Origin of the sequence: Methanocaldococcus jannaschii DSM 2661 (genome assembly GCF_000091665.1) — an archaeon.
Lineage (GTDB): Archaea > AGJL01 > Methanococci > Methanococcales > Methanocaldococcaceae > Methanocaldococcus > Methanocaldococcus jannaschii.
The window spans coordinates 1,076,609-1,134,279 of record NC_000909.1 but is presented as its reverse complement, the minus strand read 5'-3'; the positions used below and the strand labels follow the sequence as shown (position 1 = coordinate 1,134,279).

62 protein-coding genes and 1 pseudogene (1 of these 63 cut by a window edge) are annotated in these 57,671 nt (G+C 31.9%); 24 read left to right on the top strand and 39 right to left on the bottom strand.

Going from position 1 to position 57,671, the window contains the following annotated elements; genetic code table 11:
* Positions 1-13 precede the first annotated feature (13 nt).
* The 4 genes from vhuA to MJ_RS06350 all read right to left on the bottom strand — a co-directional run bounded on the left by vhuA (position 14) and on the right by MJ_RS06350 (position 4,895).
* The gene (vhuA, locus tag MJ_RS06365) at positions 14-1,270 is read right to left on the bottom strand and encodes a F420-non-reducing hydrogenase Vhu subunit A (protein WP_010870705.1); all 1,257 of its coding nucleotides are present in this window, start codon (positions 1,268-1,270) and stop codon (positions 14-16) included.
* Positions 1,271-1,303: 33 nt separating this feature from the next.
* Positions 1,304-2,170, bottom strand: coding sequence for a F420-non-reducing hydrogenase subunit VhuG (gene vhuG / locus MJ_RS06360; RefSeq protein ID WP_010870704.1), 867 nt, complete (start codon positions 2,168-2,170; stop codon positions 1,304-1,306).
* 114 nt (positions 2,171-2,284) lie between these two features.
* Positions 2,285-2,689, bottom strand: coding sequence for a F420-non-reducing hydrogenase iron-sulfur subunit VhuD (vhuD, locus tag MJ_RS06355; RefSeq protein WP_244409384.1), 405 nt, complete (start codon positions 2,687-2,689; stop codon positions 2,285-2,287).
* Between the two features lie 232 nt (positions 2,690-2,921).
* Complete coding sequence (locus MJ_RS06350) at positions 2,922-4,895, bottom strand: CoB--CoM heterodisulfide reductase iron-sulfur subunit A family protein (RefSeq protein WP_162484757.1); 1,974 nt, start codon at positions 4,893-4,895, stop codon at positions 2,922-2,924.
* Positions 4,896-5,374: 479 nt separating this feature from the next.
* Between MJ_RS06350 and MJ_RS06345 the strand changes: the two genes are divergently transcribed.
* A complete protein-coding gene (locus tag MJ_RS06345) occupies positions 5,375-6,226 on the top strand; it encodes a DUF4013 domain-containing protein (RefSeq protein ID WP_010870702.1) in 852 nt (283 codons plus the stop codon).
* A gap of 27 nt (positions 6,227-6,253) precedes the next feature.
* Here the strand turns inward: MJ_RS06345 and MJ_RS06340 are convergent, their stop codons facing one another.
* Positions 6,254-7,159 (bottom strand): ADP-ribosylglycohydrolase family protein, encoded by a 906-nt coding sequence (locus MJ_RS06340; RefSeq protein WP_010870701.1) that lies wholly within the window; start codon positions 7,157-7,159, stop codon positions 6,254-6,256.
* A 79-nt stretch (positions 7,160-7,238) separates the two neighbouring features.
* Between MJ_RS06340 and MJ_RS06335 the strand changes: the two genes are divergently transcribed.
* The gene (locus tag MJ_RS06335; protein ID WP_064496750.1) at positions 7,239-8,048 is read left to right on the top strand and encodes a sugar phosphate isomerase/epimerase family protein; all 810 of its coding nucleotides are present in this window, start codon (positions 7,239-7,241) and stop codon (positions 8,046-8,048) included.
* Here the strand turns inward: MJ_RS06335 and wtpA are convergent, their stop codons facing one another.
* Entirely contained in the window at positions 8,049-9,089 is a 1,041-nt protein-coding gene (gene wtpA, locus MJ_RS06330; RefSeq protein ID WP_010870699.1) for a tungstate ABC transporter substrate-binding protein WtpA, read from the bottom strand.
* 161 nt (positions 9,090-9,250) lie between these two features.
* On the opposite strand from wtpA, the gene MJ_RS06325 reads away from it, so the two are divergent.
* Positions 9,251-11,119: an aldehyde ferredoxin oxidoreductase family protein gene (locus MJ_RS06325; protein ID WP_010870698.1), complete on the top strand. Its 1,869-nt coding sequence runs from the start codon at positions 9,251-9,253 to the stop codon at positions 11,117-11,119.
* On the opposite strand, the gene ribC is transcribed toward MJ_RS06325, so the two are convergent.
* The 6 genes and pseudogenes from ribC to MJ_RS06295 form a co-directional block, all read right to left on the bottom strand.
* Positions 11,120-11,590, bottom strand: a complete 471-nt coding sequence (gene ribC, locus MJ_RS06320; RefSeq protein ID WP_010870697.1) for a riboflavin synthase — start codon at positions 11,588-11,590, stop codon at positions 11,120-11,122. It abuts the gene before it with no gap.
* Between the two features lie 19 nt (positions 11,591-11,609).
* Entirely contained in the window at positions 11,610-12,083 is a 474-nt protein-coding gene (locus MJ_RS06315; protein ID WP_064496749.1) for a DUF2124 family protein, read from the bottom strand.
* A 12-nt stretch (positions 12,084-12,095) separates the two neighbouring features.
* Positions 12,096-13,196: an NAD(P)/FAD-dependent oxidoreductase gene (locus MJ_RS06310; protein WP_010870695.1), complete on the bottom strand. Its 1,101-nt coding sequence runs from the start codon at positions 13,194-13,196 to the stop codon at positions 12,096-12,098.
* Between the two features lie 406 nt (positions 13,197-13,602).
* Positions 13,603-14,738: pseudogene (locus MJ_RS06305) on the bottom strand (ABC transporter substrate-binding protein).
* 256 nt (positions 14,739-14,994) lie between these two features.
* Positions 14,995-15,444: an FAD synthase gene (ribL, locus tag MJ_RS06300; RefSeq protein WP_010870692.1), complete on the bottom strand. Its 450-nt coding sequence runs from the start codon at positions 15,442-15,444 to the stop codon at positions 14,995-14,997.
* 368 nt (positions 15,445-15,812) lie between these two features.
* Positions 15,813-16,817, bottom strand: a complete 1,005-nt coding sequence (locus MJ_RS06295; protein WP_010870691.1) for an AI-2E family transporter — start codon at positions 16,815-16,817, stop codon at positions 15,813-15,815.
* A gap of 17 nt (positions 16,818-16,834) precedes the next feature.
* Between MJ_RS06295 and MJ_RS06290 the strand changes: the two genes are divergently transcribed.
* The 4 genes from MJ_RS06290 to pyrG all read left to right on the top strand — a co-directional run bounded on the left by MJ_RS06290 (position 16,835) and on the right by pyrG (position 22,204).
* Positions 16,835-17,881: a glycosyltransferase family 4 protein gene (locus MJ_RS06290; protein ID WP_064496748.1), complete on the top strand. Its 1,047-nt coding sequence runs from the start codon at positions 16,835-16,837 to the stop codon at positions 17,879-17,881.
* A 121-nt stretch (positions 17,882-18,002) separates the two neighbouring features.
* Positions 18,003-19,295, top strand: a complete 1,293-nt coding sequence (locus tag MJ_RS06285; protein ID WP_010870689.1) for a proteasome-activating nucleotidase — start codon at positions 18,003-18,005, stop codon at positions 19,293-19,295.
* 77 nt (positions 19,296-19,372) lie between these two features.
* Positions 19,373-20,497, top strand: a complete 1,125-nt coding sequence (aroC, locus tag MJ_RS06280) for a chorismate synthase (protein WP_064496747.1) — start codon at positions 19,373-19,375, stop codon at positions 20,495-20,497.
* 93 nt (positions 20,498-20,590) lie between these two features.
* On the top strand, positions 20,591-22,204 hold the full coding sequence (pyrG, locus tag MJ_RS06275; protein ID WP_064496746.1) for a glutamine hydrolyzing CTP synthase: 1,614 nt from the start codon (positions 20,591-20,593) through the stop codon (positions 22,202-22,204).
* 9 nt (positions 22,205-22,213) lie between these two features.
* Here pyrG and MJ_RS06270 read toward each other — a convergent pair whose 3' ends face one another.
* The 9 genes from MJ_RS06270 to MJ_RS06230 form a co-directional block, all read right to left on the bottom strand.
* Positions 22,214-22,498, bottom strand: coding sequence for a YafQ family addiction module toxin (locus tag MJ_RS06270; protein ID WP_010870686.1), 285 nt, complete (start codon positions 22,496-22,498; stop codon positions 22,214-22,216).
* Entirely contained in the window at positions 22,499-22,744 is a 246-nt protein-coding gene (locus tag MJ_RS06265; RefSeq protein ID WP_064496745.1) for a DUF2683 family protein, read from the bottom strand. It lies immediately after the preceding gene.
* Positions 22,745-22,891: 147 nt separating this feature from the next.
* Entirely contained in the window at positions 22,892-23,713 is an 822-nt protein-coding gene (fwdC, locus tag MJ_RS06260; protein ID WP_010870684.1) for a tungsten-dependent formylmethanofuran dehydrogenase subunit FwdC, read from the bottom strand.
* 25 nt (positions 23,714-23,738) lie between these two features.
* On the bottom strand, positions 23,739-23,999 hold the full coding sequence (locus MJ_RS06255; RefSeq protein WP_064496744.1) for a YbjQ family protein: 261 nt from the start codon (positions 23,997-23,999) through the stop codon (positions 23,739-23,741).
* 41 nt (positions 24,000-24,040) lie between these two features.
* Positions 24,041-25,744 carry a tungsten-dependent formylmethanofuran dehydrogenase subunit FwdA gene (fwdA, locus tag MJ_RS06250; protein WP_010870682.1) on the bottom strand — a complete coding sequence of 568 codons (1,704 nt, stop codon included), beginning with the start codon at positions 25,742-25,744 and terminating at the stop codon, positions 24,041-24,043.
* Between the two features lie 26 nt (positions 25,745-25,770).
* Positions 25,771-26,172, bottom strand: coding sequence for a tungsten-dependent formylmethanofuran dehydrogenase subunit FwdD (fwdD, locus tag MJ_RS06245; RefSeq protein WP_010870681.1), 402 nt, complete (start codon positions 26,170-26,172; stop codon positions 25,771-25,773).
* Positions 26,173-26,189: 17 nt separating this feature from the next.
* Positions 26,190-26,438, bottom strand: a complete 249-nt coding sequence (locus tag MJ_RS06240; protein WP_010870680.1) for an ATP-binding protein — start codon at positions 26,436-26,438, stop codon at positions 26,190-26,192.
* A 47-nt stretch (positions 26,439-26,485) separates the two neighbouring features.
* Positions 26,486-27,553 carry a tungsten-dependent formylmethanofuran dehydrogenase subunit FwdF gene (fwdF, locus tag MJ_RS06235; protein ID WP_010870679.1) on the bottom strand — a complete coding sequence of 356 codons (1,068 nt, stop codon included), beginning with the start codon at positions 27,551-27,553 and terminating at the stop codon, positions 26,486-26,488.
* A gap of 2 nt (positions 27,554-27,555) precedes the next feature.
* Positions 27,556-27,996, bottom strand: a complete 441-nt coding sequence (locus MJ_RS06230) for a 4Fe-4S binding protein (protein WP_010870678.1) — start codon at positions 27,994-27,996, stop codon at positions 27,556-27,558.
* Between the two features lie 247 nt (positions 27,997-28,243).
* On the opposite strand from MJ_RS06230, the gene MJ_RS06225 reads away from it, so the two are divergent.
* Positions 28,244-29,191 carry a transcriptional regulator gene (locus tag MJ_RS06225; protein ID WP_064496743.1) on the top strand — a complete coding sequence of 316 codons (948 nt, stop codon included), beginning with the start codon at positions 28,244-28,246 and terminating at the stop codon, positions 29,189-29,191.
* 126 nt (positions 29,192-29,317) lie between these two features.
* Here MJ_RS06225 and MJ_RS09505 read toward each other — a convergent pair whose 3' ends face one another.
* Both MJ_RS09505 and MJ_RS06220 read right to left on the bottom strand, forming a co-directional pair.
* Complete coding sequence (locus tag MJ_RS09505) at positions 29,318-29,470, bottom strand: antitoxin (protein ID WP_449405446.1); 153 nt, start codon at positions 29,468-29,470, stop codon at positions 29,318-29,320.
* A 62-nt stretch (positions 29,471-29,532) separates the two neighbouring features.
* Positions 29,533-30,186 carry a metal-dependent hydrolase gene (locus MJ_RS06220; protein ID WP_010870676.1) on the bottom strand — a complete coding sequence of 218 codons (654 nt, stop codon included), beginning with the start codon at positions 30,184-30,186 and terminating at the stop codon, positions 29,533-29,535.
* 154 nt (positions 30,187-30,340) lie between these two features.
* Here MJ_RS06220 and MJ_RS06215 point away from each other — a divergent pair, with 154 nt between their 5' ends.
* Together MJ_RS06215 and MJ_RS06210 are read left to right on the top strand one after the other, a co-directional pair.
* Positions 30,341-30,985, top strand: coding sequence for a metallophosphoesterase (locus tag MJ_RS06215; RefSeq protein WP_064496742.1), 645 nt, complete (start codon positions 30,341-30,343; stop codon positions 30,983-30,985).
* A gap of 110 nt (positions 30,986-31,095) precedes the next feature.
* Complete coding sequence (locus MJ_RS06210) at positions 31,096-31,317, top strand: hypothetical protein (protein ID WP_064496741.1); 222 nt, start codon at positions 31,096-31,098, stop codon at positions 31,315-31,317.
* A gap of 1 nt (position 31,318) precedes the next feature.
* Here MJ_RS06210 and MJ_RS09870 read toward each other — a convergent pair whose 3' ends face one another.
* The 5 genes from MJ_RS09870 to MJ_RS06190 all read right to left on the bottom strand — a co-directional run bounded on the left by MJ_RS09870 (position 31,319) and on the right by MJ_RS06190 (position 36,558).
* A complete protein-coding gene (locus MJ_RS09870; protein ID WP_280109645.1) occupies positions 31,319-31,441 on the bottom strand; it encodes a hypothetical protein in 123 nt (40 codons plus the stop codon).
* A gap of 209 nt (positions 31,442-31,650) precedes the next feature.
* Positions 31,651-32,154, bottom strand: coding sequence for a hypothetical protein (locus MJ_RS06205; protein ID WP_010870674.1), 504 nt, complete (start codon positions 32,152-32,154; stop codon positions 31,651-31,653).
* A 154-nt stretch (positions 32,155-32,308) separates the two neighbouring features.
* Positions 32,309-33,613 carry an Asp-tRNA(Asn)/Glu-tRNA(Gln) amidotransferase subunit GatA gene (gene gatA / locus MJ_RS06200; RefSeq protein WP_010870673.1) on the bottom strand — a complete coding sequence of 435 codons (1,305 nt, stop codon included), beginning with the start codon at positions 33,611-33,613 and terminating at the stop codon, positions 32,309-32,311.
* Positions 33,614-33,669: 56 nt separating this feature from the next.
* Entirely contained in the window at positions 33,670-35,607 is a 1,938-nt protein-coding gene (gene rpa / locus MJ_RS06195) for a single-strand DNA-binding protein Rpa (RefSeq protein ID WP_010870672.1), read from the bottom strand.
* 36 nt (positions 35,608-35,643) lie between these two features.
* Positions 35,644-36,558 carry a TIGR00269 family protein gene (locus MJ_RS06190; protein ID WP_064496740.1) on the bottom strand — a complete coding sequence of 305 codons (915 nt, stop codon included), beginning with the start codon at positions 36,556-36,558 and terminating at the stop codon, positions 35,644-35,646.
* A gap of 123 nt (positions 36,559-36,681) precedes the next feature.
* Between MJ_RS06190 and MJ_RS06185 the strand changes: the two genes are divergently transcribed.
* The 6 genes from MJ_RS06185 to MJ_RS06160 all read left to right on the top strand — a co-directional run bounded on the left by MJ_RS06185 (position 36,682) and on the right by MJ_RS06160 (position 44,040).
* A complete protein-coding gene (locus tag MJ_RS06185) occupies positions 36,682-37,041 on the top strand; it encodes a hypothetical protein (protein WP_064496739.1) in 360 nt (119 codons plus the stop codon).
* Positions 37,042-37,160: 119 nt separating this feature from the next.
* On the top strand, positions 37,161-39,872 hold the full coding sequence (locus MJ_RS06180; RefSeq protein WP_010870669.1) for a CDC48 family AAA ATPase: 2,712 nt from the start codon (positions 37,161-37,163) through the stop codon (positions 39,870-39,872).
* A gap of 161 nt (positions 39,873-40,033) precedes the next feature.
* The gene (locus MJ_RS06175) at positions 40,034-40,255 is read left to right on the top strand and encodes a hypothetical protein (RefSeq protein WP_010870668.1); all 222 of its coding nucleotides are present in this window, start codon (positions 40,034-40,036) and stop codon (positions 40,253-40,255) included.
* Positions 40,255-40,587: an AzlD domain-containing protein gene (locus MJ_RS06170; RefSeq protein ID WP_010870667.1), complete on the top strand. Its 333-nt coding sequence runs from the start codon at positions 40,255-40,257 to the stop codon at positions 40,585-40,587. The genes MJ_RS06175 and MJ_RS06170 overlap by 1 nt, the downstream gene beginning before the upstream one ends.
* A gap of 11 nt (positions 40,588-40,598) precedes the next feature.
* Positions 40,599-42,410 carry a YgiQ family radical SAM protein gene (locus MJ_RS06165; protein ID WP_010870666.1) on the top strand — a complete coding sequence of 604 codons (1,812 nt, stop codon included), beginning with the start codon at positions 40,599-40,601 and terminating at the stop codon, positions 42,408-42,410.
* Positions 42,411-42,684: 274 nt separating this feature from the next.
* Positions 42,685-44,040, top strand: coding sequence for an HD domain-containing protein (locus MJ_RS06160; protein ID WP_010870665.1), 1,356 nt, complete (start codon positions 42,685-42,687; stop codon positions 44,038-44,040).
* A 152-nt stretch (positions 44,041-44,192) separates the two neighbouring features.
* Here MJ_RS06160 and MJ_RS06155 read toward each other — a convergent pair whose 3' ends face one another.
* The 4 genes from MJ_RS06155 to MJ_RS06140 form a co-directional block, all read right to left on the bottom strand.
* Complete coding sequence (locus MJ_RS06155) at positions 44,193-44,342, bottom strand: hypothetical protein (RefSeq protein ID WP_162484756.1); 150 nt, start codon at positions 44,340-44,342, stop codon at positions 44,193-44,195.
* A 35-nt stretch (positions 44,343-44,377) separates the two neighbouring features.
* On the bottom strand, positions 44,378-44,590 hold the full coding sequence (locus MJ_RS06150) for a hypothetical protein (RefSeq protein WP_244409381.1): 213 nt from the start codon (positions 44,588-44,590) through the stop codon (positions 44,378-44,380).
* A gap of 8 nt (positions 44,591-44,598) precedes the next feature.
* Complete coding sequence (locus MJ_RS06145; protein ID WP_064496738.1) at positions 44,599-44,931, bottom strand: hypothetical protein; 333 nt, start codon at positions 44,929-44,931, stop codon at positions 44,599-44,601.
* Between the two features lie 118 nt (positions 44,932-45,049).
* Complete coding sequence (locus tag MJ_RS06140; protein WP_064496737.1) at positions 45,050-45,595, bottom strand: endonuclease dU; 546 nt, start codon at positions 45,593-45,595, stop codon at positions 45,050-45,052.
* A gap of 68 nt (positions 45,596-45,663) precedes the next feature.
* On the opposite strand from MJ_RS06140, the gene nudF reads away from it, so the two are divergent.
* Complete coding sequence (gene nudF / locus MJ_RS06135) at positions 45,664-46,173, top strand: ADP-ribose pyrophosphatase (RefSeq protein WP_010870660.1); 510 nt, start codon at positions 45,664-45,666, stop codon at positions 46,171-46,173.
* Complete coding sequence (locus tag MJ_RS06130) at positions 46,166-46,492, top strand: transcription factor S (protein ID WP_010870659.1); 327 nt, start codon at positions 46,166-46,168, stop codon at positions 46,490-46,492. Before nudF ends, MJ_RS06130 begins: the two co-directional genes overlap by 8 nt.
* 1 nt (position 46,493) lies before the next feature.
* Here MJ_RS06130 and MJ_RS06125 read toward each other — a convergent pair whose 3' ends face one another.
* Positions 46,494-47,852, bottom strand: a complete 1,359-nt coding sequence (locus MJ_RS06125; RefSeq protein ID WP_244409379.1) for a pentapeptide repeat-containing protein — start codon at positions 47,850-47,852, stop codon at positions 46,494-46,496.
* Positions 47,853-47,948: 96 nt separating this feature from the next.
* On the opposite strand from MJ_RS06125, the gene MJ_RS06120 reads away from it, so the two are divergent.
* Together MJ_RS06120 and MJ_RS06115 are read left to right on the top strand one after the other, a co-directional pair.
* Positions 47,949-48,980, top strand: a complete 1,032-nt coding sequence (locus MJ_RS06120; RefSeq protein ID WP_010870657.1) for a type II glyceraldehyde-3-phosphate dehydrogenase — start codon at positions 47,949-47,951, stop codon at positions 48,978-48,980.
* 190 nt (positions 48,981-49,170) lie between these two features.
* Positions 49,171-49,368, top strand: coding sequence for a hypothetical protein (locus MJ_RS06115; protein WP_010870656.1), 198 nt, complete (start codon positions 49,171-49,173; stop codon positions 49,366-49,368).
* Between the two features lie 38 nt (positions 49,369-49,406).
* Here the strand turns inward: MJ_RS06115 and MJ_RS06110 are convergent, their stop codons facing one another.
* Entirely contained in the window at positions 49,407-49,646 is a 240-nt protein-coding gene (locus MJ_RS06110) for a pro-sigmaK processing inhibitor BofA family protein (RefSeq protein WP_064496736.1), read from the bottom strand.
* Positions 49,647-49,710: 64 nt separating this feature from the next.
* On the opposite strand from MJ_RS06110, the gene MJ_RS06105 reads away from it, so the two are divergent.
* Positions 49,711-50,679 (top strand): cobalt-precorrin 5A hydrolase, encoded by a 969-nt coding sequence (locus MJ_RS06105; protein ID WP_064496735.1) that lies wholly within the window; start codon positions 49,711-49,713, stop codon positions 50,677-50,679.
* Here the strand turns inward: MJ_RS06105 and MJ_RS06100 are convergent.
* From MJ_RS06100 to MJ_RS06090, 3 genes are read right to left on the bottom strand one after another with little or no spacing between them, the layout of a single operon-like run.
* The gene (locus tag MJ_RS06100) at positions 50,676-51,761 is read right to left on the bottom strand and encodes a large-conductance mechanosensitive channel MscMJLR (RefSeq protein ID WP_010870654.1); all 1,086 of its coding nucleotides are present in this window, start codon (positions 51,759-51,761) and stop codon (positions 50,676-50,678) included. The two genes, MJ_RS06105 and MJ_RS06100, sit on opposite strands and share 4 nt — an antisense overlap.
* A gap of 42 nt (positions 51,762-51,803) precedes the next feature.
* Positions 51,804-52,853 (bottom strand): TRC40/GET3/ArsA family transport-energizing ATPase, encoded by a 1,050-nt coding sequence (locus MJ_RS06095; protein WP_010870653.1) that lies wholly within the window; start codon positions 52,851-52,853, stop codon positions 51,804-51,806.
* A 20-nt stretch (positions 52,854-52,873) separates the two neighbouring features.
* Positions 52,874-53,518 carry a DUF116 domain-containing protein gene (locus MJ_RS06090; RefSeq protein WP_010870652.1) on the bottom strand — a complete coding sequence of 215 codons (645 nt, stop codon included), beginning with the start codon at positions 53,516-53,518 and terminating at the stop codon, positions 52,874-52,876.
* A 44-nt stretch (positions 53,519-53,562) separates the two neighbouring features.
* On the opposite strand from MJ_RS06090, the gene comB reads away from it, so the two are divergent.
* Together comB and rnp3 are read left to right on the top strand one after the other, a co-directional pair.
* Entirely contained in the window at positions 53,563-54,237 is a 675-nt protein-coding gene (gene comB / locus MJ_RS06085) for a 2-phosphosulfolactate phosphatase (protein WP_064496734.1), read from the top strand.
* Between the two features lie 14 nt (positions 54,238-54,251).
* Positions 54,252-54,950, top strand: a complete 699-nt coding sequence (rnp3, locus tag MJ_RS06080; RefSeq protein WP_010870650.1) for a ribonuclease P protein component 3 — start codon at positions 54,252-54,254, stop codon at positions 54,948-54,950.
* Positions 54,951-55,064: 114 nt separating this feature from the next.
* Here rnp3 and MJ_RS06075 read toward each other — a convergent pair whose 3' ends face one another.
* Positions 55,065-55,589 (bottom strand): LEA type 2 family protein, encoded by a 525-nt coding sequence (locus tag MJ_RS06075; RefSeq protein WP_010870649.1) that lies wholly within the window; start codon positions 55,587-55,589, stop codon positions 55,065-55,067.
* A gap of 86 nt (positions 55,590-55,675) precedes the next feature.
* On the opposite strand from MJ_RS06075, the gene MJ_RS06070 reads away from it, so the two are divergent.
* On the top strand, positions 55,676-56,251 hold the full coding sequence (locus MJ_RS06070; protein ID WP_010870648.1) for a diacylglycerol/polyprenol kinase family protein: 576 nt from the start codon (positions 55,676-55,678) through the stop codon (positions 56,249-56,251).
* 153 nt (positions 56,252-56,404) lie between these two features.
* On the opposite strand, the gene MJ_RS06065 is transcribed toward MJ_RS06070, so the two are convergent.
* On the bottom strand, positions 56,405-57,671 hold the 3' portion of the coding sequence (locus MJ_RS06065) for a tRNA uridine(34) 5-carboxymethylaminomethyl modification radical SAM/GNAT enzyme Elp3 (protein ID WP_064496733.1). It continues 347 nt past the right edge of the window; only the last 1,267 of its 1,614 coding nucleotides appear in the window; the start codon falls outside the window, past its right edge — the gene reads right to left on this strand; the stop codon is at positions 56,405-56,407.

Here is a 57,671-nt window from a genome sequence, read left to right as displayed (position 1 = left end):
TACAAAAATTTATTTATTTGAAGATTACTTGAGCTGCCTGTTGGATAGCCTTTTCCATTGTTGGAACGTTGTGTGTTGTAGCGACAATCATGTTTGCCTTAACAACGATTCCATTCTCATCTGTTTCATAGTTGTGAATTAAAACTCCTCTTGGAGCATAAACTACTCCAACACCATTTCCAGCCTTTGGTTCAACATCTGCCTTAATGTCATCTGATGTAATATCATTATCTTCCAATAATATTTTTGCCTTTTCACATGCTTCAACTAACTCAATCAACCTTGCATGATTATATGCCAATGACTGATTTGCTGGAAATCCAAAGATCTCTAAAAATTCTTTTCTGTATTCTTCTGCAAGCGGGGTCTCCATTTCATCACAAACGTTTAGCATCGCTAATGGCCCAACCCTATAAACTCCTTCAGGATAACCGACTTTTTTGTAGTAAGGGTGTTTTACATAGTTGTATGGAACTACATATTCCCCAATATAGTTCAAGTATTCTTCCGGTTTAAACTCAACTTTTTCTTTTCCATCTGGAGATAAGAATCTTAAGGTATCGTCATAGAAGTTATGTTTTCCATCTTTAACCAAACCTAAATAATAGGTGTCAATAACTCCTAATGTCTTTATCTGTTCCATATATTGCTCATTTAATTGTTTTATAAGCTCAACACCATTTTTAGCGTATTCTATCATCTGGTCAGCATCTTTTAATAACTCATCTCTTTCTTCTTCAGTTAATCTCTTTGCTTGCCCACCAGGAATTCCAGTAACTGGATGAATAGCTTTTCCTCCAACTGCTTCAACAATCTTTTGCCCAAACTTTCTTAAGGCGATAGCTTGCTTAGCAACGTCTGGAGCTTTATCTATAACTCCCACAATGTTTCTTATTGCTGGGTCTGCATCTGGACCAAGAACAAAGTCAGGAGCTGCTAAGAAGTAAAAGTGCAATGCATGGCTATGAATCATATTTCCTATGTGCATTAACTCTCTCAATTTCTTAGCTGGTTCTGGAATCTCTACACCCCAAGCGGCATCAATTGCCTTAACACTTGCTAAGTGGTGGGCTGTTTGGCAGATACCACAGATTCTTGGGACAATTCTTGGAACTTCTTCAGCAGGTCTTCCAACAACGAACTGCTCAAATCCTCTCAATGCAGTTATATGCAACTTAACATCCTTAGGTTTTCCATTTTCATCTAAGGTTATTGTAACTTTACCATGCCCTTCTAATCTTGATAGGGGCTCAATTACTATCTTCCCCATAAATTCACCCTTATTTTATTATTTATGCTTAATTTATTTTGCCTTTCTGTTGATTAAAGCATCTGGTAGTGTGAATCTGTTCAATAAAGCTACCTTATCTGGAATCTCCAAAGCTGCCTCTCCAGCGTTAGCCAATACATTAGCTGCGTTAGCTCCTAAGTCTAATGATTTATCTGTTTTACCGAAACAACCTCTACATGGAACTCCTGCACTTGGACATTTTGCTCCACAACCTGCTCTTGTAGCAAATCCTAAGCAAGTGTATCCTTGCTCAAATAAGCATCTTTCTGGGTCTGGTCTTCCTTCATGGGTTCTTTTAAATGTTTCTGGAAATACATTCTCTTTTTTTCTTGGACATTCATCACATACGATCTTTGTTGGTAATTTTGGTTCTTCTCCATTTAGTAGTGCTATAATTGCATCTGCGATCATTTTTGGTGTTGGAGGACATCCTGGTATTGTATAATCTACTTTTATGAAGTCCTTTATTGGTTTAACATACTCTTCAAGTGGTGGAATTTCTTCTGAAGGTATTTCTCCTTTATTTTCTGTTGAGTCGGTTGAGTAGACATAATTTAGTAATTCTTCTTTTTTGTATAGATTTCCTAAACCTGGAATCCCTCCATAAGCGGCACAAGTTCCCCATGCAATGACAATCTTTGATTTCTCTCTTATTTCATGAATTAAGTGCTCATCGTGCTCATTCCTAATTCCTCCCTCAACTAAAAATACATCTATACCCTCAGGAATCTCCTTAGGGTCTGCAATTATAGGGGCATAAACAATCTCTAAATTTGGTAAAACTTCCAATAACTTGTCATGTAAGTCTAATAGGGATATGTGGCATCCAGAACATCCACACAGTTGTATCATCCCTACCTTAACTGCCAAGGTAATCACCCTAAAAAGTTTAAATTAGTTTTGCAATGCCGGAGAACCCCTTACTTATGGGGCGGTTGTTCTCTCGGTCCCTTGACGGGTTCCCGAGAGAACTCATCCCTTTAATCTCCGGCTTTACTGAGCTTTGAGAGGGTTAGGTCCGAGTTTTTCAACTCTTGCAGTCATTTCATTAACGGCGGAGACGAATTTATCTGCCTCAGCGGCAGACATGAAAAACATGTCAATTCTGTCTCCGCCAATTCCTAATTCATCTAATAATTGTTTAGCGAACCTAACCCTCTCCTCAGCCTTTAAGTTACCTGTTTCGTAGGCACACTCTCCTTTCTTTCACCCTACAACCATAACCGCATCGGCTCCCTTTTGGAAAGCCCTTAAAGCGTAGGTAATATCGAATTTACCGGTACAAGGGAGCCTTACGATTCTTACGGTTGCAGGGTATTGCATTCTACTTGTCCCTGCCAAGTCAGCAGCCCCATATCCTCACTGATAGCAACAAAATGCAATTATTACTGGATCCATACTAATCCCCCTATATATTATTAATTTTATAAACTCGATAACAACATGAGAATTAAATTTATAATTTAATTTGGATGAGGGCACTTACCCTCTCCATCAGCACCACTTTGGCATTGCCTTCGAGTGGTGCCTCATCTGGTTTTGTCTGCCCCCAATGTTGAGCTCATAACCTACGCCGTTATATTTTTGAGATTTTTATTAGAATGTAGAGCTTGTGCTTTTTAATTATTTTTTAACTTTCTAATTTTTGGTGAGCTTCTAATACTCCATCAATGAATGAAATTATTTGCTCATCTCTATAGTATCTCAACTGCATTGCTCCACTTGGACATGCTCCAGCACATGAACCGCATCCCTTACATGCAACGTCATTGACTTGAGCTACTAAGTGTCCATCTTTTTCAACATAGGTTATAGCATTGTATGGACACATCTTAGCACAAACTTGGCATCCTCCACAGACATCTTCATCAACAACTGCCCTTATCATCTCTATTCTAAACTGTCCTTGTGCCATTGGTATTGAAACAGCACTTGCGGCCCCTTTAGCCTGAGCTACGGTATCTGGAATGTCTTTTGGTCCCTGAGCAACTCCTGCAATTGCTATACCATCGACCTTTGTATTAACTGGAGCTAACTTTGGATGCAACTCCTTGAAGAATCCATCTGGACTGAGCTCTAAACCAAGCATCTTAGCCAATTTTGGATTGTCTGGTCTTGGTGACAATCCTGCTGACAATACAACTAAATCTGCTTCAATTTCTACAATCTCTCCCAATAATGTATCTTCTACTCTAACAATCAAGTTCTTTGTCTCTGGATCTTCCATTATGCAAGCTGGCCTTCCTCTAATGAACTTAACTCCAAACTGCTCCTGAGCTCTTCTGTAATACTCTTCGTAACCTTTACCAAAAGACCTGATATCCATGTAGCAGATATAAACTTCAGTGCTTGGGTCGTGCTGTTTAATTAATTGAGCATTCTTCAAAGCAAACATACAACAGATTCTTGAACAGTAGTGCTTTCCAACCTTTGCATCTCTTGAACCAACACACTGTATGAATACAACTCTGTGTGGGTGCTTTCCATCACTTGGTCTTATTTCATGCCCTCCTGTTGGTCCTGCTGGGTTAATCATTCTTTCTAATTCTAATGTTGTTATGACGTTGTCATAGACTCCATAACCATACTCTTCTTTCAATGTAGCATCAAATTCATCATAACCAACTGCACAGATGATTGTTCCAACCTTTAACTTAATCTCTTCAGGTTTTTGGTCGTATCTTATAGCTCCTGGACCACAAGCTTTTTCACATAAGCCACATCTTATACAGTGGTCCATATCGATTGTATAGACAAGAGGAACTGCCTGTGCGAATGGGACATAGATGGCTTTTCTTGTTCCTAAACCTAAGTCAAATTCGTTTGGCACTTCAATTGGACATACAGCAGCACAGGCTCCACATCCGGTACAGATGTTTTCATCAACGTATCTTGGTTTTTTCTCTATTGTGACTTCAAAGTTTCCAATAAATCCTTCGACATTTTTAACTTCAGCATAGGTGATGAGTTCAACATTGGGGTGGTTTGCAACGCTAACCATCTTTGGGGCCAAAATTCACAGCGCACAGTCATCAGTTGGGAATGTCTTAGCAAGCTGAGCCATCCTACCTCCAATTGATGGCTCCTTCTCAACTAAATAAACTTTATAACCTTGGTCTCCTAAGTCAAGAGCTGCCTGAATTCCAGCGATACCTCCTCCAATGATTAAGCAAGATTTATCAACTTCTACAATTTTTTGTGGAACGTCTTCTAATCTCTTAGCTCTTTCAACAGCCCCTGCAACTAACTCCATTGCTTTTTTAGTTGCTTTTTCTCTATCATTCATATGAACAAATGAACAGTGCTCCCTAATATTGACAAACTCCAAGTAATATGGAGATAAACCTGCTTCTTTTATACAATTTCTAAAAGTAGGCTCGTGAATTTTTGGTGTGCATGCCGCGACAACGACTCTATCAAGATTATATTCCTTTATTGCTTCTTTAATCAAGTTTTGTCCTGGGTCAGCACACATAAAAGGATAGGTCTTTGCTACAACAACTCCGTCTAATTTTTCAGCAAAATCTCTTACTGCTTCACAATCAACAACACCGTTGATGTTCGCTCCACAGTAACAGACAAATACCCCAACTCTTGGGGACATAGATTCACCTCCAAGAATAGAAATCACAATCAATTAATTAGGAGGATAACTATAAAAATATATATTCTTAAACTGGCTAATGGAAGTTATTAAACAATCTAATAGTCATATTTAATTTAAGAACGCTTTAATTTAATTAAAATTTTTTGTATCGAAAAGTTTATATAGGTAAAGTTTGTAATAACAAGTTGGCGCGGGTGGGATAGTGGTGAGCCCCCCACCTCACCGCTGATAACCCGCGCCATAAGGAGCCGGCTCCAGTAGATTAACAAAATTTACAGTTAAACACCCCTCCCCCACACAGATTTTTTATTTACTATTTTTATTGATAAATTTAAATATATGGATTAAATATAATTATATGTCCATAAGGTTTAAATAAATCAAAATAACAACAAACTAATAATTGGAATAAAATTCTAAAAATTTCTATAATAAAATTTAGAAATTAAAATACTGCTAAAAACTGAGGGGTTAAAATGAAAAAACTTGAGTATTATTTAAAAGATGCATTTTATTATGTGCTTTCAGATGTTAAAAAAGGAATAGTCGGAGGATTGTTATCATCAACCTCTGGAGCTATTGGAGCAATATTTGGAATTATCTTGTCTATTCTATTAATACACAATATTAATCCTAATGATGTTGTTGGATTGGACAATAATATTTTATTAACCTCTCTAATTGTTGCAAGTTTTGGGTTTTTAATTGCGTTAATTATAGGTTTCATACTTGATGGTTACTATGTTAGAGTAATGAAAACTACTGTTGAAAATTATGATGTCCTCCCTGATTGGGATGATATTGCTGAGTTACTTAAAAGAGGTTTTTTATACTGGATTGGGAATATTATACTCTCAATAATCTTTATGATTGTTCCAATTTTGTTTATTATATTTGGAGTATTTTTAATATTTTTGCCTTTAGTGGGAATTGTTTTTATAGGAATTGGATTTTTACTTTTGTTTGTATCGACAATTGCACTTTTGATATATGAAGGATTAGCAGAGGTGAATTACTCTGTAAAAGGATTTTCTGGATTTTTTGAGTTTAAAGAAATATTTAGAATGATAAATTTAAATTATATAATATTGCTTATAATTGTTGGAGTTATAGTCATAGTGATAAATTTTGTTGTGCAACTTCCATTTATTTTATTAAAAATCTTTGCTATATCTCCAGCAAGATATTCTACTTTCTCCTCTTCAGAGACGATTGTTGATGTGATATCAGCAGTAATTTCTGCCTTTGTTGGATTCTACACAGCAGTATTCGCAAAAAGGGCTATTGCGTTATATTATAAAGATAGAGTTGAAGAATTGAAAAAATAAAAACTAAAAAATAAAATAAATGGAGATTTATTCAGTAGCTAAGTGATACAATCTCTCAGCAAGTTCAAAAATAACTTCTTTATTTTTTAAACCATCAATCCACTCTTTTGGAATATTTTTAAAGCCGTAGTATGCTCCAGCCATAGCCCCATACATAGATGCTAAGCTATCAGTATCTCCTCCAGCATTTATACATTTTAACATGCCTTCTTTAAAATTATCAGTTAGTAAGTAGGTTGCTATTGCTGAAGGGACAACTTCATCAGTTTTTACGCCAGTTCCAAAATAATCATAGATATAATCTAAGTTATTAAAGTTTTTAATTTCTAATAGTTTTTTAGCAAATTCCTCATCTATGTCTTTTATGTAGTTGTAGCATTCATCTAACAAGCTAAAATCTTTTCTGTCTTTTAATGCACTACTAACAAAGAATGCTATAGCTAAAGCTCCGGCAATTGCTGTTTTGTTGTTATGAGTTATTTTTGATGCCTTTATAACTTCCTCTTTTAGTTTTTTTAGATTATTATGAAATACAATTCCTAATGGGTAGATTCTCATTGCCGCTCCACAGCTACTGCTATCTACTCCAGAGTAGTCATTATTTTCTAATTTATCAATAGCCATTAATGAGGTTAAACCAATATCTGGTGGATTCTTGTTTTTCCATGCTATTAAGCAATTGGCAAATTTTTTTATATCAATTCCTTCTTTGGTTAGAGATTTTATTAAACAGATAGCTTGCTCTGTATCATCTGTCCATTCTCCTTTGTTTAGCTTCCCAGCTAAGTAGTTTTTTGGTTCAACATAGGAATCTACAAATCCATACAGCTTTTTTATCTCTTCCTTTGTTAGATTTTCAGTTGGCATTCCTAAAGCATCTCCAATAACTGCCCCAAAGACAGAACCTAAAATTTTATCTCTCATTTTTACCATAAACTCATCACCAACTAAAATCAATAAATACTTTTTAAAAGATAATAAAATATTTAAAAAATTATGTAATGGTGGCATGATGAAGATAGGTGTCTCAACGTTATTTTTTTGGGAGTATCCAATGGTTGAGATTTTTGACATATTTAGGGATATTGGAATTAAATGTATGGAATTTTTTCCAGAGAATCCAGATTTTTGGGATAATAGGTTTGATTTAGATTATATCGCTGATTTAAGAAAAGAATTTTTAAAGTTTGATGTTGCTTTACATAATCCCCATATTGAGCTAAACCCATCATCCCTAAACCCTTACGTTAGAGAGGCCGTTATAAAAGAAACTTTATGGAGCATTGAACTGGCTAAATTTTATAGATGTAAATTAATAACCATACACCCAGGAAAAAGACCAACAAACAGGTCTCCAACAGATGAAGAATATGAAGCATTTTTTAAATATTTGGATAGAACATTAGAAGTGGCTATTAACAAAAATATAACAATATGTGTTGAAAATATGCCAGAAAGAATTAACAGAATTGGTTGGAGTCCAGAGGAGATGGAATGGATTCTAAAAAGATATGATGAATTGTTGTATATGACTTTGGATTTTGCACATGCTAAAGAGTATATGGAAGAGTTTTTGGAGAGCGTTATTGATTATATTAAACACACTCACATATCTGGAGTTGTTAATAGAAAAGACCACTTTCCATTAAGAAAATCAGAAATTGACTTCTCTCCTTACATAAAAGCTCTTTTAGATTATGGGTATAACGGAATGTTTAACTTAGAGCTTGATGATAGAAGATTAGAAAAAAATCCGGTAACAAAAGAGGAAAAAATAGAAGAGGTAATAAAGGATATTGAATTTTTAGAGAGTATTATTTAATTATTTCTCTATTTTAACCAAATCCTTTAACTCTTCTGGAACATTTCCATAAGCAACTGCTGGAATTATTGCTGGCTGTCCATTGTTCTCTAAAACTTCTGGATGCCCTAACACAAATTTAACAAACTCTATGGCTTCTTTTTTATGTGGTGCATTTGTTGGAACTGTCATACCATAAACAATTGGTTTTGCATTTATTGTTTTATTCTTTGCAATTATTTTTAAAGCCACTTTTTTGTAAGTGTCTGCATATTCGTAATATCCTAAATTAATTTCCTTTGGAAGTTCTATATATTTTAAGTGGTGTTGGTTTGCAACACTCTTGTAGATAAAGAGGTAATCAAACGCTCCAGCTTCTAATGGAGCTAATAAATCTGTCTCCTTACTTCTAACAAACAATTTGTTAGTATCTACATCTAACTCTTTAGGGACTAATATCAAGTATGTTCCGTTATTTTCTTCAACTTTTATGTTTGAATGCTTTAAAACTAAGTTGTCATAGATTGTTGGGTCTTTATAATAGAGTTCTGCTAACTGCAGGACCATTTGGGTTCTGTAACCACACGGGTCATCGTTAGGGTTTGAGAATCCAATTTTAACATCTGGTCTCTGTAAAATCTTATACCAATTGGTTGAGTTTATTTCGTCTTTATATTTACTTTTATCTGTATAAGCCAAAACAATCTCATTTCTTGCAAACATAACATACCAATCTGCATACTTAGGCATCATCATTTGAGGGATTAAAGAATAATCAGCTGAAGCTAAGATATCTGCCTTTTTTCCTAAGTCAATTATCTTTCTTACACATGCAACACTTCCAGCTGGTTCTCTTTCAACATCAACATTTGGATGTTCTTTTTCAAACATCTTTTCATACTCTTCAAAAGGCACAGATAAACTTCCAGCGTGGAATATCTTTAAAACAATCTTTTCCTGGGCTTCAGAGTTTTGCTGTCCGACATTTTCCTGTTCCATACAACCACATAGGACTGTTCCAACTATTAGCAATATTGAGATGACTATTAATCTTTTTATCATCTATATTCACCTTTTTTAATAGATTTTCAAAAAGTAAAGATAATTGATTTCATATTTAAATATTATATTCATCAATAGTGATTAACAAAATCTATAAAATATCAAAAATCCAAAAATAAAAATTAACATAATAAAATCAAAAAAATAATGGTTGGGGGATTATGAAAAATGCTTTAATAAATGCAACGACAAAAAAATTTGAAATCATTGAGAAAACTGTTTTACCAATAACTTGGGGATTGTATTGGCATAATAAATTTGAAACATGGAAGTACGATGCCTATGATGAAAAAAACGTTTTTTGCTTTGGTAGTGGAGTTTTACCAGTTATAGGAGGACATAGGTTGATATTTTCTTTTAGGTCTCCTCTCTGGGATGGTTTTTATTTTTCATCGATGGGAGGGGCAGGATATCAATTCAAAAGCACTGGATTAAACAATGTGGCAATTATTGGAAGATGTGAAAATCCATCCATATTGGTAATTGAAAACGATGGACAATTGAGAATAGATTTTATTGAGGTTAAAGAGGAACTTAAAACCGTTTATGAAGTTAGCAAATATATTCTTGAATTATACAAAGACAAAAATTTGAGGAGTGTTGTTGTTGGTGAAGCGGCAAAGAGAACAAATATGGGAGGTTTATTTTCTCAAACAGTTAGAAATGGTAAATTTGTTGAGGGTTCAGAGGATTGGGCAGCGAGGGGGGGAGGAGGTTCTGTTCTCTATAGAGCCCATAACATAATGGGAATAGTGTTTTTTGGAGATGAAAAGGAAGATAAAGAGGAAAAAGAGAAAGCTAAAAAGATTATTGAAAGCTATTACAAAAAACCAATGAGTAAGGTTGTTTTAGAGCATACAAAAAAGTATAGGTATGATGAAGAAACAAAAACTGGAGGAACGTTTGGAAACAATTGGCTTTTGTATAAAGAGAAAGTGCCAATATTTAATTGGAGAATGCCATATATAGATAAAGAGGATAGAAAAAAGATTTTAGAAAAAATACTTAAATTTTATCTTGAAATATTTAATAAAGAAACTATTGAGCCAAAAAGATGGGCTAATTGTGGAGAACCATGTCCTGTTTTATGTAAAAAGTATAGAAATAAAAACAAAGTGGATTATGAGCCGTATGCATCAAATGGAACTTTATTGGGAATATTTGATTTATATGAAGCGGATAGGGTTGTTAAAACAGCTGATGCATTGGGGTTTGATGCAATAGAGATTGGAAATCTAACTGCTTGGGTTTTTGAGCTTTTAGATGTTGGTTTGTTGAAGGAGGAGGAGCTAAATATAAAAAAGCCAATATTTGACTATAAAAAAATAACTAATGACGATGATGAAGAGATTAGAGAAATATCAAAACATAATGCCGAACAAGCTATAAAGTTTATGCATAACTTAGCAGAGAACTCAAATGATTTATATAAAATTTTATCATTGGGAAAGAGAAAGGCAGCTAAGATATTAAATGAGAGATTTAAAAGTAGAGTTAATAAGATTGGCAAAAAATTTAATGACTTTGCAGTTTATGTTCCATTTGGGGATTGGGGAGAGATAGCCCCAAATCTCTATTGGACTCCTGGATTTTTTATGCCATTTGTTATTCAGGGAAGATATTTAACTTACTACAAACCAGAATTTAATGAGCCAGAAAAATTAGCTGAGTTGGTTGTAGAAAGTATAAAATTAGAATTACCAATAGAAAACCTTGGTATTTGTAGATTCCACAGAAAGTGGTTAAAACCAGTATTAAAAGAACTGGTTAAAGAACTTTTAGGTATAGAAGATATTGTAGAGGATTCAATAAATCTTTATAGAGAGATTTGCGAATATAACAAAAAAATTGGATATCCTGCAAAAATTGAGAGTGAGAGGGTTAAAGATTTGATTATTGCAATGGCTAAGGAGTTTGGTAATGAGGAATGGACTAAAAAATTTGAAAATAAAGAAAATGTAGATGAGTATGTAAAAAGAGTTTTAAATAAATACTCTGAGTTATTGGGTATTGATTGGAGAATTAGTTAATTACTCCCTTGCAGGTCCAGCATCTTCAAACCCCTGCCTTAAACCTTTACCAGCCATTCTTGTTAAATATTCTGGTTTAAATAATAAATAATAGACATTTTCAGCATGTTCTTCAGCTCTTCTTTTGGCTAACCAATCTAACTCTTTATCATCCTTTGCCTCATCCTCATGAACAAATACTTCAATTATATGCTTATTTGTCATTAATTGAGCCAACATTAAGCCAAGAGATGCCTCATGAGCGCAGACTTTGTCTTTCTCTGCCTTTCCAGGCATTCCTAAGGCCATAACTATATCACAGCCCTCCTCTTCTAACAGCTTTTTACATGCTACAGGTAAATCTTTTATTCCTGGAACAGTTTTTCTAATAATTTTAATATTTGGAGAAAGTTCTTTTAACTTTTTTATAGCTATGGAAGCCATATCCACCCTTGCAAATGTTGTATCTACAATTCCCACCTTTTTTGTCAAATTTTCACCTTATTAATCTTTAATCTTTACAATATATGCTTACTTTAATAAAACCGTCCATTAGATAGTCAAAGTCAATTTCTTTATCCCACCCTGCTTTTTGGAAAATACTCATAAAGCAAACTCCAATAACTTTTTTAGGGGATAGTTTATTTATTAGTTCCTTAATTTTATCTACTTCTACTCCATACTTTGGCATTGCCAAACCACCAAATAAAACAATTGCATCTACTTTATTTAAGTTTTCAAAATCTTCCATCTGCATGCCTATATCTTTAATAACAAGTTTTTTAACTTTGTTTAAATCTCCATCTGGGATAAAGTAACATTCTTTATCTCGTATTGCATAACCAAATAATTCAGCAAAGGGTTGGCAGACACCAACAGAACCGACAAATGCAACCTTCTCTATATTACTATCTCTTACTAAAGTTCTAAACTCTCTTAGCATTGGAGAAAGCCCATTTTCTTCTTTTAATAGTTTTAATGTCATGATATCACCCAATTAGTAGAGAGATTTAAGGATAATTTTCATAGATTCATGAGCTGGAATGTTATAGTAATCTCTTAGTAGTTTTGTAATCCTTAACACATTAAAATTTCTCACAGCTTTCTTTTCTTTATCTAATTCAGCAAATTTTTTTGGGATATAGTCTTTGTATTTTAATACTGCTTCATTCAGGTCATATTTTTTTATAAATCTTGATAAGATATACGCAGAAATAATTGCATATATATTCCCATGTCCTAAAGGTGTTGTTAAACCTATACTTTCTCCAACGCCTGCAACACACCTCTTCTCGTATATTCCTCCAATAAAACTCTCAGAAATTAAATTTCCATTTATTTTTGATGTACATCCACAGACTCTAACGTAATCACTACCAAACATTTTTTTAGTGTATTTTGTGAGGTATGTCCATAACTCATGGTCGTTTTTATAGTATGCACATCCAACATGATATAGTCCATCGTCTATAGGAGTTATCCAAGTATAACCAATCATAGGTTTTCCTTTATGTATCTTTATTTCATCAATAAAGAATTTATCAAATTTTTCTGGAGATTCTTCATTTTCATAGGCTATTAAAAATTGACAGGTTTTAATATCATTTTTATATTTATCATACACATTGCCTAATTGAAGTACTTTAGCACATCCAGAAGCATCAACGACCAAATCATAAAATTTAGTTTCAGCTTCAGTATTAAATTCTCTCACTATAACTCCAGTATCAATAACTTTTGTTGTATACCTCCTTATGACTGGATTAAATTCTCTATTTGTAACTACTGTTCTTGGAACCAAGTCTTCAATTAGTTTGGATTTATTTATGACATAAATTTTTTTATTAGGATAGTAGTTATCTCCACCAATATTTACTTCCTTTATCTCTCTAATTATATAATCTTTAATGTTTATATTTACCGTTTTTAAAACTTTTTTTACTGTTAAAATCTCATTTTTATTGGAAAATATAAAATTCATACTTTTGCAGCCTCTAACTAATACATGGTCATAAATATTTATGTAAAAACCGTCTTCCGAAAGTAATCTGTACAATATAGATCCTGACAATCCCGCTCCAATAATACATACTTGCATAAATCACACCCTTAAACCAATACAACAGATTTAAAATTAAGATTTCATATATTTTACTATAATAAAAATAAATCATTTCAAAAATTGACATATGAATTAAATATCAAAATAACAAATAGTTATATTTATAAATTTCTATGAAAATATTTATAAGTCAGAAGTTATAAGATATTATAATATTATTAAGTTCTTTTATCTATATATGCGCATCCTAGATAAGGGTGAGAAAATAGAGGGTTTCAAAATGTTTTTTATATTAAAAATTTTTTAAGAATTTTCATAAATAGTTTAGGACTTCCACAGTTTATATATTTGACTGTTTAAAAAGAATAACTCTAAAATCCATTATATCAGCAATAAATTCATTCTTAAAGTCCTATAGTAAAAAAGATTAAAAAATAGAGGATTAGTTATTTATTATCTCATTGTAAGTTTGCAGGTCAAAGATTATGTCCTTGACTTCTTCTGATGATGCATCTTTTAGCTTTCCATTTATTAATCCTTGGAGCTTCATTGCTTCAACGAATTTTATGACTTTAGGTATTACTGGTTCTAATCTATAATCAAACTTTATATGCTCAATTGAATCTTTCTCAACATTTTCGTTTGTTCCAAGCCATCTAACAGATGCTTTAACAGCTAAATCTCTGTTTTTGTTAATTTCATCTGTCGCATCCTTTAAGAGTTTTGCAAATGTTATAACTGCTTCTCTTTTGTTTTTTAAGGCATTTTCAGACGCTGCTAAACAACAGCATGGATGGTTTGCCCAAGTTCCTCCTGTAGCGCTTGGTAAATCTTCACTGTGGGCAATAACTTTTCCAATACCCTTATTTTTTATAATTTCAGGCATTGGCTCCCATGCAATAACTGCATCCAACTGCTTTTGAGCTAACATTTGAGGCATTGTCCCCTGTCCCTTACAATTTACTAACAAAACCATAGCACTCTTGTTATTAGGGTCTTCAGTATAGGTTATCCCTTCTGCTTTTAAAGCATCTTCTATCATAACGTATTGAATTGATGTTGGTAGTGGATGTCCTATTTTAACCTGCTTTCCTTCTTTATGTTGTTCTTTTATCCAATTAACAAACTCTTTCCAGTTATTTACTGGAATATCCTTTCTAACAACAACTGCAGAACTTCGGTATGCAAATTCATTATGACCTTAGCCTTTGTTCCCTTATCTATGTAGAATATTACTGGTGGGTATCCTAATAAAGCAACATCAACCTGTCCCTGAGTCATTAGGTTCATTATACTTGCTCCACCTTCAGTAACTTTAACAACTTTCACATTAGCTATTTTTTTATTTCCTTTATACAACTCATATTCCTCTTTATCTTTAACTGCTTTCAAGCATATTCCATATTTATCTTTAAATAAATCTGGATTGTCACAGGCTACAAATAGGGAAGCATGATGGTCTGTTGGCAAATATGCAACTGTCAAAGTTGGAACTTCTGAAGTTTCATTTTGAACACATCCAGCAAATAGTACCAAAGATGAGATTAGCAAAGCCACCAACATATAAATCTTTTTCATAATACCACCTCAAAATTAGTCAATCATCAAAACTTCACTAATTAAATTGGAACAAATAAAACCCCAAAGGGGTTTTAAATACCCTTTGTTGAACAATTTTTATTTTGATGATTGACTATATGAACATAAGTATGAACATAAGAAAATTTTGACTATGCAATATATAAAATTTTTTATTTTTTTATAGATAATTTATCTTATAAGAAAATAATAATAGGATAAGAAAATAAATTATAAAAATTTTAATAAAAAAGCATTAGATTTTAATCTCTTTATTGCAGAATCTCCTAATTATCTCTTTTACAATATCAAAAGAGCTGTGAAATGGACATTTTTTATAACCTCTAAATCTAACAATCTCTGGATATAAATTATATTTAGCAAGTTCTTTTTTTAGTGTTTCCTCATCAAAAGTTGTCTGGTCAGGACCAAGAACAATAATATCTGGTTTTAACTCTAATATTGGCTCTAATTTATTTTTCAAACTTCCCAATATTGCTTTATCAACAGGCTTTAATGCTTCAACCATCTCCCTCCTTTGTTCTTCCGGAATTATAGGTTTTCTACCTTTTAATTTCTTTACAGTTTCATCCCTCGCAACAATAACTATTAGCTCATCTCCTAAACTTTTAGCAAATTTTAATATCTCATAATGTCCAGGGTGAAGAATATCAAACGTTCCAGCGGTAACTACCCTCTTTTTCATAACTATTCACACCATTTCTTTTTAATAGGACATTAATTGCCCTTGAAAAGGGCAACTTATAACCAATTATCAAAGTTTTAAATTAATATGGCACTTATAGAAGCCTTTTGGGCTTCTAAATATTCCTTAATAGATGATTTAACTTTGATAATTAGCTAATGGACATGGGGTATCCACACCATAGAGGGGCTTCGCCCCTCTATTGGGATACTCCCCAAATCTTACTAATTTACACCTCCGAGCGTAAGCGAGGAGATGTTAGGTTTTGGTGAAGCTTTTACTAAAAGGTTCATCCCAATAGGGGTTTCCCCCTATGGATGTCGAATGTTCCGGCAGTTACTACTCTTACTTTTTTCATAATTATCCTCTTAGATTTTTTTATCCCTATATTTTGCCAAATAAAAGGCGTTTAAAGCCCCAACGACTAATGGACCAATAGCAAATCCACTGAGTCCTAATGAAAGGGGCGCCATTAAAAACGCAATAACTACAAGGACTGGGTGAATATCTACTTCTTTTTTAACTAAATAAGGTCTTATAACAAAATCTGGAGCTATGGAAAGGAAGAGTTCCCCATAAATAAACATAAAAACTGCCTTAGTATAGTCATGTATTAAAAAGAAATATATAGCTATTGAGATATACACCATCCATCCTCCCAATATTGGTAATAAAGCAAATATTCCGGTTATTATCGCAAATAACTCTGCATAAGGAACCCCAAGTATAAGATATCCGATGTAGGATAGGATAGTTATAATTATAGAAAGTGAAACACAGCTTATAAATAAATTTTTGTAGGAGTCATGAAGATAACTTAAATAAATTCTCATCTTTTCTTTATATTCATCAGGCACAAATGAAATTATCAGGTTTTTGGCTTTATCCCCATCTCTTAGAAAGTAGAATGTTAAGAACAAAACCATAATTACTTTAACTATTAAATATCCAACATCAATAATCTTTCCAGAAAACTGACTAACCAAATATTTTATAAATTCGTCAATATACTTTGCAATTATTTGTTCATTATTAATAATTCTTTCTAACATAAAAGAATTATATATGGAGAGGATTTCATTAATATATGGCTCTATAGATTTAGTATTGAAAGATAGTATGATTTCCATGAACGTTAGTAGGGCGTAAATTGTAATTGTCATAATTGGAAGGATATATATGCTAATTGCCAAACCTGCTGATATGGTTTTATTAAATTTTTTTCTTAATATGTTATAGACTGGCAAAGCCATATATGCAAAGGCACATGAATAAGCTAAGACATCAATAAACGGCCAAATTATATATAACAACATTATTAACAATCCAACAATAACTCCTTTCCTAACGTATTTGAATTCCTCAAATCTCATAGTATCACGTGATAATTATGAAAGTTTTAATGCCAAGTATATACTATCCTTATATTGGGGGAATCACCTTACATGTAGAAAATTTGGTAAAGCGTTTAAAAGATATTGAGTTTCATATATTAACCTATGATAGTTATGAAGAAAACGAATATAAAAATGTAATTATTCATAACGTCCCTCACCTAAAAAAATTTAGGGGAATTAGTTATCTTATAAATGCCTATAAAATAGGAAAAAATATCATTGAGAGTGAAGGTATTGATTTAATTCATTCCCATTATGCGTTTCCACAGGGTTGTGTTGGGGCTTTATTAAAAAATAAACTATCTATTCCACATATATTAACTCTTCACGGAAGTGATGCTTTAATATTAAAAAACTCCATAAAGGGGAGATATTTTTTTAAATATGCCACAACTAATTCCGATAAAATCATCTGTGTAAGTAAATATATAAAAAATCAATTAGATGAGAATTTAAAAAATAGGGCTATTGTTATATACAACGGAGTAAATAAAGAAATTCTATACAATGAGGGAGATTATAACTTTGGATTGTTTGTTGGAGCTTTTGTTCCACAAAAAGGAGTCGATATTTTAATAGATGCAATAAAAGATATAGATTTTAATTTTAAACTCATAGGGGATGGGAAGTTATACAAAAAAATAGAGAACTTTGTTGTTAAAAATAATTTAAGCCATATTGAACTCTTAGGAAGAAAAAGTTTTGATGAAGTAGCTTCATTTATGAGGAAGTGTAGTTTTTTAGTAGTTCCTTCAAGAAGTGAAGGTTTTGGAATGGTGGCTGTTGAAGGAATGGCTTGCTCTAAGCCTGTAATAGCCACAAGGGTTGGGGGGTTGGGGGAGATTGTTATTGATGGATATAACGGACTATTGGCTGAGAAAAATAACCCAAATGATTTAAAAGAAAAAATTCTGGAGTTAATAAATAATGAAGAACTAAGAAAAACTTTGGGGGAAAATGGAAAAGAATTTTCAAAAAAATTTTCTTGGGAAAAATGTGTAATGGGTGTTAGAAAAGTGTATGAAGAGCTAAGCGATTAGACATAAAATTTAAATATAAGAATTTTTATTATAATTCCATATGGTATATAAATGATAATCCATAATAAAATAAAATGATTATAATATTCCCTTCACTTAACTTAAATTTACCGGTGATATTATGGTTTTTGAAGAATTTATTTCAACTGAATTGAAGAAAGAAAAGAAAGCATTTACTGAAGAATTTAAAGAAGAAAAGGAAATAAACGATAATTCTAACTTAAAAAATGATTTACTTAAAGAGGAACTCCAAGAAAAGGCAAGAATTGCAGAATTAGAAAGTAGAATCCTAAAATTAGAATTAGAGAAAAAAGAGCTTGAAAGAGAGAATTTACAGTTAATGAAAGAAAATGAGATTTTAAGAAGAGAATTAGATAGAATGAGAGTCCCTCCATTGATAGTTGGAACTGTAGTTGATAAAGTAGGAGAGAGAAAAGTAGTTGTCAAAAGCTCAACAGGCCCAAGTTTCTTAGTTAATGTCTCTCACTTTGTAAATCCAGATGATTTAGCCCCTGGAAAGAGAGTCTGTTTAAATCAGCAAACATTAACAGTTGTTGATGTATTGCCAGAAAATAAAGACTACAGAGCTAAAGCAATGGAAGTTGATGAAAGACCAAATGTTAGATATGAAGATATTGGTGGATTAGAGAAACAAATGCAAGAAATTAGAGAAGTTGTTGAACTCCCATTGAAACATCCAGAATTGTTTGAAAAGGTTGGAATTGAACCACCAAAAGGTATTCTGCTTTACGGACCACCAGGAACTGGAAAGACATTATTAGCTAAAGCTGTTGCTACAGAAACAAATGCTACCTTTATAAGAGTTGTTGGTTCTGAATTGGTTAAGAAGTTTATTGGAGAGGGGGCTTCGTTAGTTAAAGATATATTCAAATTGGCTAAAGAAAAAGCTCCTTCAATCATATTCATAGATGAGATTGATGCTATTGCAGCAAAGAGAACAGACGCTTTAACTGGTGGAGATAGGGAAGTTCAGAGAACATTAATGCAGTTGTTGGCAGAGATGGATGGATTCGATGCAAGGGGAGATGTTAAGATAATTGGGGCCACAAACAGACCTGACATTTTAGACCCTGCAATATTAAGACCTGGAAGATTTGATAGAATCATAGAAGTCCCAGCTCCTGATGAGAAGGGTAGATTGGAGATATTGAAGATTCATACAAGAAAGATGAATTTAGCGGAAGATGTCAATTTAGAAGAAATAGCTAAGATGACTGAAGGATGTGTAGGGGCTGAGTTAAAGGCAATCTGCACAGAGGCAGGGATGAATGCAATTAGGGAGTTAAGGGACTATGTAACAATGGATGACTTTAGAAAGGCAGTTGAGAAGATTATGGAGAAAAAGAAAGTTAAAGTTAAGGAACCAGCACACTTGGATGTTCTCTACAGATAAACCTTTTTTATTTTTTGACTATTTTAATTTTTATTTTAAATGTAAAACTAAGCAATTAAAAATTTTTGGTGACATTAATGAACACCTATGGGGATATGTTTAGAGTTACAGTTTTTGGAGAAAGTCATGGAAAGGCTGTTGGAGCAGTTGTTGATGGATGTCCAGCTAATCTGCCTTTATCTGAAGAGGATATCCAAAAAGAGCTTGACAGGAGAAGACCAGGGCAGAGCATCTTCTCAACACCAAGAAAAGAAGAGGATAAAGTTGAAATCTTATCAGGAATTTTTGAGGGGAAAACTACTGGAGCTCCTATTTGCTCAATAGTCTATAACAAAAACATGAGACCTAAAGATTACTCAAAAATTAAAGATACACCAAGACCTGGACATGCAGATTTAACCTATAGATTGAAGTATAAAAACTATGATTATAGGGGAGGAGGAAGGGCAAGTGGTAGAGTAACGATAGGGCATGTTATTGGAGGAGCTATTGCTAAAAAGCTTCTATCTTACACATACAACATAAAAATTATTGGTTATACCATAAAGATTGGAAAGATTGAAGGAGATTTCAGCTACTATAAAAATCCAGAGGTTTTTGAAAATGAAAAATCCTTAGAGAGATTAATAGAGATTATTGAAAGTAATCCATTGAGATGTCCATCAATGAATGAGAAAGAGATGGAGGAGTATGTTTTAAAGGCAATGGAAAATAAAGATAGTGTTGGAGGAGTTGTTGAAATTGTTGCATTAAATGTTCCTGTTGGAGTTGGAAATCCAATATTCAATAAGTTAAATGGAGAATTGGCAAGAGCTTTAATGAGTATAAATGCTGTTAAAGGAGTTGAGATAGGGGCTGGTTTTAAAGCGGCTGAGATGTATGGAAGTGAGATGAACGATGAGATGTATTTTGATGACGACAAAAATATAAGATTCAAAACAAACAACTGCGGTGGCATATTGGGAGGAATTAGCTGTGGAACTCCAATAGTTTTAAGAATTGCAGTAAAGCCAACACCTTCAATAGGTAAAAAGCAAAAAACCATAAATTTAAAAACCTTAGAAAATGTTGAAATTGAAATTGAAGGAAGACACGACCCAGTTATAGTTCCAAGGATTGTTCCAGTGGCTGAAGCAATGGTTGCTATAACCTTAGCTGATTTGATGATTAAGGGAGGATTTATTCATCCGTGTAGCTTATAAAATTTTTATATTTTTTATTTTATTATCTATATTATTATTATTTTGTTTTTATTTATCTTAATTTGGTTTATTTAAAAGAAATGGGTGAAAATAATGAAGTTTATATTTATCACTGGAGGAGTTATATCATCATTAGGTAAAGGAATTACAGCAGCTTCGTTAGGGAGATTATTGAAAGCAAGAGGATTCAAAGTTAATATGATTAAGATAGACCCTTATCTGCAGATAGATGCAGGAACAATGTCTCCTTATGAGCATGGAGAGGTTTTTGTTACAGAGGATGGTGGAGAGTCAGATTTAGATTTGGGGCATTATGAGAGGTTTATTGATGAGAATTTAACCAAAAACAACAACATAACAACAGGAAAGATATATTGGAGTGTCTTAACAAAGGAGAGGAAGGGAGAGTATTTAGGAAAGACAGTTCAAGTTATCCCTCACATAACAAATGAGATAAAGGATTGGATTAAAAACCTTGGAGAGGGGTATGATATAACTATCGTTGAAATTGGAGGAACTGTTGGAGATATTGAAAGCTTACCTTTCTTAGAAGCTATAAGGCAGTTTAAAAAGGATGTGGGTAAAGAAAACGTTTTATACATCCATGTTTCTCTTTTACCTTATATAAGAGCTGCCGGAGAGTTGAAGACAAAACCTACTCAACATAGTGTTAAAGAGCTAAGAAGCATCGGAATTCAACCAGATATATTAATTTGTAGAACGGAAATGCCAATAAGTGATAAAATTAGGGAGAAATTAGCCCTATTCTGTGATGTTGATAAAGAGGCGGTTATTGAGGCAAGAGATGCAAGAACAATATATGAAGTCCCTCTTAATTTAGAAAAAGAAGGTTTAGGGAAATTAGTTACCAAAAAGTTAAATCTTCCAGATAGAGAACCAGATTTAGACGAATGGAGAAAGTTTGTTGATAGGGTTATAAACCCATTAAATGAAGTAACTATTGGTATAGTTGGGAAGTATGTTGAGCTAAAAGATGCTTATTTAAGTATTACAGAGGCATTAATCCATGCTGGAGCTAAAAATGACACTAAAGTTAATATAAACTGGATACATTCTGAAAGATTAGAAAGTGAAGAATTTGAAGAATTATTAGATAGGTATAGAGAAGATAATCAATTAGATGGTATCTTAGTTCCAGGAGGATTTGGAGATAGAGGAGTTGAAGGTAAAATAAACGCTATAAAATATGCAAGAGAAAACGACATTCCTTTCTTAGGTATATGCATGGGAATGCAGTGTGCAGTTATAGAGTTTGCAAGGAACGTTTGTGGCTTAGAGGGAGCGAATTCAACAGAGTTTGATGAAAACACTAAGTATCCAGTTGTTGATTTACTGCCAGAGCAGAAGGAGATTGATGCAAAAGGAGGAACTATGAGATTAGGAGCTTATCCAGCGATATTGATGGAGGGAACTTTAGCTTATAAGTTGTATGGAAGAAAGGAAGTTTATGAGAGACATAGACATAGGTATGAGGTTAATCCGGAATATCATGAGATATTAGAAAATCATGGCTTAACAATTTCTGGAAAATCTCCAGATGGAAGATTGGCAGAGTTTATAGAAATCAGCAAAAATAGATACTTCATAGCAACACAGGCACATCCAGAGTTTAAATCAAGACCTAACAAACCACATCCATTGTTTGATGGGTTAGTAAGGGCTTCTTTGGGAGAGAAGATTAAATAAACTTAAGAGTTAATCTTTAAATAGCTTTTTCTTTTTATAAATGTTGTCATGATGGTCAAAATCAACGAAAATAACTGTTTTATTATTCTCATCAACGGTGAAAACAAGAACAAAGCTTTTATCGATATGAACTCTTTTAAAATCATTTAAAGGATGTCTTAGGTTTTTATAATGGTGTGGATTTTGAGTAATCTCTTCCATTTTCTTTAATATTGCTTTTAATTTCTTTTTGTCTCTCTTTGAAAGTTTTTGAAGTATTTTATCCAATGAAGGCATTATTTCGATTTCATACATTTATTCACCTAAATATCTCTTTTTTAGATTTTCAATAGAGCCAATGTATATAGGTTTTTCATTTTTCATAATGTTTCTAATTTTTTCAATATATTCTGGTTTTAGTTCGTCCTCTAACAGAAATTCTGCATATTCTTCTATTATTTTGTTTATAGCCTGGCTTTTATCTCTTAAATTGTATTTTGCTTTGACTATATTTATTATTCTGTTATTTTCATCAGTAATATCAACTATTGCTTTAACCATTAAAATCACCTTATTAATGTGGCATTAATGTGATATTAATATTATACAAATATTTGTATAAATAGTTTTATGCTTCGATAATAAAAAAGAATTTCTATTGAGATTTTATGAAACTTTGTAGAAAAATAAGAAATATGTTTTTCAAAATTAAATTAAATCTGGATTGCTATCAACTGAAATATATAACTGCCCTTTTGGTTTATTATAGACATAATCTCCACTAAACTTATAGAAGGTTCCTGCTATTGGTGTTCCAGCGTCTTTTTTACTTAATTTTATAACTGGATTCTCCACAATACCCTCAAACTTGAATGAAGGTAAAATCTCTTCAACCTTTCCATAGACAACTATAGCTCCTGCCTTCATCTCTCCTCCAACTCTCACATCAACATCTCCATCAATAATAATTATTCCTCCATTTTGATGAATTCCAGCCATTATTCCAACATTTCCTTTTATATGTATGAGACCTTTACTCATAAACTCTCCAATCTCATTTCCAGCGTTTCCTTCAACAATAATTGTTCCTCCACTCATACCTCTCCAGTCTCCCCTATACGCAGAACCAACGTAATCTCCTGCATTTCCTTTGATTAAAAGCTCTCCTCCTTTCATATTCTGTCCAGCCCAGCTCTCAGCATTTCCATTAACAACTATCTTTCCTCCCTTCATCTCTGCCCCAACATACATTCCAGCATCTCCTTCAACAACAATCTCTCCCTTTGTCATCTTTGAACCAATGTATTTTAATTTTGGACTTGAGTTTTTAATTACAATTCTTGGTTCTCCTTCAATATCATTTAATTCAACATCAAAGATGTCAGCAACTTTAATTCTTTTTCTTCCTTGGACTAACTCAATGTTTTTTATTTCCTCTAAGCTCATGTTCTCAATAACTTCTGGCAATACTTTATCCATCTCTACTGGAACAATAATTTCCTTTTGTAATGTTAGAATTAACTCCTTCATACCATCACCGGCTTATTATTTTTTATCAGTCAATTTTCTCAACTATAACAGCCGTTCCATATGCATAGTAGGTTAATTCTGGAACTGCATAGTTTTCATCAGATATGATTTCAGTTGTTAATTCATTAGAGATTCTTATTCCAATAACTGCATTAGCTCCCATATCTTCAGCTACATCTATTAAATCTTCTAAGGCATCGTCTGGGTCATCACCATAGCCGATTACAACACCCAAATATTTTACAATTTTAAAACCTTCTAAGTTGTCAGTTGTGGAAGTTATCATCAAAATCACTTAAAAATTAAATTTTAGAAAGAAAAGGATATTTAGTTTATATCAGTTGCATCTATCTTTATAACTCTCCAGCTGTTTGCATATTCATCTGAAACTGGGTAGTTCTCTAAGTTAACTGAGTAGTATCTTCTAAACTTCTCCCCAACATCTTTAAGGACTTCATTCATTAAGTCCTCTCCCACCTGCACATCTACATAGATTGTGTCTCCAAAGACTTCTTTAACAACGTTTCCATCCTTAACAACTACTTCTCCTCCCTTCAATACATACTTAGCATATCTAAATGCCTTTTCAATCTTCTTACCATCTTTCTCTTCTGGGTCTATTGCATATATTGCTATGTCAGCCTCAGCTCCAACTCCTAAGTGTCCTTTTGTCTCACTCAATCCTAAAACCTTAGCTTGGTTAGCTCTTGTTATTTTTGCTATTTCATATAAGTCGTATTCTTTATCAGCATCCGCTACATGGCTTCTTTGCTGTGCCCACTTATGAACTTTGTTGTATAACCATTCATCCCTATACTTCTTACTCATTAACCATGCAATAACTCTTGGATATCTTGTGAAAGGCCCTGCGTTTGGATGGTCGGTTGTTAATAATACCTTATCTGTGTTTGTATTTAGGAAGAGTTCTAAACCAATTGCCCATTGGACAGCATAAACTGGACCTTTTGGGCTGTAAATGAAAGGAACTACTCCAGAACCTGTCTCAAGCTCAACATCACAGTTTGCCCACTTCAATCCATTAGTCATGTGTAAATCATACTCCATTGGTCCATCTGCAGTCATTGTTGTTGTTTCATCTAAGGTAACTTGTCCAACATCAATAACAACGTGTTTTGATTTATTTACATATTCAGCTATCTCTATTGCCTTACTTTCAAAGTCCTTCCATGAAGTCCCTCCATAGGAGTGAAATTGGCAATGTGTGTTGTAGTATGATGTTTCCCTCTCTCCAACTCTTGGTTTTGCCTCAACGCCTTCAACACACTTCATTGTCTCTAATGTTGTCTCCCAGTTTCCTGGATGTCCTAAGTTGTTTGGATGGACGTGGATTGAGTGAGGCAAACCAAGTAACTCATTAACCTCTGCTAAACCTCTAACAATCTCTCTTGGTGTTATATCAAAGTATGGAACTGGGTCATCTAAGCTATGAACGTTTTTACCCCAACCCCAAGCTTCTGTTCCTCCTGGATTAACTATCTTTATAGCAAATCCTTTAACAGCCTTTAACAGCCATGCAACAAAAGCAGCACATGCCTTAATGTCTCCTTCTTTTAAATACTCTAAGACCATCCAGTTGTTTCCAAACAATGGCATTGCTGCCTTGTCTATTTGTGGAGTCTCCATAAATTCCTCATGTGTGTGTCTTGCAATCAATGGGGGCATTGCTGCCTCAATGACAGTTGTATAACCCATTTCTGAATATTGATAACCTGTTTTATAGGTTGATGGAACTGAAAATCCTGTTCCAGTTCTTAATCCTTTTTTAGCATAGATTTCTCTTTTACTATCTTCTGGTCTGAATATTCTTCCGACGTTAACCTTTGCCCCTGCAACGTGGCTGTGTGAATCGATTCCACCAGGCATTACTACGCATCCAGATGCATCAATAACTTTTGCATTATCAGAGACGCTCTCAACTATCTTTCCATCTTTAACACATATATCCATTTTTTCTCCATTAATCCCATTTAATGGGTCATAAACAATTCCATTTTTTATGATATATTCCATCTTATCACCATTTATTAATATTTGGTTTATTCAACAGCTTCAATGTATTTTTTTCTCATTAAAGACCTCATATCTAAAAATTCTTCGTCTGTCTTCTCAACTTCAACGTAAAAGCCAGGATATCCTTTAAATGTCGGCATTCCAGTGCTGTGTGTGTCTGGTTTAACAACACAGTTTGCCCAAGGTCCCATTGGGATGTAAATCATTCCTTCTGGCATTCTTTCAGTTGCTTTTTTTACATAAACTACAACTTCTCCATATTCTGACTTAACTTTAACTTTATCTCCTTCTTTAACTCCTAATTTCTCCATATCTTCTTCGTTGATATAAACTACTCCAGCAGCTTTAACATACAAATCAAGGTTTTTTCCAGCCTCCATTGCCTCCCCTTGCCAAATAGTTCTGCCTGTGTTTAAGAAAAACTTCATTATCTCACCAATTTAGCTTATTTTCTTTTAAAAACTAACTCTATAGCATTAACTGGGCATGCTTCTATGCAAGCTCCACATCCACCACATAAATCTTGATTGACTACAGTAACAACTCCATTCTCAACTCTAATAACTACATCATCACTGTAAGGTCCTTTTCCTCCCCAAGTTTCTGGATGTTTAGCATTAACTGGGCATGAGACAACACAGTTTCCACATCCGTGGCATCTTTCTGGATAAACTACCAACTCATAAGCTTTCATTTCCTCACCTTTTAATGATTTTTAATATTCTTTAAGGTATTTTCAATTTAACCCATTAACTTTTTAAACGCTTCTTTCCATGCAATTGCCTTTGGTTCTCTTTCAAAGTTAATTTCTGTTCTCTTAACTTTTATAGCATTAACTGGACATGCTTTAGCACAAGCTCCACACAACACACAGAGGTTTTGATTTACAATGATTCTTGGAACTTTTTCTGCCTTGTCTTTTGGTTTTGGGAATTCTAATGCACTACATGGACATATGGAAATACAGGCTCCACAAGCGTTACATGCATTTACATCGATTATTAACTCTCCTTTGAATGGCTTCTCAACTTCAATAGCTTCAGCTGGACAGATAAAGGCACACCATCCACAGGTTACACATGCATCTTTATCAATAACTGTTTTTCCTGTAATATCCTCATACAACTTAGCTTGTGGAATTCTCTTCATCATTGGACACTTGTAACAGATAACCTCAATAGCATCATGCGGACAGACGAATTCACAAACCTTACAGAAGACACACTTATCCTTATCAACTTCAATATCAGTTATTGGTTTTGGGTTTGATGGAGTTGGGTAGTTGTATTTTAAATTAATAGCATCAGCTGGACAGTATTCAGCACAGATTCCACATAGAACACATTTCTCTTTGTTTATGTTTATCTCTCCGATAACAAACTTCTCCCTCTCTGCCAATTCTCTTTCAACAACTATAGCCCCTTGAGGACAAACCATTTCACACTGCTCACATAAAACACACTTGTCTTGATAAACTTTAATATCTCTCTTAATTTTTGGATATCTCTCATCTTCTTTTATTGATTTACCATTGATTTTCAAATCCAATGCATCAAATGGACATGCTGAAGCACACATTCCACATAAAACACAGACATCTTTATCAATATCCAATTTTGGAGCTATTATGTCTCCTTTAGCAATAGCTCCTAAAGGACCCATAGCAATGGCATTAACTGGGCAGATATCTGCACAGATACCACATCCAACACATAGTTCATCGTTCCAACAGAGTTCTCTTTTTTCTACTTCACCATCTCTATATATGGTAAATCCATTTTCATAGACCTCTTTTATTTGCTCAATCATGGTTATTCCTCCTTAATGAATTTTAATGAGTTTGTTGGACATCTAAATATGCAAGATGCACATAGATGGCAGGTATCTTCGTCTATACCAACAGTGAAGTTATCAAGTGTGAGTGCTGCACACCCTAAACAGGAACCGCAAGCTATGCAGGAATTTTCATCCCAGAAAAGTTTTATACCATATAATTCTTTAATTAAGTTCTTTGCAAGCTCTTTATTATCAGTTAAAGAATGAATAAACTTTGCTCCATATTGTGGTGGCATTTCTTCAATAATTTTTGCAACATTTAAGATTTTTTCCTTTGGATACCTCCCAGAGAGATAATGAGAAACGATTGACCTATCGCTCTTAATAATTTTTGCTATTTCCTTCTGCAAAAGCCCTTTTCTTCTTAATTTCATTGCCACTATTGCCTTTATTCCGGAGAGAATATGCTCTGGCATCGTCTCACATGGACATTATGTTAGTTGATGATTTTCATTTATAAATACTATGTATGAAGTTTAAGTAGAAACTTTTTTATATAGGTGTGTGTCTTGCTCACATATTTATAAATAGTTCAACATATATGAATAAAAGTTCTATTTTTGGTAGAAAAGCTTTATATTGGTAAAGCTAATAATATAAAAATACAACCATAAAAAATAAATATTATAATGATTTAGATTAGAAGAATTTACGGTGATGATTATGAGAGAGATTCTAATATCCGAATGTATAGAATTATTAAGATCACATAAATTCATCGTCTCAAAACCACTGGGAAGAAGTTGCTTTGATATGGTAGCAAGTAAAGAGGATATTAGATTAATTTTAAAAATTTTAAAGAATATAGACAGTTTAAGTAGAGATCAATCAAAAGAATTAAAGAAGATTAGCAAAATACTGCATGGGACTCCTTTAATAATAGGCATTAGAACAAGAAACGCCCCTATGGAGCATGGAGTTGTTTATGACAGATATAATATAAAAGCAGTGACTTTTGAAACGTTCAGAGATTATTTAGAAGGAAGCCCACCAATGGTTTATGCAAATAGAGGAGGATTTTTTGTAAAGATAGATGGGAAGGTGTTGAAAGAAGTTAGAGAGGCTATGGGTATCTCAGTAGGAAAGTTGGCAGAAGTTGCTGGTGTTTCAAGAAAGGCAATCTATAAATATGAAACTCAGATGGCAAATCCTTCAGTAGATGTGGCTTTAAAAATTGAGGAGTTCTTAGATGTGCCGTTAGTTAAAGGTATTGATTTATTTGAGCCTGTTGATGATGAGGATGTTGAAAATAAATTAGAAAATTTAGAAGATTTTAAGAAAGAGGCGATAAATTTTCTAAACGAATTAGGATTTAAATCATTTGTTGTTGAAAAGGCTCCATTTGATGCAGTAGCTGAGAAGGATATGGATAACAATCTAAATATTCTATTAACAAATATTGAAGAAAAAGATAATGAAGAAGTAAAGAGAAAGGCGTTATTCGTGAGAGAATTGTCAAGGTTATTAGATGGATATTCACTATTAATATTGGAAGAAAAAGAGAAAGAGTATAAAAACTTGCCAGTTGTTAGTATTGAAGAGTTAAAAAAGATGGATGATGCCCTTGAGTTGATTGAGCATATAAAATCCATGTTAAGAGATATAAGATAAATTTAAAAAATTGATGATTTAAAAAGTAAATTACGGAAATTTTTTGTACATTTGTTTTCTATGTAAAACTCTATAAAACACGATTTTTTCATTTTCATATTTAAAACCAATTCTATAATCTTCAATTTATATGCTGTCTCTAAATAAACCCCTCATCTCTTCCATTGCCTTTAAAAGCCCATAATCTAATAACAACTCTTCAATCTTTTTAAATGTCTTATAACCCAAAATAACTCCTTTAATATTTCCCTTTTCATCGGTAATGTAGGATTGGACAATAATTCATAATAACCACTAATATTACGTTTTAATAGTAAAAAAGTTAAAAAAGATAACGGGATTTATAATTCCAATGGTTCTCCAATCTTTGGAACTATGACCTCAACTCCTAAAGCCTCTGCTTTTTTCACAAACTCATTTACATCCACTTCAATTAACGGGAATGTATTATAATGCATTGGAATAACAATCTCTGGATATATTAGCTCAATAGCCACTAATGCCTCATCAATTCCCATTGTGTATCTTCCACCAATTGGCAATAAAGCTATTTGTGGAGCGTAAATCTCTCCAATTAACTCCATATCTCCAAATAAGCCAGTATCTCCTGCATGATATACTCTATCATTTATAATAAATCCAGCAGCAACTCCCCCACTTATTGTTGGAGAGATATCTGATGAGTGCTCAGCTTTAACCATTGTTAATTTTGCTCCATTTATCTCTATAGTCCCCCCAATGTTCATTCCTTCTGCACAAACTCCTCTTTCTGATAAATAGACACTAATCTCATGGTTCGTTACTACTGGAACATTGTAGGTTTTAGCTAACTCTTCAGCATTTCCTAAGTGGTCTGCATGGCCATGAGTTACTGCTATTACCTCAACTCCTTCCATTATTTCATCATAAGGCAAATCACATAAAGGATTTGGAACAAATGGGTCTATTAACACATTATCTACTTTAAAGCATGCATGACCATACCATGTTATCATCCTCTCACCTCCACATAATAATTTTAATGTTAAGCTATTTAATTTTTATTATGTGGGGAAATTTTCTCAATCTGATAAAAGTGGTTTATGGATGTTTAAAAATTAAACTAAAAATTTCAAAAGCTTAAAAAAATAAAATAAAATGGTGAAATATATGAAAATAGTGGGAATTACTGATTTACATGGAAAATTACCTCCAGCAGTTAGAGAATTTAAAGATTTTGCTGATGTTTTAGTTGTTTGTGGGGATATAACACACTTTGGTAAAGGAATTGAGGTTATAGAGAAATTGGCTGAGTTATCAGATTATATGGAAGTTCTATGCGTTCCAGGAAATTGTGATACTAAAGAAGTTATTGATGAGTTGAATAGCTTTAAATTAAATATAGATAGAAAAGTGAAAAAAATAGAGAATATAAATTTTGTTGGAATAGGAGGGAGTAATAAGACCCCTTTTAACACTCCAAATGAATACACCGAAGAAGAAATATACAATAAGCTCATAAATGTGGTTAAAAACTTAAAAAATATATTTTTAGTTAGCCATGCCCCTCCATATAACACAATGGCTGATATTGTTGATTTAGACAAAGATATCCACGTTGGAAGTAAAAGCATTAGAAAGATAATTGAAGATTTTAATGAAAATATAAGATTCTGTGCCTGTGGGCATATACATGAAAGTAGGTGTATAGATAAAATTGGAAATACAATAGTTGTGAATCCATCTCCAAAGAGTTATTTTGTCTATGACACTAAAAAGAATATGGTTGTTTTAGATGATTTTAATGGATTTTAAAATTTTTGAGGTAAATACATTTCCATTTTTTAATTGCAAAACTTTTTATACTTATTAAAGAATTTAAAATAAAAAACACAAGGTCACTACTTTAAAAAGTTGTGATAGTTATGGATGAGAGGAAACAATTATTGTTTAATGCAATATTTGACATATATAAAATCTTTCTTGGTGCTGGATTGATATTGTTAGTTGCAGTTATTGTTAAAGTTGCCTTCTCCGAAGGTAGTTTTAATACTGGTTTAACACTATGTTTAATTGACATCATAGCAATGTTTTATCTAAGTTGGCTATTTGGGAGTATCTTGTATGACATTTACAAAGAATTATAAGTTAATCCTTTTGATGGATTAGCTTTCTTCCAAATTTCCAATACCATATAGCCAATAATGTTGAGAATACAACCATAAAGCCAATTACTAATAACACTAATATAGCAAAGGCGTCAAATTTCATGACCATCAACTCCTTATTTTTAATCTAATTAGACCCAAAATATTAACTCTTTTTGTAAGAATATAAAATTATCATATAATGATTTTTTTATAAAACTTATCATAAAAAGGTTTTCCTTTAGACTTATAAGGTTATAGAGTTATTTTGTTTATGATACAAAAAAGAATATGGTTGTTTTAGAAGATTTCGCTGGATTTTAAAATAAAAAATTAAGTTTTTGATTTTCTATATATGATATAGGTAAAGAAAGCAGTTATGGCTAAATAAACGCTTAATGGAATTGGGGCTTTTGTTGATGATGAGGATGTTGTAGTTGTATTTGAGGTTGTATTTGAAGGTGGTGGGAAATCGTAATGAATGACGTCAACAATACATGCGATATCTCCACTTTGTTGATAAGAACCCCAATTTAATTCCCCAGAAACATTAAAAATAAAGTGATTATTACTCTGATGTACTTTATACACCATACCTGGATAATTTGGATTGTAATGTATATCTATAGTAAATCCGTTTATAACTTGATAGTCACTAAAAGCTTCATCTTTTGGGAATATTTTTTGATAAAGTATCTCCCCACTACTAATATTCTTTACAGTTATTTCTATGGCATTATAGTCCTCTGCAAAAACATTTTGACACAAAAACATGGCTGACAAAATTAATACTAAGTATATTAACAGTTTATTAATACTACGTATATTATCTCTCATATTTTCACCAGTAGATATACAATATCATGAAAATAAAATTTATTTAATTAATTGCTCATTTAAAAATGTTTTCATTTGAATTTAGAACTTAATTTAATATATTAAAATAATAAAAATTCATCAAAAAATTAAAAATAGTATTAATATGGAAATATTACTCCATTGCCTTCTCAAATGCAATCATTGCACTTAGAACTTTTTCATCTTCAAATGGCTTTCCTTGGATTTGCAAACCAACAGGAATTCCATTTATATCCCCACATGGAACAACTCCAGCACACAAACCGCAGATATTAGCTGGGACTGTTAAAACATCATAACTATACATCTCCATTGGTGTTAATTTTTCACCTAATTTGTGTGGTAACTTAGGAACTGTTGCTCCCACTATAATATCAACATCCTTCATAATCTTAATCATCTCATTTCTCATTAAATTCCTTGCCTTTAAAGCGTTTTTGTAGTATTTACCACTATACTCTTTCTGACTAATCATTGAACCAATCATAATTCTTCTTAAAACTTCCTCTCCACAAACTTCCTCTATTTTATATCCATATCTTCTTCCATCGTATCTTCTTGTGGATGAGAAGAACTCAACGTAGTTGATTAAATAGTAAGTTGGCAATGCTAAATCAACATATTTATAGCTTAATTCAACAATCTCACAACCTAAATCTTTAAAGACTTCAATGGCTTTTTCTACCTTATCCCTTATCTTCTCATCGGCAACATCCATAAACTCCTTAACAACTCCAACCTTAAAGCCTTTAATATCTTTCTTTTCAAAAGGTTTTGTCTCTACCGTTGTTGTGTCCCTTAAATCTTTACCTTTAATGATATTTGTTAATAATAATGCATCTTCAGCTGTTTTTGTTAAAGGTCCTATTTGGTCAAAACTCATTGCCAAATCACAGAGGCCATATCTGCTAACAACTCCATAACTTGGCTTAAATCCAACAACTCCGCAATGTGAAGCAGGGTTCCTAATACTTCCCCCTGTGTCACTACCTAAAGCCATATCACATAAATCTGCAGATACTGCAGCAGCACTTCCTGAAGAACTTCCTCCAGGAATTCTATCTTTAGCCCTTGGGTTTTTTGTTGGTCCAAAATAAGAGGTTTCTCCACTACTACCACATGCAAACTCATCCATATTTGCTATTCCTATTATCAATCCACCATTTTCTTTAATCTTCTCTATAACAGTGGCATCGTAAGGGGCTATGTAGTTTTCTAAAGTCTTTGATGCACATGAGATTGTATAGCCCTCAACGTTTATGTTTGCTTTAACTACAATAATCTTTCCATATAATGGCTTTTTCTTAGCTTTTTCATCTTTTTCTAATTTTTTTGCCTCTTCTAAAACTTTTTCTGGTTTTACCTCAATTAGAGCATTAATATCCTTGTTGATTTTTTCTATTCTGTCCAAATACTCTTCAACTCTCTCAACAATCATCTCATCACCGTAAATTTTTTTGGTTATAATATTGACTTATATTTATTTATTTTTTGTTATTCCATTTCCTCCAATATTCTTATTTCTTTCTCAACATCTACATCATTAACTCTTCTAACAACCATAATTAATTCATCATTCTCTACTCTAACATTTCCATACAAAACAAACTCTTCCCCTAATATTTCATCTTCCACCATTTCTATAGTTAGGTTCTTTAACTCCTCCCTATTCATTTTTAACATCTTCTCAACTCTTCTATCATAAGCCCTACATAATAAAGTTCCAGTCCCATCATCTACAACAAAATTCAATCTTAAAATCTCTTCTGGCTCAACATCTCCACAAATAGGGCAGTTATAAATTCCATCAATCTCTACAACCCTCTTTCTACAATTTGGGCATAAATAAAGAAAGAGAGTGTCACTCAATATCTTAACTACAGCCCCTCTAACTTCAACAGTTTCTCCGTCTTCAATATCTGCTATAAACTTTCTATTGGTTTTTATTTCAACCCCTTCTGGATTTATAATTATTCTTCCATATTTTCCAATAACCAAATCTATATAATCTCCCCTCTCCTTAGCATAGGCATGTAAAATTTCTACAATATCTCCTTCTTTAATCTCTATTTCAGCCAAATCATCCCATAAACTCAACCTTATTCTTCCAGTTCCATCTTCTAACAATAAATTTCTTACTTTTCTAACCTTATCTTCAAATTCAATTTCATTAACTCCATAATCCTCAACAACTTGAGCTATTAAATTTATATCGTTCCAGTCAACATCTCTATTATAAATATCTTCAATTTTGCAATATTTTAGCTCATACTCTGGAGCTTCAATGTTTTCATCTTTAATAACTTCTGTTTCTAATGTGGCAACTAAATCAGTTCTTTTATTTCCTTCTCTATCATAAAACGTCTTAACTCTACAGTTTGTTATTCTAACTAAGTCCCCTTCTTTTATATTTTCCAATAAAGCAGTTTTTCCTCTCCAAAATGAAACTCTAACTCTACCAGTGCCGTTATCTAATATAATATCTTGAACCTTTGCTATCTCTCCATCCAAATCTACGCTTTTTTTATTACTTATGGCTATAACTCTACCTTTAACACTCACCAGTTCTCCATCTTCATATTTTGTTAAATCCTCAATATTTACTTCTTCACTCTCTATTTTTTCTCCTTTTTTTAATATCTCTACATAATTTGCGGTGCATTCTAAACCCCCATAATAACCTTCCCTTATATAGCCCCTAACTCTAACGTAATCTCCTCTACCAACATCGATATCTGTTAGATTATCCCATAAGGTAACTCTTATACTTCCTGTCTCATCTCTAACAATAAATGATTTTAATTTTCCAATACTACCATCAGCTCTTTTAAATTCTTTGATTGGAAGAGCTGAGATAACTTCTCCTTCAAATGTTGCTGTCATTCCAGGACTTAGCTCACCAATATTGTAGGTATCTTTAATCTCTGGAAGTTCTCCTTCATAGTTTTCTAATTTTTTAATCTTAGTTTCAGATGTTGAACTCAACTCTAAATTATTTCTCCATTTTCTTGCTCTTGCTCTTTCAATTTTAATAACATCTCCAACTTTTACATCTAATTCAGCCAAATCGTCCCATAAAGTCATTCTTATAGTTCCTGACTTATCCGCTATTGTAATTCTTTTGTATTTCCCTAAACTCCCATCTCTCCTTTTGAATGTTTTTATTTCAGAGATATCAGTTATAACTCCAGTTATCTCAACGCCTATCTGTCCCTCTTCAATATCACTAATTAAAAATTCTTCATCATTTTTTTCTTCTCCATAAACTCCATGTTCTTTTGCAATCATCATTAATGCAGCATCTTTCAATATTATTCCTCCGTTTTCTTCAATTTTTTTATCAATCATCCTATCTAATTCCTCCTCACTAATATTCAATGCTTCAGCAACCTTTTTTTTGAGTTGTTTAAATCTTTCATAATCTCCTATCATAAATCATCACCATAAAAAATTATTTTGAATAGAATTCTATTTAATTTCCTTCAATTTTATGAGCCATGAACATACCTTGCAAATATTTCCACTACATGGAAAACCACATATCTCACATCTCCTGATTTCTTCTTTAACATTTAAATATTTTAAAAGTTTCTCATAACCTCTCAATATACTAAACTTAACTCCCGGCTTTTCTTCTTCCAAAATCTCAATTACTTTTTTCATTCTATGTCTATAAGATAGAGACGAGTATGGACATGGCTCTCTCTGATACTTTATATTATTTATTTCAGCATATAACTTAACTTCCTCTTCAGGAATTAACTTTAGTGGTTTGATTCTCTTAACAAACCCTCCTCCTTCAAATTCTTTACCAAACTGAATAATATTTTTTATATTTCCCTCAACATAGTTCATTAAAATTGTCTGGCAGAAATCATCCAAATTATGCCCTATAGCCAAATAATCACAGCCTTCTTTTAAAGCATGTTTATTTAATAAATATCTTCTAACTACTCCACAAAAGGAACATGGTTTCCCTATATTTAATTTGCTTAAATAATCATTTTTTACAATTTCATCTAAGGTATAACCAATCTCATCCTCAAATTTTATAATCTTTAAATCTAAATTATATTCTTTACAAAATTCTTTAACGTATTTTTCTGCTATGTTCCTAAAACCTTTTATTCCTTCATCCACAAAAAAACAAATTAACTTAGCGTTTGGAATATGTTTAAAAAGCTCCTTTAAAATATATGCCATAACTAAGCTATCTTTTCCTCCACTAATTCCAATGCCTATTTTTACATTGTTTCTTATAATATCTTTCCCTAAAACCTTTTTAGCTCTCCTTTCAATATCTTTTTTAAAACATTCTTTACATAGATGCCTATTTGAGTACTTTTGATAATAAAATGCTTCGTTTCCACAGCTACATAGCATAATTTCCCTCAAATTAAATATATGATTATATAAATGGCAAATTAAAAAATAATATATAATATAACATAACATAAATTTTTTAATGTATAAGTTATGTGGGGAATCCAACATTTTGGTGATTTTATGGAAAAATGGGAGTTAAAAAAATTAGCAGTATGTTTTAATTGTAAAAAGGAGGCAGACCAGATAATTGAGATTTACACAAATCAGGCATTTGTTAAATGTAGCAACTGTGGAGCTACAAGATATTACATATTAAGAAGGGTGGGGATTGAAGATGAAAGTATAATTGAAGATGAAAAAAATAAGAAGCATAAGTATGAACCATGGTTCTTAGAGAAAACTGCTGTGTGCTTTAACTGTAAAAAAGAGGCTACACAAGATATTGCAATAACTGAGACGAAAATGATTGTTAGATGTAGAAATTGCGGATTTACAAGGGTTTATCAGTTCCATATATTAGATATTCCAGAAAATAAATGATTGTGTATAATTATTTCACAAATATGAACAAAACCGAAAGGTTTATATAGAACTTCAACGGTATATTATCTCCAGTGAGAAAATTATTATAAAAAGATAAAATAAACGGAGGGATTTTTATGGTTAAAGAATTAAAAGTTGCTGAAGCATATCAAGGAGATGTAGGGAGGGGTATTGCAAGAATAGACCCCTACACAATGGAAGAACTTGGTTTAAAACCAGGAGATGTTATTGAAATTGAAGGTCCAAAAGGAAAAGCTTATGCCATAGTTTATAGAGGTTTCTTAGAAGATGCTGGAAAAGGAATTATAAGAATTGACGGTTATTTAAGGCAGAATGCTGGAGTAGCTATTGGAGATAGAGTAAAAGTTAAGAGAGTAGAGATTAAAGAAGCTAAAAAGGTTGTTTTAGCACCAACTCAACCAATTAGATTCGGCCCAGGATTTGAGGACTTTGTTAAAAGGAAGATATTGGGACAAGTGTTAAGTAAAGGTTCAAAAGTTACTATTGGAGTTTTAGGAACTGCTTTAACATTTGTTGTTGTTAGTACAACACCAGCTGGACCTGTTAGAGTAACTGACTTCACACACGTTGAGTTAAAAGAAGAGCCAGTCAGTGAAATCAAAGAAACCAAAGTTCCAGATGTTACCTATGAAGATATTGGTGGTTTAAAAGAAGAGGTTAAGAAAGTTAGAGAGATGATAGAACTTCCAATGAGACATCCAGAGTTATTTGAAAAATTAGGAATTGAGCCACCTAAAGGAGTTTTATTAGTTGGACCACCAGGAACTGGTAAGACATTATTGGCTAAAGCAGTTGCTAACGAAGCTGGAGCAAACTTCTATGTAATTAACGGTCCAGAAATAATGAGTAAGTATGTTGGAGAAACAGAGGAGAATTTAAGAAAGATATTTGAAGAAGCTGAAGAGAATGCTCCAAGTATAATATTCATTGATGAAATTGACGCTATAGCTCCAAAGAGAGACGAAGCTACAGGAGAAGTAGAGAGAAGATTAGTTGCTCAGCTCTTAACCTTAATGGATGGATTGAAGGGAAGAGGGCAAGTTGTAGTTATTGGAGCTACTAACAGACCAAACGCATTAGACCCAGCTTTAAGAAGACCAGGAAGATTCGATAGAGAGATTGTTATTGGCGTCCCAGACAGAGAAGGTAGAAAAGAAATCTTACAGATACACACAAGAAACATGCCATTAGCCGAAGATGTTGATTTAGACTACTTGGCAGATGTAACACACGGATTTGTTGGAGCTGATTTAGCAGCTTTATGTAAAGAGGCAGCAATGAGAGCTTTAAGAAGAGTATTGCCAAGTATTGACTTAGAGGCAGAAGAAATTCCAAAAGAAGTTTTAGATAACTTAAAAGTCACAATGGATGACTTCAAAGAGGCATTGAAAGATGTTGAGCCATCAGCAATGAGAGAAGTTTTAGTTGAAGTTCCAAATGTTAAGTGGGAAGATATTGGAGGATTAGAAGAGGTTAAGCAAGAATTGAGAGAAGCTGTTGAATGGCCATTAAAAGCTAAAGAAGTATTTGAGAAGATAGGTGTAAGACCACCAAAAGGAGTGTTGTTATTTGGACCACCAGGAACTGGTAAGACATTATTAGCTAAAGCTGTAGCTAACGAAAGTGGAGCAAACTTCATAAGCGTTAAAGGGCCAGAAATCTTCAGCAAGTGGGTTGGGGAATCAGAGAAGGCAATAAGAGAGATATTCAGAAAGGCAAGACAGTCAGCACCATGTATAATATTCTTCGATGAAATCGATGCTATAGCACCAAAAAGAGGTAGAGACTTGAGCTCAGCAGTTACTGATAAAGTTGTAAATCAGCTATTAACTGAATTGGATGGAATGGAAGAGCCAAAGGATGTTGTTGTTATTGCAGCAACAAACAGACCAGATATCATTGACCCAGCTTTATTGAGACCGGGAAGATTAGATAGAGTCATATTAGTTCCAGTTCCAGATGAAAAGGCAAGATTGGATATATTCAAGATACACACAAGAAGTATGAACTTAGCTGAAGATGTTAATTTAGAAGAATTAGCTAAGAAGACTGAAGGATATACAGGAGCTGACATTGAGGCATTGTGTAGAGAGGCAGCAATGTTGGCAGTTAGAGAGAGTATAGGAAAACCATGGGATATTGAAGTAAAACTTAGAGAGTTAATTAACTACTTGCAGAGCATTTCAGGAACATTCAGAGCTGCTGCAGTAGAGTTAAACAGCGTTATTAAAGCTACAAAAGAGAGAGAATCTGCTGAAGCAGGAGAGTTTAGTGAGTTAAAGAATGCTATTGGAAAGATAATTAGCGTTTTATCTCCAGCTAAGGAGAAAATTGAAGCAGTAGAGAAAGAAATCGACAAATTCCTTGAAGTTATAAACAAAGAGGAATTAAAACCATCAGAGAAAGATGAAGCACAGAAGTTGGCAAAATACTTAAAGGATATATTAGGCAAGTTAAAAGAAATGATAGACAACATCTACGAATTAGAGAACAAGTTAAATACCTTAAAAGAACAAGTTTCAGCTGAAGAGATTGATGAGATAATTAAAACAACACAAAACATTATCCAAAGATTCACAACATCATTGGATGAACTCAAGAATATATTGAAGGACATTGAAAGTATAAGATTGAAAGTTTCAACAAAAGATGTTAAGATTAAGAAAGAACACTTCATGAAAGCCCTTGAGAAAATTAAACCATCTGTAAGTAAGGAGGATATGAGAGTCTATGAGAAATTAGCTCAAGAGTATGGAAGAGCTACGTCAGTTGAAAAGAAAAAGGAAGAAGGTAAAGAAGTGATTTAAATTCCCTAAAAATTTTTCTTTTTTATTTTTTATCTACTGTTATCGCTATATTTAAATGTATTTTATGTTCGTTTTACAAAACATCCTATCTATTAGGTTTAGAATTTGGTTCATATTTATCATGGATTTTTGGGACTGCAATAGGATGTTTTTGTGGGGAGTTGATATTAGATAAAACTTTATTTTCCTCATTAACATTTTCACTTACAGTCCTATTCTTATTATTGCTTATTCCAAATCTAAAAGGTTTTGGGAAGTTATCTGCAATTATTGGAGGATTTATAGCATTAATTTTTCAATATTTTGGATATCCTTCATTAGGAATTTTGTTTGCTGGAATATTGTCACCAATTATAATATTAAAAATTAAATCGGTGAAATAATGGATAAAAATATTTTAGCAATTATTTTTGTGGCTGTTGGGACTTATTTAATAAGATACATCCCAATACATTTACATAGCAAAATAAAGAATATCGACGAAAAGGTTAAAGAGATAAATGAGATACTAATATACTCTTCAACTTCAGTAATCTCCGCATTATTTATCACATCTTTTATAAAATTTCCAATTATCTTTAGTAATGTTTTAATTAGCACAATCTCACTAATATTTGCAATAGTTTCATACAAAAAATGGAATAACTTAGGAATATCAATTTTAATTAGTGTAGTTATTTACTATTTAGCGTCTAAATTTTTAATAAGTATTTGAAGTGATATTTTATGTTTTTGCCAACTACTAAAGAAGAGATGGATGAATGGGGATGGGAAGAATTGGATATTATTATTGTTACTGGAGATGCCTACATAGACCACTATCTATTTGGAGCTTCTGTTGTTGGAAGGTATTTGGTAGAGCATGGTTATAGAGTTGGGATTATTGCACAACCAGATTGGAAAAATTTAGATGATATAAAGAGATTAGGAAAGCCAAATTACTTTTTTGCAGTAACTGCTGGGAATTTAGATAGTATGTTAGCTCACTATACACCACAAAAGAGGTTGAGGGATTTTGACTCAATGTCTAATGAAGGGATAAGAAAGAGACCAGATAGGGCTACAATTGTTTATACTAATTTAATAAAAAGGGCTTTCAAGGGAGTTCCTATAGCTCTGGGAGGGATTGAAGCTTCTTTAAGAAGATTTTCCCATTATGACTATTGGGATAATAAAGTTAGGAAGAGTGTTTTAATTGATTCAAAGGCAGATATTTTAATGTATGGGATGGGGGAAAAGAGTATTTTAGCAATAACTAAGGCATTAGAAAGTGGAGAGAACATAAAAGACTTAGAAATAAATGGAACTGTAGTTAGAGTTAATGAAAGAAAGATAGGGGATATAAAGGAGAGATATGAGACAAAAGAACTACCTTCTCATGAAGAAGTTGTAAATAGCAAAGAAAAATACGCTGAAATGCATAGAAAATTAATGACAATGGATAAAGTTATTTATCAAAAAGTTGGAAATCAATATTTAGTTCAATTTCCACCAATTTATTTAACTGAAAAGGAAATGGATGAAATATATGAGATGCCTTTTGAGAGAAGAGCTCATCCCTCCTATTCTTATGTCCCAGGAATTGTTCCAGTTCAATTTTCAGTTGTAACACATAGAGGTTGTTTTGGTGGCTGTTCTTTCTGCTCAATACTACATCATCAAGGTAAGGTTATTCAAAATAGGAGTGAAAGAAGCATCTTAAAAGAAATTAGAAAATTATTGAATCATGAAGATTTTAAAGGCGTTATTCAAGATATTGGAGCTCCAACAGCAAATATGTATAGAATGGGATGTAAAAAAGGTTTAGCAGATAGATGTCCAAAAAATTGCCTATATCCAGAGCCGTGTGAGAATTTAATCATAAATCATAAACCACTAATTAAGCTCTATAGGAAGATTAGAGATATCGTTGGAGATGATGTTAGAGTTTATGTTAGAAGTGGGGTTAGATACGATTTAATAATGTATGATGAGGAATATGGAGAGGATTATATAAAAGAACTCTCCAAATACCATGTCTCTGGAAGATTGAAGGTAGCTCCTGAACACATCTCTAAAAAAGTTTGTAAGGCTATTCAAAAACCTGATGGAAGGTTATTTAAAAAATTTTTAGAGAAATATAGAGAGATAGCTGAAAAAGTTGGAGGAATTAAAGAAGTTTTGCCATATTGGCTTATTGCCCATCCAAACTGTTCTATTAAAGAGATGATTGAGTTGGCAGAATTTATCCATAAAAATAACTGCTATTCAAGGCAAGTTCAGGTTTTTACACCAACACCTATGACACTATCAACAACAATGTATCACACTGGCATAAATCCAATAACTAATGAAAAAGTTTATGTTCCTTACACTTATAGAGAAAAGAAGATTCAAAAAGCTATCTGCCTATATAGGGAGGAAGAAAATTGGGAAAAGGCTTTAGAAGGATTTAAAATGGTTGGATATAAGGGGGTTATTTATAGGTGGATTATGGAGCAGATGGAAAAGAAGAAAAAGCAGAAAAAAGATAAAAACAAAAAGAATAGGTTAAATTAAACTTTAATTTTTATTTTAGTTTTATTTTCAAAAATGGCATAAATTTTAATGTCAATTTTCTTTTTTTAATATAGAATTTTCGCAGTTTATATATATTCTATGGAGGTATTTATTCCTAAAGGCATCATATTTCCTCATAAAGATTTTTCCATAAAGTATAAATACTGTTTTATATAATCTTTATTTTCAAATATTCATGTCTCTAAAATAAATTAAGAATGTAATATGATTGAAAATCTCAAAAAAAAGATAAAATCAAAAGCTCTGGGAGAGAATGAAGGTTATTAGAGACTCTATCCACAAAGATATATATTTAGATGAAAAAGAGCTGGAGATTATTGATAGCGAAGAATTTCAGAGATTGAGAAATATAAAACAGACTGGTTTAACATACTTAGTTTATCCATCAGCAAATCATACAAGGTTTGAACATTCCTTAGGAACTATGTTTATTGCCTCAAAAATAGCAGAGAAGATTAATGCAGATGTTGAGCTTACAAGAGTCTCCGCTTTATTGCATGATATTGGACATCCTCCATTCTCTCACACATTGGAAATTTGTGGCTACAGTCATGAAGTTTTTGGCAGAAAGAAAATCAAACATATGAATTTAGATAACTTTTCAAAGAGCGAAATAATTAAAACCTTAAATAGGAAAAATTTAGAGGGTAAGATAATTTCTGGAGATGTTGATGCTGATAGAATGGATTATTTATTGAGGGATAGCTACCACACAGGAACAGCTTATGGGATGATTGATTTACCAAGAATTCTGAGGAGTATAACAACCTTTGAGAGTTTTGGAAAAGTTAAGATAGGGATATTAAAGAAGGGAATTCAAGCAATTGAATCGCTATTAGTTGCGAGGCATCAGATGTATTCAGCTGTTTATATGCATCCAACAGTTAGAATAGCGGACACTATGATAAAGAGGGCAGTAATAAAAGAAATACAAGAAAAAAATTTGGATATAAAAGATTTAGCTAACATGGATGATATTGCACTTGTTTCATTTTTGAGGATTTCTGAAAACTATTTGATGGAGAGAATAGACAGGAGAAATCTCTATAAAAATCTCATCACCTATAGTTACTTTGATTTAAATCCAATAGAAAAATGGATTTTTGTCAATTTAGATGAAAAACAAATATTATCATTAGAAAGTAGGTTTTATGAGGAATTCGGATGGGATATATTTATCGATATCTATCCAATTCCTAAAATGGAAGAGCATAACGTTTATATAATCTCAGATGAAGGCGTTAAAAGATTGGATGAAGTTTCTCCATTAGCTCAGAGCTTAAAGCCCTCTGAGATGAGATTATGGAATATTTCAATCTATGCACCAAAAGAAAAAATTAAAGAGCTTAGAGAGAACAATGTAAAGGACAGGATAAATAAAATCTTAAAAGAGTTAGATGTTAAGGTTGAAAGCAAGTTAATTGACATTTTGAAAGAATATGGGACAATTACTGGAAAGAGAAGATTTTTAGAGATTGCTAAGGAAAGAGGCATTTCACCAAAAGAGTTTTACAATGAATTGCATAAATTGATATTCTGCGGTTTAATAAAAGAGAGATTTAATAGGAGGACGTATGTTTATTGTTTAAATAATTTTGTTAAATTATAAATAGTTTATAAAGTTCTTCAGCTAAAAGTTTGTATTTAACATACTTTTTAACTTCTTTTTTTGAATTTTTCTTTATCAACATAGTAAGGAATTCTAAATTTCATAGTGATTGTTTGTGTAGAACCTAATATCATCAACATTTACTCTTTTTATTAGATTTCAAATAATCCATCAATTCCTTTGTCTTTATATACTCTTATTGCCTTTTCAATCCATTCTTTTTCCTCTTCTAATGTCATTTTTTCTGCTTTTTGTTCTGCCTTAATTAACCACTTTGGTTTTTTGTATTTGTGTTTTTTCATAATTTTCGCCCATTTTTGTTTTAATATATTTTCTTTCATTTTATATCATCAAATAACACTTTTTCAATACCTTTCTTTTTCACCTCATTAAAAAATTTATCTACATCCTTAACATATTCTTCATAAGTTATATTTTCAATTTCGTTTTTAACTTTTACAATCCAATCTGGTAGAATATCTTCCTCCTCTGACTCAGCTTTTTTACTTCCTAAGTATTTTTTAACAATCCTTTTTACATGTTTTTTCATAATCACCACTAAAAATTATTTTTCTTTATTTCTTTTTTTTGTTTTCTATATTTTTCTCCTTGCTCTTTCAACCATTTAAAATATTCCCCCGTTTCAATAGCCTTTTCTAATTCTTTTTCTGCCTCAATCAACCATTTTGGTTTTTTGTATTTTTTATATTTACTTTTATCAGTTTTATGCACATTTAAAACCTCTCTTAATCCTCCTCTATTTAACTTTTCATAGATTTCCTCAAATAATTTATCAAATTCCTCATCAGCCATTTTTTCAATTTTATCTTCAACTTCAATTAACCATTCTGGTTTTTTAAATTTTTTATTTCTTTTATTTCGTGGTTTCATAATAATCACTAAAATTTTTAATTTTTGAACATACTACTATATAGAACTTATATTTTAATATATAAATATCTTTTTCAAATCTTCATTTTCAGGAGTCTGATTTTAACAATATGTATTTCTATCTTAATCCCAAAAAACCCCTACCAATTAAATGAGATATTCTCAAACACTCTGGAATTTTACTTTTAAGCTTCGTTTTTTTAATAACATTTTTAACAAATTCTTTGTCAGCTCCAACATACTGAACATAAATATTTTCCATTTTCTCTGGCTCTGGAAAGCTGTTTATAAGCTTTATCCTTTCATCAGCATCATCAAAGTATTTTTTAAGGGCTAAGAATATCTTCTCCTTGTTTGGATACTTATCAATAACGACAATAACTGGTTTTTCAGTCTCTTTATTAATTTCCCATAAATCAGCTATATTAAATCCTCCAAAAGTTATTCCAGCTAAAAAAATTACTTTTATTTTTTTATAATGCTTTTCTTTAACAATATCTATTATCTTCTCTGTAACATCCATTCCATCCTTCTTAAATTTTCTAAAATAAATGCCGTCTATTATTCTATTCCCCCTCATATACGTGCCTATTAAGATACACACTTTATCTGCCTTATTAAAAGGAGCGTCATCAAAACCTATAACCTCTACTTCATCCTTCATAAGCACCACAAATTTTAAATATCTCTCCCTATATTTTTAATGAAGTTTTTATATATATAAGTGAGAGCATGGCTAAAAAATGTTTCTGTATAAGCGGAAAAATATTTGCCCTAAATTTGTTTGGAAAGAGATACTCTAAAAAAATCATAAAAAAGAGAGATTTAAAAAAATATAGGCTATATCTTCATCCAGCGGTTGCAGTTGATGGAATTATTGAGAAAGATAATAAAATCCTGCTAATAAAAAGAAAAAATAATCCATTTAAAGGTTGTTTTGCCCTTCCAGGAGGTTTTGTAGAATGTGGAGAAACTGTTGAAGAGGCAGTTGTTAGAGAGATTAAAGAAGAAACTGGTTTAATACCAAAGGTAAAAAGCTTATTGGGAGTTTATTCATCTCCAGATAGAGACCCGAGAGGGCACGTTATCTCAATCGTCTTTATATTGGATGTTATAGGTGGAGAGTTGAAAGCAGGAGATGATGCAAAAGAGGCTGAATTCTTTGATTTAAATAATTTGCCTAAATTAGCTTTTGACCATGAAAAAATAATTAAAGATTACATGAGGTGGAAAAATGGTTAAGTTTTGTCCAAAATGTAACAACCTAATGCTACCAAAGGATGGAAAGTTAAAATGTGCTGTCTGTGGTTATGAAGAAGAAACAACAGCTGAAGGAAGTAAGGAGTATGAATACAAGGAACACTTAGAGAACAAGAAAGAAAAAATTACTGTTATTGAAAGTGAGGGATTAGAGACATTACCAACAACAAGAATCGAATGTCCAAAATGTGGGCATAATGAAGCTTACTGGTGGCTACAACAAACAAGATGTGCTGATGAACCAGAAACAAGATTCTATAAGTGTAAGAAATGCGGTCATACATGGAGAGAGTATGATTAATTTATTTTCTACTTAATTTTCTTCTAACAGCTATATAGAGATTACCCAATAAAATTAGAGATGTAACCCTTATAATTGGCTCTAATATCCATAATGATTTATCTTCCGTTCCTATCTGTAAAAATAACCTTATAACTTCCCAAAATGAAATCCACCAAAATTCTATTATTTTAAAAATATCCCATTCCATTCCTTTAAATCTTAAAATTGATGCTAAAATTGTAAATAATATCATACTGCCTAATATCCATTTACCTGTTTTTTCCATTGATTCTCCATAGTCAGATATTGCTCCATAAGCCCCAATGATGAATTTTTCAAATCTGCCATTGGAAAACTCTTTTATTAATTCCATTTCCATTTTGTATAGGTTGGATGCTTCAATGTAGGTTCTGTTATTCTCAATGGATATTCTTAGATTTCTGTATTCTGCAAGGACTGATTTATAATTGAATTGGTCTATAATATACTTATAACTCAAACCTAATAATTCTTTTAGTTTATTTTCTAAATCTTTATCTTTATTACCACTATCTTCTTTTATTCTTAAAATTTTATGACTTAAAATTTCTTCTTTTTTAACATCACATAATAGCACTTCTCTAACATCTGTTTTTAAAAATGATGTTTTTGATAATTGGAAGTTTTCTATCGTTGTGTGTTTGTTTAGAAATTGAGTTTTAAGGAATATTGCTAAACCTTTAAAATTTTCTTTATCTATTTTTTTAAATGATACATCATCTCTAAATCTACAATCAGTAAAAGACAACAAATTAAATGATATATCATCAAAATATACATGAGATTTAAATGTTGAATTATAAAATTCTGCTATATTAAAAGTTGTGACACTAAAATAAGTATTTCCTTCAAAAGTTGTACTTTTAAAATGAGATTCTTTATTAAAAATTGTGCCACTAAAATTAATAATATTCCCTTTAAAAGCGGTGACACTAAAATAAGCATTTTCTTCAAAAATTGTGTCTATAAAATCAACATCTCCATTAAAAATTGTTCTTATAAAATAAACACTTCCTTTAAAAGTTATGACTCTAAAATAAGCATTTCCATTAAAAACGGATATCACAATTTGATATTCCATATTTACAAAAAATCTAAAATCACCATTAAATTCAACATTATAAATATCAACTTTTATATTTATATTCACAACAATTTCATCATCTTTTTTTTCAATATAACCTCCTTTTAGTTCTTTATCCTTAATCATTTCATAAATATTCAAAATATCAACATTCCCCTCAACAACACAATCCTTTAACTTAAAATCCTCTCCCTTCTCCAAACATTCAACAAATCTATCAATAAACTCCCTACTGCTTATAACCTCCTTTTCCATAATCCCACATTTTATTATTAAAATAAACAAATTATAAAAATATATATTGCCAAAGTAATTATTATTAATCCTACAAAAATTTCAAATGGTGAATCTATGCCAGCAAAAGTATTGATAAATGGATATGGTTCAATTGGGAAGAGAGTAGCCGATGCAGTTTCAATGCAGGATGATATGGAAGTTATAGGAGTTACAAAGACAAAGCCAGATTTTGAGGCAAGATTAGCCGTTGAGAAGGGCTACAAGTTGTTTGTAGCAATTCCAGATAATGAGAGGGTTAAATTATTTGAAGATGCAGGAATTCCAGTTGAGGGGACTATATTGGACATTATAGAAGATGCTGACATAGTTGTTGATGGAGCTCCTAAGAAGATTGGAAAGCAAAACTTAGAAAATATCTACAAACCTCACAAAGTTAAAGCTATATTGCAAGGGGGAGAAAAAGCAAAAGATGTTGAAGATAACTTCAACGCTTTGTGGAGCTACAACAGATGCTATGGAAAAGATTATGTAAGAGTTGTTTCATGTAACACAACAGGTTTGTGTAGGATATTATATGCTATAAATTCAATTGCAGATATAAAGAAGGCAAGAATCGTGTTAGTTAGAAGAGCGGCAGACCCAAATGACGACAAAACAGGGCCAGTAAATGCTATAACACCAAACCCAGTTACAGTTCCTTCCCATCATGGCCCTGATGTTGTTTCAGTTGTCCCAGAGTTTGAGGGAAAGATTTTAACTTCAGCTGTTATCGTTCCAACAACATTAATGCATATGCACACTTTAATGGTTGAAGTTGATGGAGATGTTAGCAGAGATGATATTTTAGAAGCTATCAAAAAAACTCCAAGAATTATAACTGTTAGAGCTGAAGATGGATTTAGTTCAACAGCTAAAATAATTGAATATGGAAGAGATTTAGGCAGGTTAAGATATGACATAAACGAGCTTGTTGTCTGGGAAGAAAGCATTAATGTTTTAGAAAATGAAATATTCTTAATGCAGGCGGTTCATCAAGAAAGTATAGTTATTCCTGAAAATATTGATTGTATTAGGGCAATGCTTCAGATGGAAGAAGATAACTTCAAATCAATTGAAAAGACAAATAAAGCTATGGGTATCCAATAAATCTAATTTTTTCTTTTTTATTTTTACATTATATTTATGACTCTAAATATTTGAGTCTATAATACTACAAAAATTTTTAATATTAGTAAAATAACTTTTAATTAAAAAGAAAGTGTTATCTTCATACTCTTAACCGAAAGTCTTATATATCATAATACTAATCTAAATTTTAGTATTAACAGGTGGTATTATGGACGACATAGATAGGAAAGCTATAAGCTTATTAATGGACGCCACCTTAATGAGTGAGGATGAAATTGAAAGGACATTAAAAATATTAAGAAACATGGCAAGGATTAAAAAAAGAAAGGAAAAGAATTTAAAATCAATAAGAGACGTTTTAGATTACTGGGCTTGTCAAGCTTATAAGTCTTCAATGAAGGCTTAAGTATCCTATTACGTCTTTTTTAAGGAAAATTTTTTAAGTTATAAAATTGAAAGCAAAATTAAGATAAATACTCCTATAATCCCTCCGACTGCTATTATCAATAAGTTTATTAAATTCAAGTGTATATGTGTAATTCCAAGGAAATTTAAAATTCCTACCAAAATCAAACCAACAATTGTATTTATTGCTAAGTATCTTAATATTTTAAAGGTTAATTTAAAGAATAAAATCCCCACTATAATTATTAATATCAATAAAATTATATGCTCTAATCCCATAAATATCCACCTCATAAAATAATATTATTAATTAACTTAAATAAAAACTTTTGTGTGATTCATGATGATTAAAATTGTATATATTACAAAGAGAGGAAAAAAAATAGCTGAAGAAATTAAAGATGTTTTAGATTATTACCACTATGATAATAAAGTAGAGCCTATAAAAGATTTTAAGATAGAGAGAAATGAGGGGGGCTTTATATTTATAATGGCAACTGGAATAGTTTTGAGAAAATTTTTGGATGAGATTAAAAATGATAAATTTAAAGACCCTTTTGTTATTATTTGCAATGAAAATAAAGAGCTCATCCCTATACTATCAAACCATTTAGGTGGAGGAAATTATTTTTCCAAATTAATAGCTAACAATATCAATGGTAGAGTTATTTTTACAACTGCAACAGATGTCAATGGTAAAGTTGGCATTGATGAACTCTCCAAGATGCTATTTTTAGAAACTCCTAAGAGAAAACATATTTTAGATATAAATAAGAAGATTTTGGAGGAAGATGTTAGCTTAACCCTTCCAAAGTATTGGAAATTAAGAAATTTGAATGGCTATAAAATTAGCTATCATGATAAGTATGAGGTTGTGGTTGATGACTCCATAAGATTAAAACCTTTAAAAATAGCTGTTGGCTTAGGAGCGAGAAAAGGCATTGAAAGATATAAAGTATATTGGGCGGTAAAAAAAGCTTTATTTTTGAGAAATATTCCAGTTTGGAGAGTGGATGCCTTTGCCACAATAGAAGACAAAAAGCATGAAAGAGGAATTTTAGAAACAGTAAATAAATTTAAAAAACCCCTAATTATTTTTAAAAGAGAAGAAATTAATGAAATTTATGAAAAAATAGATTTGGAAAAGTCAGAGTTTGTATATAAGCACTTAGGAGTTTATGGAGTTTCTGAGCCAGCATCAATATTAGCTGTCAAAAAATTAACAAATAAAGATTTTGATAGCATAAAATTGATATTAAAAAAGTTTAAGAGAAATGGGGTTACTGTAGCAATAGCTACTGAAAATCTTTAATCGTCTCTTTTTAAATATAATGTATAAGTTGGGAATGCAAATTCAATTCCTTTTCTATCAAATTCCTCTTTTATTTTCAAATTAACTTCATTTATCGTGCTAATATACTTTTGATAACCATTATATCTGCTGTTTTTAATATAATAAACTACTTGGATATTTAGACTCCAATCTCCAAATTCCTTAAAATAAACTGTTATTGGTTCATCCTCTACATTTGGATGTTCTAAGAGGATATTTTTTATAATTTCCTCTGCCTTCCTTATTTTTTCAACTGGTGTATTATAAGTTACTCCTATAGTTGTTGAAACCTTCCACTTATTTTTAGATGGAACATTTTGAATAATTTCATCTATAAGTTTTGAGTTTGGAACTACGATTATTGAGTTGTCTGTTGCCCTTATCTTTGTGCTTCTTATTCCAATATCTTCAACAATTCCACTACCACCACTGAAAGTTATCCAATTTCCAATCTTAAATGGTTTATCAGTTAAAATTATCAAACCAGCGATTAAATTAGAAACAAGATTTTGAGACGCTAAAGCCACAGCTAAACCACCAATACCCAAACCAGCAAGTAAAGTTTTTATATCATACCCAAGATTGCTCAAAATTAACAACAATCCAACAACCCACACAACTAATCTAACGAGCTTTTTGGTTAAAACAACAATTTGGTCATCAACATCTTTTTTTGTCTTTTTTGATATTGTTAGGGCTAAATACCTTTCTACAAGTTCATTAAGAAATCTGTCAAAAAATACAACAACACACAATATAAAGGCAGTTAAAATCCCTTCATTTACTGCTGTTTTTAATGAGGGGAGAAGATACAGAAAATTTACTCCAAAGTAAAATCCAGATAATATTATTGCTATTGCTACAGGTAGAGATAAAGCCCTAATTAGAAGTTCATCCAATTCTATACCGCTCTTTTTATGCAATTTATCTGCAAGTCTTTCGATAAGTGCATTTGCATATTTCCCAATAACAATAAATAAAATAATTGAGATTAGAGACAGAATATAATTATATACAGTATTGTGCATTAAAATCTCACTTATCATTTGAGTTATTGTCATTATACCCTCAGTTAAAAAGAAAAATTAAAAATTAAAAATAATTTATTGGCCAACCTTTTGCTCTATTTTTTGTTCTTCTTTCTCCTCTTCACCATACAATATTTTTGCTATCTGTTTTAATGTTTCAATACCCTTTGCCTCAGTTCTTAAGAGAGGGACATAGGCAATAACCTTGTCTCCAAATTTCTCTTTAATCATCTCTAATCTCTTCAACTGCAACTCTCTTCTTGCTCTACAGAAATCACACTGAACATCCTCTGGAATGAGTTGATTTACAATAACTGCATCGATTGGAATACCATACTTTTGAAGAGCTTTCATTGCCCTCTCACTCTCTAAGATACTCATCTCCTCTGGAATAACCACTAATCTAAATGCAGTTCTCTCTGGGTCTGATAAGATGTTTCTTGCTCTAACTATTCTCTCCTTCATCTTCTCTAATTCTTCCAACATCTTATCGTAATCGATATCTTCATCTTTACCTCCAAATGGTAAAAGCTTTTTCATCATCTTCATAAATCCGCTCATCTGCTTCCTCAACTTTATAAGCTTTGTCATATACTTGTCCATAACCTCTGGCATTCCTAAAAACCTTAAAGTGTGTCCAGTTGGAGCGGTGTCAAATATAACTACATCAAACTCATTGCTATCCATATATTTGAGGAAAACATCAAATGCAGCACTTTCATCAGTTCCTGGGGAGAGAGCGGCCATCTCTAATTGGTCTTCTAACATCTCTCCTAAGAATGGGTTTTCTTCAATTTGAGCTTTTAATTTTTCTTTATACTCTTCCATAGCCTTCTGTGGGTCTATCTCTACAACATATAGGTTGTCATAGCCCTTAACCTTTGTTGGCTCATGTCCAAACTCTTGCTCAAAGATATCTCTCAAAGAGTGAGCTGGGTCTGTTGAGACGATAACAACTTTCAGTCCTTTTTCAGCCAAATAAACTCCTGTTGCAGCACTCATTGTTGTTTTTCCAACTCCTCCTTTACCTCCGAACATGATGTATTTAGTTCCATCCTTCTTTTCCAATTTTTTCTCTGTAATTCCTCTCAATGAGTTTATTGAATCTTTAATTTTTGATAACATTTATTTTCACCCTCTTATTATTATAATGATTTTAATCTTGTAATTAGTTCATCAACATCGACCAAAGTATTTATACAACCATCCCTTAATAAAGGTTGTCCTTGTGAAGGAATACCTTTTCTTGATAACATGTTCATCCCATAGAATAAATCCCTATTGCATGCGACACCGAAAACGGCTTCTGGCTTCTCTTCCTTTAAAATTCTCTTTAAAAACGTAGAACCAGGAACTATATAAACTTTATACCCCTTTTCTTCAGCAACTTTTATAATTTCCCCTACTCTACATCTATTGCAAAATATACATTCAACACCCTTTGGCGTTAGCTTAGCTGGGCATTTTGTATCTCTGAGGCAATGGGGCAATATTAAAACTCTCTTCTTAGCTTTTTTAAATCTATCCTCATAATATTTATTGTAGAACTCTATACCTACCCTATAAAATGTGTCTTCAGTTCCTATAAGGAGGAATATCTTCAATAGTATTGAATAGAGGTTATCCATCAAAAATAAAGCCAAGCTTGGGAATATCAATTTATTCTTTTTTAGTAATATATAGCTAATGATTAAAATTAGGATGAATGATATAAATGCCAGTGCAAATATAGCTATTGTTATCATTCCAACAAGTTGTAAAAATCCATCTAATCCTAAGATGCTTATCACCTCAGATATTCCAAAAATTTATAAAAATTAAAATGGTTGATAGCATGATAACTCTATGTAACAGATTTACTGAATATAAATGTGGAAATGTAGCTATAGTGGTTGATGTTTTAAGGGCATCTACTACAATAACAACACTCCTATCATTTATAGATGAAGTATATATAACTACATCAACATCTAAAAAAGAAAATGCCATATACATTGGAGAGAGAAAAGGAAGAAAGATAGAAGGATTTGATTTTGGAAACTCCCCAACTGAGATTTTAGCAAATAAAGATATTATAAAAGAAAGATATGAAAATGGAGAAAAGGTGATTTTAACAACCACAAATGGAACGAGGGTTTTAAAAAGCTTAGATGCTGAGCATATTTTTATAGGGGCAATTGTTAATGCAAAGTATGTTGCTAAGGCGGTTGAAGATTTTGAAGATGTGAGCTTAGTCCCCTGCCATAGAGAAAATAACTTTGCAATAGATGACTTTATTGGATGTGGAGTTATAGCTAAATATCTAAATGGAGAGTTTGATGAATTTATCAAGGCTGCTTTAGAATTAACTAAACATGATTGGATGTCTTTGATTTTAAATTCGTCATCTGCAGAGAATTTAAAGAATCTTGGTTATGAGAAAGATGTTACGTTTGCAATATTGGAAAATAGTATAGATGCAGTTGGAATATATAAAAAAGATAAGAGCAAAGTTGTTAGATTTAAATAAAATTTTGTGATAACATGAGAATCGATATAAACAGAATAGAAAAGGAAGAGGATATAAAATTACTTAAAGAACTGAAATGGAATGGATTTGTTTTTTATCAGTATGATGATGAATTCAGCAAAGATAGATATGAAGAGGTTAAAGCAATAGCTGAGAGTTATAAATTAAAGGTATATTCTGGAGTTAAAATAAAGACAGAAAGTTCTAAACAACTAAGGGATAAGGTAAAAAAGTTTAGAAATAAATGCCACATTATATTGATTGAAGGAGGGGTTTTAAAGATAAATAGGGCTGCAGTTGAGTTGCATGATGTTGATATATTATCAACTCCTGAACTTGGAAGGAAAGATAGTGGAATAGACCATGTATTGGCAAGATTGGCATCAAATCATAGAGTTGCTATTGAACTCAATTTTAAGACTCTTTTAAATAAAGATGGCTATGAAAGGGCAAGAACTTTGCTATTTTTTAGAAACAACTTAAAATTGGCTAAGAAGTTTGATGTGCCTGTTGTTATATCTACAGATGCTGAAAATAAATATCAGATAAAAAATCCTTATGATTTAAGAGCTTTTTTAAATACGTTGGTTGAGCCGTTGTATGCAAAAAAGATTATGGAAACTGCCTATAAGATATGTGATTTTAGGGATTATTTGATGAGAGATAATGTTGTTAGATATGGAGTGGAAATTATAAAAGAAGAAAAAGAATGAAAAAAGAATAATTATAGTTTTTTACGATTATTAAAAATTAAAAATGATATTTGAACGCCCTAAAGGCGTTCATCAGTGCATTATATATCTAAATATCTGCAAAAAGTTATAAAATTACTGTGCTATTGATTGTATTTGGTTAGGATTTAAATTATTTAATTGATTTAACACCTCTTCTTTTGCTATTGCAGAAACATCTATCTCTTGCTGAATATCTATTGGAATATTTACTTTTGTTATGAATAAATTAACTGCTATATCTCCCTTAATCTCAATAGGGATTTTTGTGCTTTTTTCTTTTAAAGCTACTTCAACAAGTTTTTTATTAGATATTGTTACTGGCAAAGTGAAAGTAGTATTTCCAGAGGTTATTTTAATGTTACTCTGCTCTCCGTGTCCTAAATATATCTTATCTCCACCAACTAAAGCATAAATATCAAATGAAATTTTATCTATGCTAATACCAATAGGATTTGGATTATCAACCAACACTTGAATTTCTATCTTTGTGTTATCTGCATCTACTTTTTGAATTTTCTGCCCAACTACTTCAATCTTTGGCTGCTCCAAACATCCAGAAAAACCCACTGCCAAACATACGGCAAAAGCTAATAGGAGGAGTTTTTTGACACTCTTCATAATATCACCAAATATTCATTTTTGTTATAAAACATATTAATATCTTTTCACAACAATATTAAATATAAACTAAAAAGGTTGAAACTTTGAGAGAGATTTATAGACAAACAATCCATTTAGTTTTTGGAGTTTTAATAGCATTTTCAGTTTTAATATTTAAAAAACAATTAATAATTCCATTAATTGTTAGTATAGTTATTGGTATCTGCCTATATTTTTTATGTAAAAGATATTACATACCAATAGTATCAGATTTATTAAATCTCTGTAAAAGAGAAAAAGAGGATGGAAAAGGAGCGATATACTTTGCTATTGGTATGTTAATCTCATTAATTTTAATTGATGATATAAAAGCTGTATTTTTTGGCATCTTGGTATTTGCTGTTGGGGATTCTTTAGCTACTATAATAGGCATTAGAGGAAAATTAAAAATAAAATACTTTGGAAAAACGGTTGAGGGATTTTTAGCATTTTTTATCTCTGCCTCATTAATTTTATATCCATTTTATGGAACTTATGGGATTTTCGTAGCTTTAATCTCAGCATTTATTGAATTTGTAAGTAAGAAAATAAGAATAGATGACAATCTCTATCTTCCTTTTATTGTGGCATTTATAATCAATCATCAAATAAATATCTGTTCTCTAATGAACTTTATATAAAAGCCAAAGGCTTTTTATAAATACCTTATTCATTATTACAAGATTTGATGATTGATTATTCTAATAGGACTTTCGCAGGAATAATTATTTATTGCATAATGACACCCTAAAGGTGTCTAAGTTCCAAAGTTTAACATATAAACTGCGAAAGTCCTATTCTAAGTATTTACCCATATAGGCCCCAACTCTTTCATATCCTAACTTTCTATAATATTCTCTAACTCCAATACCACTTGTCACCAAAATCTTTTTCTTTCCAAATTCTTCTTTGGCTATTCTCTCTGCCTCTTCTAAAAGTTTTCTTCCATAACCTTTATGTTGCCAAGTTATTTCTTTCAAATCCTTAGTTAATGGTTTTTCTTGCCCACAGACATGGAGTTGCCTAACTAACATTGTGTTATCGTCAATCTCTTTTCTAAATGGTTTATAAGGCTCTCTCAATCTTAAAAATGCTATCAAGATATCGTTTTTCACATCTTCATAGGATAGGAATATCTCAGTTCCTCCACTTGCCTCATATTCTTCTCTGCATAGTTTTATATGCTCAATATCCGGCATTATTCCTTTTTTATACATGACATGTCCAACTTCTCTGCATCTTATACACTTACATTTAATTCCATGCTTTTCCATGTATTTATAAACCAACTCTCCCAAATTACTCTTCTTAACTCCATCAACTATCACAGTAGCTGGAATGTCCCTCTGAATCCTTGAAGTTCTAACCCATTTTGGCATTATTGATTTTGCATAGCTAATTATCTCTATTGCCTCTTCCTCTCTGTATGGTTTATACTCTCCTCTCTTCCACATTTCATAGAGTTCAGTTCCTTCAATAACCAAACATGGATAGATTTTAACCATATCCGGCTTGAAATCTGGGTTTTCAAAGATTTCTTTAAACATTTTTTTATCCATCTCCATATCTGAGCCAGGCATTCCAGGCATTAGATGATAAGAAACCTTTAAACCACTATCCTTTAATAGTTGGGTGGCTTTTATAGTGTCTTCAACTGTATGCCCTCTCTTACAGAATTCTAAAATCTCATTATATATTGTTTGAACTCCCAACTCTACCCTTGTAGCTCCCAACTTTAGCATCTGATTTATTTCCTTTTCTCCACAATAATCTGGCCTTGTTTCTATACAGAGAGCTACGCATCTATGTTCTGCAGTTTCATTTATCTTTTGGGCTTCCTCTAAGCTACTTGCATCAACGCCATTCATGGCATCTAAGCATCTCTTAATAAACCAATCTTGATATTCTATATCTCTTGCTGGAAATGTTCCTCCCATTATAATTAATTCAATTTTATTTGTTGGATGCCCTACCTTTTCCAACTGCTCAATCCTTGCCTTTGTTTGTAAATATGGGTCGAAGTTGAACATCAAACCTCTCATAGTGGCTGGCTCTCTTCCA

What these genes read in the sequence shown, in the direction of transcription:
- MJ_RS06265 (WP_064496745.1), bottom strand. Translation starts at nt 22,744, where the DNA reads ATGGTTAAAGCAATAGTTGATATTACTGATGAAAATAACAGAATAATA.
- MJ_RS06255 (WP_064496744.1), bottom strand. Translation starts at nt 23,999, where the DNA reads ATGATAACTTCCACAACTGACAACTTAGAAGGTTTTAAAATTGTAAAA.
- rnp3 (WP_010870650.1), top strand. Translation starts at nt 54,252, where the DNA reads ATGAGAATCGATATAAACAGAATAGAAAAGGAAGAGGATATAAAATTA.
- MJ_RS06240 (WP_010870680.1), bottom strand. Translation starts at nt 26,438, where the DNA reads ATGAAAGCTTATGAGTTGGTAGTTTATCCAGAAAGATGCCACGGATGT.
- MJ_RS06155 (WP_162484756.1), bottom strand. Translation starts at nt 44,342, where the DNA reads ATGAAAAAACACAAATACAAAAAACCAAAGTGGTTAATTAAGGCAGAA.
- ribL (WP_010870692.1), bottom strand. Translation starts at nt 15,444, where the DNA reads ATGAAAAAGAGGGTAGTTACCGCTGGAACGTTTGATATTCTTCACCCT.
- vhuA (WP_010870705.1), bottom strand. Translation starts at nt 1,270, where the DNA reads ATGGGGAAGATAGTAATTGAGCCCCTATCAAGATTAGAAGGGCATGGT.
- MJ_RS06285 (WP_010870689.1), top strand. Translation starts at nt 18,003, where the DNA reads ATGGTTTTTGAAGAATTTATTTCAACTGAATTGAAGAAAGAAAAGAAA.
- MJ_RS06110 (WP_064496736.1), bottom strand. Translation starts at nt 49,646, where the DNA reads ATGGGATTAGAGCATATAATTTTATTGATATTAATAATTATAGTGGGG.
- MJ_RS06225 (WP_064496743.1), top strand. Translation starts at nt 28,244, where the DNA reads ATGAGAGAGATTCTAATATCCGAATGTATAGAATTATTAAGATCACAT.
- MJ_RS06230 (WP_010870678.1), bottom strand. Translation starts at nt 27,996, where the DNA reads ATGCCAGAGCATATTCTCTCCGGAATAAAGGCAATAGTGGCAATGAAA.
- pyrG (WP_064496746.1), top strand. Translation starts at nt 20,591, where the DNA reads ATGAAGTTTATATTTATCACTGGAGGAGTTATATCATCATTAGGTAAA.
- MJ_RS06270 (WP_010870686.1), bottom strand. Translation starts at nt 22,498, where the DNA reads ATGTATGAAATCGAAATAATGCCTTCATTGGATAAAATACTTCAAAAA.
- MJ_RS06325 (WP_010870698.1), top strand. Translation starts at nt 9,251, where the DNA reads ATGAAAAATGCTTTAATAAATGCAACGACAAAAAAATTTGAAATCATT.
- aroC (WP_064496747.1), top strand. Translation starts at nt 19,373, where the DNA reads ATGAACACCTATGGGGATATGTTTAGAGTTACAGTTTTTGGAGAAAGT.
- MJ_RS06145 (WP_064496738.1), bottom strand. Translation starts at nt 44,931, where the DNA reads ATGAAACCACGAAATAAAAGAAATAAAAAATTTAAAAAACCAGAATGG.
- MJ_RS06210 (WP_064496741.1), top strand. Translation starts at nt 31,096, where the DNA reads ATGGATGAGAGGAAACAATTATTGTTTAATGCAATATTTGACATATAT.
- MJ_RS06340 (WP_010870701.1), bottom strand. Translation starts at nt 7,159, where the DNA reads ATGGTAAAAATGAGAGATAAAATTTTAGGTTCTGTCTTTGGGGCAGTT.
- wtpA (WP_010870699.1), bottom strand. Translation starts at nt 9,089, where the DNA reads ATGATAAAAAGATTAATAGTCATCTCAATATTGCTAATAGTTGGAACA.
- MJ_RS09870 (WP_280109645.1), bottom strand. Translation starts at nt 31,441, where the DNA reads ATGAAATTTGACGCCTTTGCTATATTAGTGTTATTAGTAATTGGCTTT.
- MJ_RS06170 (WP_010870667.1), top strand. Translation starts at nt 40,255, where the DNA reads ATGGATAAAAATATTTTAGCAATTATTTTTGTGGCTGTTGGGACTTAT.
- MJ_RS06335 (WP_064496750.1), top strand. Translation starts at nt 7,239, where the DNA reads ATGAAGATAGGTGTCTCAACGTTATTTTTTTGGGAGTATCCAATGGTT.
- MJ_RS06190 (WP_064496740.1), bottom strand. Translation starts at nt 36,558, where the DNA reads ATGCTATGTAGCTGTGGAAACGAAGCATTTTATTATCAAAAGTACTCA.
- nudF (WP_010870660.1), top strand. Translation starts at nt 45,664, where the DNA reads ATGGCTAAAAAATGTTTCTGTATAAGCGGAAAAATATTTGCCCTAAAT.
- MJ_RS06215 (WP_064496742.1), top strand. Translation starts at nt 30,341, where the DNA reads ATGAAAATAGTGGGAATTACTGATTTACATGGAAAATTACCTCCAGCA.
- MJ_RS06180 (WP_010870669.1), top strand. Translation starts at nt 37,161, where the DNA reads ATGGTTAAAGAATTAAAAGTTGCTGAAGCATATCAAGGAGATGTAGGG.
- MJ_RS06165 (WP_010870666.1), top strand. Translation starts at nt 40,599, where the DNA reads ATGTTTTTGCCAACTACTAAAGAAGAGATGGATGAATGGGGATGGGAA.
- MJ_RS06140 (WP_064496737.1), bottom strand. Translation starts at nt 45,595, where the DNA reads ATGAAGGATGAAGTAGAGGTTATAGGTTTTGATGACGCTCCTTTTAAT.
- MJ_RS06115 (WP_010870656.1), top strand. Translation starts at nt 49,171, where the DNA reads ATGGACGACATAGATAGGAAAGCTATAAGCTTATTAATGGACGCCACC.
- MJ_RS06075 (WP_010870649.1), bottom strand. Translation starts at nt 55,589, where the DNA reads ATGAAGAGTGTCAAAAAACTCCTCCTATTAGCTTTTGCCGTATGTTTG.
- MJ_RS06120 (WP_010870657.1), top strand. Translation starts at nt 47,949, where the DNA reads ATGCCAGCAAAAGTATTGATAAATGGATATGGTTCAATTGGGAAGAGA.
- MJ_RS06185 (WP_064496739.1), top strand. Translation starts at nt 36,682, where the DNA reads ATGGAAAAATGGGAGTTAAAAAAATTAGCAGTATGTTTTAATTGTAAA.
- rpa (WP_010870672.1), bottom strand. Translation starts at nt 35,607, where the DNA reads ATGATAGGAGATTATGAAAGATTTAAACAACTCAAAAAAAAGGTTGCT.
- fwdA (WP_010870682.1), bottom strand. Translation starts at nt 25,744, where the DNA reads ATGGAATATATCATAAAAAATGGAATTGTTTATGACCCATTAAATGGG.
- MJ_RS06295 (WP_010870691.1), bottom strand. Translation starts at nt 16,817, where the DNA reads ATGAGATTTGAGGAATTCAAATACGTTAGGAAAGGAGTTATTGTTGGA.
- MJ_RS06100 (WP_010870654.1), bottom strand. Translation starts at nt 51,761, where the DNA reads ATGACAATAACTCAAATGATAAGTGAGATTTTAATGCACAATACTGTA.
- fwdF (WP_010870679.1), bottom strand. Translation starts at nt 27,553, where the DNA reads ATGATTGAGCAAATAAAAGAGGTCTATGAAAATGGATTTACCATATAT.
- MJ_RS06105 (WP_064496735.1), top strand. Translation starts at nt 49,711, where the DNA reads ATGATTAAAATTGTATATATTACAAAGAGAGGAAAAAAAATAGCTGAA.
- MJ_RS06310 (WP_010870695.1), bottom strand. Translation starts at nt 13,196, where the DNA reads ATGCAAGTATGTATTATTGGAGCGGGATTGTCAGGATCTATATTGTAC.
- MJ_RS06125 (WP_244409379.1), bottom strand. Translation starts at nt 47,852, where the DNA reads ATGGAAAAGGAGGTTATAAGCAGTAGGGAGTTTATTGATAGATTTGTT.
- MJ_RS06345 (WP_010870702.1), top strand. Translation starts at nt 5,375, where the DNA reads ATGAAAAAACTTGAGTATTATTTAAAAGATGCATTTTATTATGTGCTT.
- fwdC (WP_010870684.1), bottom strand. Translation starts at nt 23,713, where the DNA reads ATGAAGGAGTTAATTCTAACATTACAAAAGGAAATTATTGTTCCAGTA.
- MJ_RS06220 (WP_010870676.1), bottom strand. Translation starts at nt 30,186, where the DNA reads ATGATAACATGGTATGGTCATGCATGCTTTAAAGTAGATAATGTGTTA.
- MJ_RS06205 (WP_010870674.1), bottom strand. Translation starts at nt 32,154, where the DNA reads ATGAGAGATAATATACGTAGTATTAATAAACTGTTAATATACTTAGTA.
- MJ_RS06095 (WP_010870653.1), bottom strand. Translation starts at nt 52,853, where the DNA reads ATGTTATCAAAAATTAAAGATTCAATAAACTCATTGAGAGGAATTACA.
- MJ_RS06130 (WP_010870659.1), top strand. Translation starts at nt 46,166, where the DNA reads ATGGTTAAGTTTTGTCCAAAATGTAACAACCTAATGCTACCAAAGGAT.
- MJ_RS06290 (WP_064496748.1), top strand. Translation starts at nt 16,835, where the DNA reads ATGAAAGTTTTAATGCCAAGTATATACTATCCTTATATTGGGGGAATC.
- comB (WP_064496734.1), top strand. Translation starts at nt 53,563, where the DNA reads ATGATAACTCTATGTAACAGATTTACTGAATATAAATGTGGAAATGTA.
- MJ_RS06150 (WP_244409381.1), bottom strand. Translation starts at nt 44,590, where the DNA reads ATGAAAAAACATGTAAAAAGGATTGTTAAAAAATACTTAGGAAGTAAA.
- MJ_RS06315 (WP_064496749.1), bottom strand. Translation starts at nt 12,083, where the DNA reads ATGACATTAAAACTATTAAAAGAAGAAAATGGGCTTTCTCCAATGCTA.
- gatA (WP_010870673.1), bottom strand. Translation starts at nt 33,613, where the DNA reads ATGATTGTTGAGAGAGTTGAAGAGTATTTGGACAGAATAGAAAAAATC.
- MJ_RS06160 (WP_010870665.1), top strand. Translation starts at nt 42,685, where the DNA reads ATGAAGGTTATTAGAGACTCTATCCACAAAGATATATATTTAGATGAA.
- fwdD (WP_010870681.1), bottom strand. Translation starts at nt 26,172, where the DNA reads ATGAAGTTTTTCTTAAACACAGGCAGAACTATTTGGCAAGGGGAGGCA.